43 protein-coding genes and 2 pseudogenes (2 of these 45 only partly in view) are annotated in these 57,671 nt (G+C 69.2%); 26 read left to right on the top strand and 19 right to left on the bottom strand.

Annotation, left to right across the window (positions count from 1 at the left end; genetic code table 11):
- The 3 genes from ACIQJT_RS32390 to ACIQJT_RS32380 all read left to right on the top strand — a co-directional run.
- Nucleotides 1-835 carry the 3' end of a CARDB domain-containing protein gene (locus tag ACIQJT_RS32390; protein WP_402649390.1) on the top strand. It extends 2,540 nt beyond the left edge of the window, so 835 of the gene's 3,375 nt are visible here — the last part of the coding sequence; its start codon lies beyond the left edge, outside the window; it ends in the stop codon at nucleotides 833-835.
- A gap of 153 nt (nucleotides 836-988) precedes the next feature.
- Nucleotides 989-5,275, top strand: a complete 4,287-nt coding sequence (locus ACIQJT_RS32385) for a discoidin domain-containing protein (protein ID WP_402649389.1) — start codon at nucleotides 989-991, stop codon at nucleotides 5,273-5,275.
- 215 nt (nucleotides 5,276-5,490) lie between these two features.
- Nucleotides 5,491-5,634 (top strand): hypothetical protein, encoded by a 144-nt coding sequence (locus ACIQJT_RS32380; RefSeq protein WP_402649388.1) that lies wholly within the window; start codon nucleotides 5,491-5,493, stop codon nucleotides 5,632-5,634.
- Nucleotides 5,635-5,889: 255 nt separating this feature from the next.
- On the opposite strand, the gene ACIQJT_RS32375 is transcribed toward ACIQJT_RS32380, so the two are convergent.
- The gene (locus tag ACIQJT_RS32375; protein ID WP_402649387.1) at nucleotides 5,890-6,675 is read right to left on the bottom strand and encodes an AraC family transcriptional regulator; all 786 of its coding nucleotides are present in this window, start codon (nucleotides 6,673-6,675) and stop codon (nucleotides 5,890-5,892) included.
- Between the two features lie 54 nt (nucleotides 6,676-6,729).
- Between ACIQJT_RS32375 and ACIQJT_RS32370 the strand changes: the two genes are divergently transcribed.
- Complete coding sequence (locus tag ACIQJT_RS32370) at nucleotides 6,730-8,094, top strand: MFS transporter (protein WP_402649386.1); 1,365 nt, start codon at nucleotides 6,730-6,732, stop codon at nucleotides 8,092-8,094.
- 251 nt (nucleotides 8,095-8,345) lie between these two features.
- On the opposite strand, the gene ACIQJT_RS32365 is transcribed toward ACIQJT_RS32370, so the two are convergent.
- Nucleotides 8,346-8,936 (bottom strand): TetR/AcrR family transcriptional regulator, encoded by a 591-nt coding sequence (locus ACIQJT_RS32365; protein ID WP_402649385.1) that lies wholly within the window; start codon nucleotides 8,934-8,936, stop codon nucleotides 8,346-8,348.
- 126 nt (nucleotides 8,937-9,062) lie between these two features.
- On the opposite strand from ACIQJT_RS32365, the gene ACIQJT_RS32360 reads away from it, so the two are divergent.
- On the top strand, nucleotides 9,063-10,049 hold the full coding sequence (locus tag ACIQJT_RS32360; protein ID WP_402649384.1) for a zinc-dependent alcohol dehydrogenase family protein: 987 nt from the start codon (nucleotides 9,063-9,065) through the stop codon (nucleotides 10,047-10,049).
- 95 nt (nucleotides 10,050-10,144) lie between these two features.
- On the opposite strand, the gene ACIQJT_RS32355 is transcribed toward ACIQJT_RS32360, so the two are convergent.
- Nucleotides 10,145-10,978: a helix-turn-helix transcriptional regulator gene (locus ACIQJT_RS32355; RefSeq protein WP_402649383.1), complete on the bottom strand. Its 834-nt coding sequence runs from the start codon at nucleotides 10,976-10,978 to the stop codon at nucleotides 10,145-10,147.
- Nucleotides 10,979-11,127: 149 nt separating this feature from the next.
- Between ACIQJT_RS32355 and ACIQJT_RS32350 the strand changes: the two genes are divergently transcribed.
- From ACIQJT_RS32350 to ACIQJT_RS32340, 3 genes and pseudogenes are all read left to right on the top strand, one after another.
- Nucleotides 11,128-11,871, top strand: coding sequence for an SDR family oxidoreductase (locus tag ACIQJT_RS32350; RefSeq protein WP_402649482.1), 744 nt, complete (start codon nucleotides 11,128-11,130; stop codon nucleotides 11,869-11,871).
- A gap of 856 nt (nucleotides 11,872-12,727) precedes the next feature.
- On the top strand, nucleotides 12,728-14,314 hold the full coding sequence (locus ACIQJT_RS32345; RefSeq protein ID WP_402649481.1) for an oxidoreductase: 1,587 nt from the start codon (nucleotides 12,728-12,730) through the stop codon (nucleotides 14,312-14,314).
- A gap of 969 nt (nucleotides 14,315-15,283) precedes the next feature.
- Nucleotides 15,284-16,295, top strand: a pseudogene (locus ACIQJT_RS32340) (aldo/keto reductase).
- A gap of 6 nt (nucleotides 16,296-16,301) precedes the next feature.
- Here ACIQJT_RS32340 and ACIQJT_RS32335 read toward each other — a convergent pair.
- A complete protein-coding gene (locus ACIQJT_RS32335) occupies nucleotides 16,302-16,427 on the bottom strand; it encodes a hypothetical protein (protein WP_365461240.1) in 126 nt (41 codons plus the stop codon).
- Between the two features lie 181 nt (nucleotides 16,428-16,608).
- On the bottom strand, nucleotides 16,609-18,309 hold the full coding sequence (locus ACIQJT_RS32330; RefSeq protein ID WP_402649382.1) for a glycosyltransferase: 1,701 nt from the start codon (nucleotides 18,307-18,309) through the stop codon (nucleotides 16,609-16,611).
- Between the two features lie 751 nt (nucleotides 18,310-19,060).
- Between ACIQJT_RS32330 and ACIQJT_RS32325 the strand changes: the two genes are divergently transcribed.
- Nucleotides 19,061-19,633: a dihydrofolate reductase family protein gene (locus ACIQJT_RS32325; RefSeq protein WP_402649381.1), complete on the top strand. Its 573-nt coding sequence runs from the start codon at nucleotides 19,061-19,063 to the stop codon at nucleotides 19,631-19,633.
- A 226-nt stretch (nucleotides 19,634-19,859) separates the two neighbouring features.
- Here ACIQJT_RS32325 and ACIQJT_RS32320 read toward each other — a convergent pair whose 3' ends face one another.
- Nucleotides 19,860-20,324, bottom strand: a complete 465-nt coding sequence (locus tag ACIQJT_RS32320) for a MarR family winged helix-turn-helix transcriptional regulator (RefSeq protein ID WP_402649380.1) — start codon at nucleotides 20,322-20,324, stop codon at nucleotides 19,860-19,862.
- A 57-nt stretch (nucleotides 20,325-20,381) separates the two neighbouring features.
- On the opposite strand from ACIQJT_RS32320, the gene ACIQJT_RS32315 reads away from it, so the two are divergent.
- Nucleotides 20,382-21,257: an SDR family NAD(P)-dependent oxidoreductase gene (locus tag ACIQJT_RS32315; RefSeq protein WP_402649379.1), complete on the top strand. Its 876-nt coding sequence runs from the start codon at nucleotides 20,382-20,384 to the stop codon at nucleotides 21,255-21,257.
- A gap of 106 nt (nucleotides 21,258-21,363) precedes the next feature.
- On the opposite strand, the gene ACIQJT_RS32310 is transcribed toward ACIQJT_RS32315, so the two are convergent.
- Nucleotides 21,364-23,106: an endo-1,4-beta-xylanase gene (locus tag ACIQJT_RS32310; RefSeq protein WP_402649378.1), complete on the bottom strand. Its 1,743-nt coding sequence runs from the start codon at nucleotides 23,104-23,106 to the stop codon at nucleotides 21,364-21,366.
- A gap of 264 nt (nucleotides 23,107-23,370) precedes the next feature.
- Here ACIQJT_RS32310 and ACIQJT_RS32305 point away from each other — a divergent pair, with 264 nt between their 5' ends.
- Both ACIQJT_RS32305 and ACIQJT_RS32300 read left to right on the top strand, forming a co-directional pair.
- Nucleotides 23,371-23,679 (top strand): transposase, encoded by a 309-nt coding sequence (locus tag ACIQJT_RS32305; RefSeq protein WP_402649377.1) that lies wholly within the window; start codon nucleotides 23,371-23,373, stop codon nucleotides 23,677-23,679.
- 180 nt (nucleotides 23,680-23,859) lie between these two features.
- Entirely contained in the window at nucleotides 23,860-24,225 is a 366-nt protein-coding gene (locus tag ACIQJT_RS32300) for a hypothetical protein (RefSeq protein WP_402649376.1), read from the top strand.
- A gap of 313 nt (nucleotides 24,226-24,538) precedes the next feature.
- On the opposite strand, the gene ACIQJT_RS32295 is transcribed toward ACIQJT_RS32300, so the two are convergent.
- Nucleotides 24,539-25,930, bottom strand: coding sequence for an MFS transporter (locus ACIQJT_RS32295; RefSeq protein WP_402649375.1), 1,392 nt, complete (start codon nucleotides 25,928-25,930; stop codon nucleotides 24,539-24,541).
- Between the two features lie 126 nt (nucleotides 25,931-26,056).
- Here ACIQJT_RS32295 and ACIQJT_RS32290 point away from each other — a divergent pair, with 126 nt between their 5' ends.
- Nucleotides 26,057-26,692, top strand: coding sequence for an XRE family transcriptional regulator (locus ACIQJT_RS32290; protein ID WP_365461483.1), 636 nt, complete (start codon nucleotides 26,057-26,059; stop codon nucleotides 26,690-26,692).
- A 158-nt stretch (nucleotides 26,693-26,850) separates the two neighbouring features.
- Here ACIQJT_RS32290 and ACIQJT_RS32285 read toward each other — a convergent pair whose 3' ends face one another.
- Nucleotides 26,851-27,195 (bottom strand): hypothetical protein, encoded by a 345-nt coding sequence (locus ACIQJT_RS32285; protein ID WP_365461683.1) that lies wholly within the window; start codon nucleotides 27,193-27,195, stop codon nucleotides 26,851-26,853.
- 444 nt (nucleotides 27,196-27,639) lie between these two features.
- On the opposite strand from ACIQJT_RS32285, the gene ACIQJT_RS32280 reads away from it, so the two are divergent.
- Nucleotides 27,640-29,802 (top strand): SpoIIE family protein phosphatase, encoded by a 2,163-nt coding sequence (locus tag ACIQJT_RS32280; RefSeq protein WP_402649374.1) that lies wholly within the window; start codon nucleotides 27,640-27,642, stop codon nucleotides 29,800-29,802.
- Nucleotides 29,803-30,019: 217 nt separating this feature from the next.
- Here the strand turns inward: ACIQJT_RS32280 and ACIQJT_RS32275 are convergent, their stop codons facing one another.
- The 7 genes and pseudogenes from ACIQJT_RS32275 to ACIQJT_RS32245 all read right to left on the bottom strand — a co-directional run.
- Nucleotides 30,020-31,204 carry a type III polyketide synthase gene (locus tag ACIQJT_RS32275; RefSeq protein ID WP_402649373.1) on the bottom strand — a complete coding sequence of 395 codons (1,185 nt, stop codon included), beginning with the start codon at nucleotides 31,202-31,204 and terminating at the stop codon, nucleotides 30,020-30,022.
- Between the two features lie 907 nt (nucleotides 31,205-32,111).
- Nucleotides 32,112-34,013, bottom strand: a complete 1,902-nt coding sequence (gene htpG, locus ACIQJT_RS32270; protein ID WP_402649372.1) for a molecular chaperone HtpG — start codon at nucleotides 34,011-34,013, stop codon at nucleotides 32,112-32,114.
- Between the two features lie 203 nt (nucleotides 34,014-34,216).
- Complete coding sequence (locus ACIQJT_RS32265) at nucleotides 34,217-35,305, bottom strand: lytic polysaccharide monooxygenase (protein WP_402649371.1); 1,089 nt, start codon at nucleotides 35,303-35,305, stop codon at nucleotides 34,217-34,219.
- Nucleotides 35,306-35,405: 100 nt separating this feature from the next.
- Nucleotides 35,406-37,616: a glycoside hydrolase family 6 protein gene (locus tag ACIQJT_RS32260; RefSeq protein WP_402649370.1), complete on the bottom strand. Its 2,211-nt coding sequence runs from the start codon at nucleotides 37,614-37,616 to the stop codon at nucleotides 35,406-35,408.
- A gap of 42 nt (nucleotides 37,617-37,658) precedes the next feature.
- Complete coding sequence (locus ACIQJT_RS32255) at nucleotides 37,659-39,845, bottom strand: glycoside hydrolase family 3 N-terminal domain-containing protein (RefSeq protein WP_365461495.1); 2,187 nt, start codon at nucleotides 39,843-39,845, stop codon at nucleotides 37,659-37,661.
- Between the two features lie 172 nt (nucleotides 39,846-40,017).
- On the bottom strand, nucleotides 40,018-41,151 hold the full coding sequence (locus ACIQJT_RS32250; RefSeq protein WP_365461497.1) for a GH12 family glycosyl hydrolase domain-containing protein: 1,134 nt from the start codon (nucleotides 41,149-41,151) through the stop codon (nucleotides 40,018-40,020).
- A gap of 305 nt (nucleotides 41,152-41,456) precedes the next feature.
- Nucleotides 41,457-41,716: pseudogene (locus ACIQJT_RS32245) on the bottom strand (substrate-binding domain-containing protein); the annotation flags it as partial.
- Between the two features lie 106 nt (nucleotides 41,717-41,822).
- Between ACIQJT_RS32245 and ACIQJT_RS32240 the strand changes: the two are divergent.
- The 4 genes from ACIQJT_RS32240 (at nucleotide 41,823) to ACIQJT_RS32225 (ending at nucleotide 45,496) form a co-directional block, all read left to right on the top strand.
- Nucleotides 41,823-42,416 (top strand): sensor histidine kinase, encoded by a 594-nt coding sequence (locus ACIQJT_RS32240; protein ID WP_402649369.1) that lies wholly within the window; start codon nucleotides 41,823-41,825, stop codon nucleotides 42,414-42,416.
- 612 nt (nucleotides 42,417-43,028) lie between these two features.
- Nucleotides 43,029-44,207, top strand: a complete 1,179-nt coding sequence (locus tag ACIQJT_RS32235) for a N(5)-(carboxyethyl)ornithine synthase (RefSeq protein ID WP_402649368.1) — start codon at nucleotides 43,029-43,031, stop codon at nucleotides 44,205-44,207.
- A 527-nt stretch (nucleotides 44,208-44,734) separates the two neighbouring features.
- Complete coding sequence (locus ACIQJT_RS32230; RefSeq protein ID WP_402649367.1) at nucleotides 44,735-44,977, top strand: hypothetical protein; 243 nt, start codon at nucleotides 44,735-44,737, stop codon at nucleotides 44,975-44,977.
- Between the two features lie 93 nt (nucleotides 44,978-45,070).
- On the top strand, nucleotides 45,071-45,496 hold the full coding sequence (locus ACIQJT_RS32225; protein ID WP_365461503.1) for a DUF5994 family protein: 426 nt from the start codon (nucleotides 45,071-45,073) through the stop codon (nucleotides 45,494-45,496).
- A 781-nt stretch (nucleotides 45,497-46,277) separates the two neighbouring features.
- On the opposite strand, the gene ACIQJT_RS32220 is transcribed toward ACIQJT_RS32225, so the two are convergent.
- Nucleotides 46,278-46,763, bottom strand: a complete 486-nt coding sequence (locus ACIQJT_RS32220; protein WP_365461505.1) for a DUF5994 family protein — start codon at nucleotides 46,761-46,763, stop codon at nucleotides 46,278-46,280.
- Nucleotides 46,764-46,906: 143 nt separating this feature from the next.
- Between ACIQJT_RS32220 and ACIQJT_RS32215 the strand changes: the two genes are divergently transcribed.
- The 4 genes from ACIQJT_RS32215 to ACIQJT_RS32200 all read left to right on the top strand — a co-directional run bounded on the left by ACIQJT_RS32215 (nucleotide 46,907) and on the right by ACIQJT_RS32200 (nucleotide 49,296).
- A complete protein-coding gene (locus ACIQJT_RS32215) occupies nucleotides 46,907-47,158 on the top strand; it encodes a hypothetical protein (protein WP_365461507.1) in 252 nt (83 codons plus the stop codon).
- A 234-nt stretch (nucleotides 47,159-47,392) separates the two neighbouring features.
- On the top strand, nucleotides 47,393-47,866 hold the full coding sequence (locus ACIQJT_RS32210; protein ID WP_365461509.1) for a DUF5994 family protein: 474 nt from the start codon (nucleotides 47,393-47,395) through the stop codon (nucleotides 47,864-47,866).
- Between the two features lie 356 nt (nucleotides 47,867-48,222).
- Complete coding sequence (locus ACIQJT_RS32205) at nucleotides 48,223-48,567, top strand: hypothetical protein (protein ID WP_402649366.1); 345 nt, start codon at nucleotides 48,223-48,225, stop codon at nucleotides 48,565-48,567.
- A 147-nt stretch (nucleotides 48,568-48,714) separates the two neighbouring features.
- The gene (locus ACIQJT_RS32200) at nucleotides 48,715-49,296 is read left to right on the top strand and encodes a DUF5994 family protein (RefSeq protein WP_402649365.1); all 582 of its coding nucleotides are present in this window, start codon (nucleotides 48,715-48,717) and stop codon (nucleotides 49,294-49,296) included.
- A gap of 351 nt (nucleotides 49,297-49,647) precedes the next feature.
- Here ACIQJT_RS32200 and ACIQJT_RS32195 read toward each other — a convergent pair whose 3' ends face one another.
- Complete coding sequence (locus ACIQJT_RS32195; RefSeq protein WP_402649364.1) at nucleotides 49,648-50,541, bottom strand: LysR family transcriptional regulator; 894 nt, start codon at nucleotides 50,539-50,541, stop codon at nucleotides 49,648-49,650.
- Nucleotides 50,542-50,643: 102 nt separating this feature from the next.
- Here ACIQJT_RS32195 and ACIQJT_RS32190 point away from each other — a divergent pair, with 102 nt between their 5' ends.
- Nucleotides 50,644-51,744, top strand: a complete 1,101-nt coding sequence (locus ACIQJT_RS32190) for an alcohol dehydrogenase catalytic domain-containing protein (RefSeq protein ID WP_402649363.1) — start codon at nucleotides 50,644-50,646, stop codon at nucleotides 51,742-51,744.
- A 377-nt stretch (nucleotides 51,745-52,121) separates the two neighbouring features.
- Nucleotides 52,122-52,580, top strand: coding sequence for a DUF4383 domain-containing protein (locus tag ACIQJT_RS32185; protein ID WP_402649362.1), 459 nt, complete (start codon nucleotides 52,122-52,124; stop codon nucleotides 52,578-52,580).
- Between the two features lie 474 nt (nucleotides 52,581-53,054).
- Here ACIQJT_RS32185 and ACIQJT_RS32180 read toward each other — a convergent pair whose 3' ends face one another.
- Nucleotides 53,055-53,483 carry an ankyrin repeat domain-containing protein gene (locus ACIQJT_RS32180; RefSeq protein WP_402649361.1) on the bottom strand — a complete coding sequence of 143 codons (429 nt, stop codon included), beginning with the start codon at nucleotides 53,481-53,483 and terminating at the stop codon, nucleotides 53,055-53,057.
- Between the two features lie 547 nt (nucleotides 53,484-54,030).
- Between ACIQJT_RS32180 and ACIQJT_RS32175 the strand changes: the two genes are divergently transcribed.
- Both ACIQJT_RS32175 and ACIQJT_RS32170 read left to right on the top strand, forming a co-directional pair.
- On the top strand, nucleotides 54,031-55,758 hold the full coding sequence (locus ACIQJT_RS32175; RefSeq protein WP_402649480.1) for a serine/threonine-protein kinase: 1,728 nt from the start codon (nucleotides 54,031-54,033) through the stop codon (nucleotides 55,756-55,758).
- 53 nt (nucleotides 55,759-55,811) lie between these two features.
- Nucleotides 55,812-57,671 carry the 5' portion of an FHA domain-containing protein gene (locus ACIQJT_RS32170; protein ID WP_402649360.1) on the top strand. 132 nt of this gene lie beyond the right edge of the window, so only the first 1,860 of its 1,992 coding nucleotides appear in the window; its start codon is at nucleotides 55,812-55,814; its stop codon lies beyond the right edge, outside the window.

The following is a 57,671-nucleotide window of genomic DNA, read 5'->3' as shown; positions in this document are numbered from 1 at the left end:
CGAGGGCGGCGTCGGCCTCAACGGCCGCTTCGGCAAGAACACGAAGATCAGCAACGTCTGGATCGAGCACGCCAACGTCGGCGTATGGGTCGGCCGCGACTACTCCAACATCCCCGAGCTCTGGAACCCCGGCGACGGACTGGAGTTCACCGGCATGCGGGTACGTGACACCTACGCCGACGGCATCAACTTCACCAACGGCACCCGCAATTCGACCGTCTACAACTCGTCCTTCCGCAACACCGGCGACGACGCGCTGGCCGTGTGGGCCAGCAAGTACGTCAAGGACACCTCGGTCGACGTCGGGCACGACAACCACTTCCGCAACAACACCGTCCAACTCCCCTGGCGCGCCAACGGCATCGCGGTGTACGGCGGTTACGGCAACACCATCGAGAACAACGTCGTCTCCGACACGATGAACTACCCCGGCATCATGCTGGCCACCGACCACGACCCGATCCCGTTCTCGGGACAGACCCTCATCGCCAACAACGCGCTGCACCGCACGGGCGGGGCGTTCTGGGGCGAGGCCCAGGAGTTCGGCGCCATCACCCTGTTCGCGCAGGGTCCCGACATCCCGGGCGTGACCATCCGGGACACCGAGATCCACGACTCGACGTACGACGGCCTCCAGTTCAAGACGGGGGGCGGCGCGATGCCGGGCGTGAAGGTGAGCAACGTCCGCATCGACAACTCGGTCAACGGCTGCGGAGTCCTCGCCATGAGCGGCGCCCGGGGCAGCGCGACCCTCACCGGCGTGAACATCACCGGCTCGGCGGAGGGCGACGTCTGCATCGAACCGGGCTCGCAGTTCCAGATCACCCGCAACTGACGACCCACGAACCGGACGGCGGCCCGCTCCTGACGGGCCGCCGCTCCGGCACGCGACCCCTCCACGCACAGAGCGAACAACACGGCGTCAACCGCCGATGCCCTCCCGATCCGCGCCCCGGACCCGAGGCGCGCCGCCGGAATGCGAGGAACGATGAGAACCCCCTCCTGGAGACCACGGTGGCTGAGTGCCGCGCTGGTGACCTGCCTGCTGGGCCTGGGCGCTCCCCTGATGTCCGCCCACGCCGCGGGCGGACCCAACATCGCGCTCGGCGACACCGCTTCGGCCAGCAGCGCCAACAGCGGCTACGCCGCCGCCACCATCACCGACGGCAACCAGAGCACCTACTGGGAGAGCGCGGGCTCCAGCTTGCCCCAGTGGGTCCAGACCGACCTCGGCAGCAGCGAACGTGTCGACGAGGTCGTCCTGAAGCTGCCCGCCACCTGGGAGAGCCGCTCCCAGACGCTCTCCGTCCAGGGCAGCGCCGACGGCACCGGCTTCACCACCCTGAAGTCGTCCGCCGCCTACTCCTTCAGCCCCGCCTCCGCCAACACGGTCACCATCGCCTTCCCGGCCACCCAGACCCGCTACGTCCGCATCGCGATCAGCGCCAACACCGGATGGCAGGCAGCCCAGCTCTCCGAGCTCGAGGTCCACGCCGCCGGCGACTCCTCCACCAACCTCGCGATCGGAAAGACCCTCAAGGCCGCCAGCCAGACCGACGTCTACGCCGCACCCAACGCCAACGACGGCAACCGGGCCAGCTACTGGGAGAGCGCCAACAACGCCTTCCCGCAGTGGCTGGAGGCCGACCTCGCAGCCTCGGTCGCGGTCAACCGGGTCGTCCTGAAGCTGCCCGCCAACTGGGGCGCCCGCAGCCAGACCCTCAAGCTCCAGAGCAGCATCAACGGCACCGCCTACACCGACCTGACGGCCTCCCAGTCCTACGCCTTCAACGCGGCGAACGACAACACCGCCACGATCACCTTCGACTCCACCACCGCCCGATACGTCCGCGTCCTGGTCACCGCCAACACCGGACAACCCGCAGCGCAGATATCCGAGTTGGAGATCTACGGCCCGGCCGACGGCGACACCCAGGCGCCCACCGCGCCCGCAAACCTGGCGTACACCGAACCGGCAACCGGCCAGATCCGCCTGACGTGGACGGCTTCCACCGACAACACCGGCGTCACCGGCTACGACATCTACGCCAACAACACCCTGCTCACCAGCGTCGCGGGCAACGTCACCACGTTCACCGACACCCGCCCGTCCAACCAGACCGTCTCCTACCGCGTCCGTGCCAAGGACGCCGCCGGCAACCAGTCCCCGGACAGCAACACGGTCACCCGCATCGGTGACGCCGGAGACACCCAGGCGCCCACCGCGCCCGCCAACCTGGCGTACACCGAGCCCGCGACCGGCCAGATCCGCCTGACCTGGACGGCTTCCACCGACAACACCGGCGTCACCGGCTACGACATCTACGCCAACAACACCCTCCGCGACAGTGTCGCCGGCAACGTCACCACGTTCACCGACACCCAGCCCGCGACCAGCACCGTCACCTACTACGTCCGGGCCAAGGACGCCGCCGGCAACCAGTCCGGCAACAGCAACAGCGTCACCCGCAACGGCAGCGGCGGCACCGGCTCCAACCTCGCCGTCGGCAAGCCGATCGAGGCGTCCTCCACGGTCAACAACTTCGTCGCCGCGAACGCCAACGACAACAACACCTCCACCTACTGGGAGGGAGCGGGCGGCAGTTACCCGAACACCCTCACCGTCAAGCTCGGCGCCAACGCCGACGTCGACCGCCTCGCCGTCAAGCTGAACCCCGACAGCGCGTGGTCGGCCCGCACCCAGACCATCGAGGTCCTCGGCCGGGAGCAGAGCGCCTCCGGCTTCACCAGCCTCGTGGCCGCCAAGAGCTACTCCTTCGACCCGGCGAGCGCCAACACCGTCACGATCCCGCTCACCGCCCGGACGGCCGACGTCCGGCTCCGTCTCACCGCCAACTCCGGTGCCCCGGCGGGGCAGGTCGCCGAATTGCAGGTTATCGGCGTTCCCGCACCCAACCCTGACCTGGTCGTCACGGGCCTGACCACGTCACCGGCCGCACCGGTCGAGTCCGACTCCATCACCGTCGCGGCAACCGTCCGCAACGACGGCCCCGCCGCCGCGGCGGCGAGCAAGCTGGCCCTGCGCCTAGGTGGCACCAAGGTCGCCACCGCAGACGTCGGCGCACTCGCGGCGGGTGCGCAGACCACCGTCAGCGCGTCCATCGGCCAACGCGAGGCGGGCTCCTACGAGCTCAGCGCCGTCGCGGACGACACGGGCGTGGTGATCGAACAGAACGAGACCAACAACACCTACACCCGGCCCACCGCCCTCGTGGTGAAGCCCGTAGCCAGCTCCGACCTGGTCACCACCTCGGTCACGACCACCCCGAGCAGCCCGTCCGCCGGGAACACCGTCTCCTTCAAGGTCACGGTCAAGAACCAGGGCACCGAACCCACCGCGGCAGGCAGCCACGGCGTGACCCTCGCCCTGCTCGACAAGCAGGGCGGCACGCTCAAGACACTGACCGGCTCCCACGACGGTGTTCTCGCAGCCGGGGACTCCAAGGTCGTCACCCTCGGCACCTGGACAGCGGCCAACGGCACCTACACGGTCCGGACCGTCCTCGCGGCCGACGACAACGAACTGCCGGTCAAGCGGGAGAACAACACCGCCACCCAGTCGCTGTTCGTCGGGCGCGGCGCCAACATGCCGTACGACATGTACGAGGCGGAGGACGGCACGACCGGCGGCGGCGCCACCGTCCTCGGGCCCAACCGCACCGTGGGCGACCCCGCCGGTGAGGCCTCCGGACGCAAGGCCGTCCGCCTGGACGCCACCGGTGAGTACGTCGAGTTCACCACCCGCGCCGCCACCAACACCCTGGTGACCCGTTTCTCCATCCCGGACGCGCCGGGCGGCGGCGGAATCGACTCCACCCTCGATCTCTACATCGACGGCGCCTTCAAGAAGGCCGTCCCGCTCACCTCCAAGTACGCCTGGCTGTACGGCGCGGAGGCGGAACCCGGCAACTCGCCCGGAGCGGGCGCACCGCGGCACATCTACGACGAGGCACACGTCCTCCTCGGCGAGACCGTGCCCGCCGGCAGCAAGATCCGCCTCCAGAAGGACAGTGCCAACACCAGTACCTACTCCATCGACTTCGTCAACCTGGAACAGGTCGCACCGGTCGGCAACCCCGACCCCGCGTCGTACACCGTGCCCGCCGGCTTCACCCACCAGGACGTGCAGAACGCGCTCGACAAGGTCCGGATGGACACCACCGGCACCCTCGTCGGCGTCTACCTGCCGCCCGGCGACTACCAGACCTCCAGCAAGTTCCAGGTCTACGGCAAGGCCGTCAAGGTCGTCGGAGCCGGCCCCTGGTACACGCAGTTCCAGGCACCCACCACCCAGGACAACACCGACATCGGCTTCCGCGCCGACGCCACCGCCAAGGGGTCGCTCTTCAAGGGCTTCGCCTACTTCGGCAACTACACCTCGCGCATCAACGGCCCCGGCAAGGTCTTCGACTTCGCGAACGTCTCCGACATCACCATCGACGACGTCTGGAACGAGCACATGGTGTGCCTCTACTGGGGCGCCAACACCGACCGCATCACCATCAAGAACTCACGCATCCGCGACATGTTCGCGGACGGCATCAACATGACCAACGGATCCACCGACAACCTGGTCACCAACAACGACGCCCGCGCCACCGGTGACGACAGCTTCGCCCTGTTCTCCGCCATCGACGCCGGCGGCGCCGACATGAAGAACAACGTCTACGAGAACCTCACCACCACCCTGACCTGGCGCGCCGCGGGTGTCGCCGTCTACGGCGGCTACAACAACACTTTCCGCAACATCCACATCGCGGACACGCTCGTCTACTCCGGCATCACGATCTCCTCGCTCGACTTCGGCTATCCGATGAACGGCTTCGGAACCGATCCCACGACCTTCGAGAACATCTCGATCGTCAGAGCGGGCGGACACTTTTGGGGCAACCAGACCTTCCCCGGCATCTGGGTCTTCTCCGCCTCCAAGGTCTTCCAGGGCATCCGCGTCAACCACGTGGACATCGTCGATCCCACCTACAGCGGCATCATGTTCCAGACCAACTACAAGAACGGCCAAGCCGAGTACCCGGTGAAGGACACGGTCTTCACCGACATCTCCATCAGCGGAGCCCGCAAGAGCGGCGACGCCTGGGACGCCAAATCCGGCTTCGGAATCTGGGCCAACGAACTACCCGAGCCGGATCAGGGTCCAGCGCTGGGCGAGGCCACCATCAACTGCCTGCGCACCAGCAACAACGCTCAGGACATACGGAACACGACTCCGCTCAAACTCACTGTCAACCCCTGCTGAGGCCCACCGCTCAATCTCCGCGCCCGCTGCACTCCGCAGCGGGCGCGGGTTCGTTCCGGTGACCGCGACTCCGGCTTCCTGCGCCACACATGACGCTCGTGGCCGGCCGACGACGGGTGCCACCGCACCCAGCGGACGGGAGCCGGAGCACCTCGCAAGGCCGGGAATGGGGTCGCCAGGGGCGTGAACGCTTTCCCACCGTCGGCTGGGGTCCGGTGATCAACGCCGGTCTGCCGCCGCAGCATCCCCGGGACGGGGACTCACCGGTGGCGACCGTGGGCTGGCTGCCCAAGCTCGGCACCGCGTTCTACGACTACCCGGGCGACGACCCGGACGCGGACAGCGCCGACTCCCGCTGACCTGACGCACACCGGCGCCGCAGGGGCGGGGCACCTTCATGACCCTTCGTGGCATCGGTGCCCCGCCCCCGCCGACACCCGCACCCCCTTCGTCGCGCTTCATCGCAGCCGCCGTGTCGGCGGACGTCGCCATGTGACGGCCACTGTCCCGCACCGCCGAACAGTGCGGTCAGGCTCTGTGGCCGTGGTCTCGCCTCGGGGCCACAGGGCGCGCTCAGGCGGTCCCCGCCTCGAAGCGGCTGGCCGGCTGCGTGCTCACGCGTCGGGGAGCGACGGCAAGCGGCGGGGAACCTCGCCCGCCGCGGCCCGGTAGCTGCCGGGCGTCTGGCCGATGGTGCGGGTGAAGGTGTCGATGAAGGCGCTCGTCGTCGCCCATCCACAGCGTTGTCCGGTCTCAGTGACGGTGGCACCCTCAGCGAGCTGGATCATGGCGTGGAACACCCGGTTGGTGGTTCTCCACTGCGGGTAGGTCATGCCGAATTCGGTCCGGAACAGCCGTGACAGGGTGCGTTCACCCACTCCGGACTGCCGGGCCAGCCAGGAGACGGTGCGGATCTGTGTCAGATCCTCGGCGGCCAGGCCGCAAGCCCGCACCAGTCGGGGGTCCTGGGGTGTGGGAAGGGTGAGCGGCTGTGAGCGAGAGCGCCGCAATCTGTCGCGCATGACCGCCTCAAGGCGCTGCGACTCCGGTGCCGTCAGCCCTGGGTCACTGCGCGCTATGAGCAGTTCCCGCAGCAAGGGCTCGACGGAGACGACCGCGGGCGAGGCGGACGGCAGCGGAGGGTTCTCCGGCGCGAATCCAATGGTGTGCACACGACTGTGGCCGTGGACCCGGTGCTGGTGCCAGGTGTCCGCCGGGATCCACATCGCCTGGGCGCTGGAGGCGACCCAGGACGCCTCTCCGGTCTGTACGGCGAGGACGCCGGTGCTGACGTAGATGAGTTGGTGGAACGCGTGGCGGTGGCGGCCGATGAGCTGGCCGGCGATGTGCTCGTGCCGTGTGCTCGTCGGGTGCGGGTCCGTCTGGCTGTTCTGCGACATTGAACGGCAGATTATCGGAAGCGCGGCTTCACGGCCGCCTGCGAGCGTGAGGCCATGAGCACTTCACGATCGTCCTCGCCGGGCAGACGCGGCCGGCACGAAGGCGGGGTGTCCCGGCGCCTGGCGCGCAGGATGCGCGCGGCGGCCCTGGACCCGCGCCCCCTGTCCGTGGCGGCCTTTCGGCGCCTCCTGCTCGCGCAGGCAGCCGCCTACGTGGGCACGATGGTCACCGCTGTCACCGTGCCGGTACAGGTCTACGCACTGTCGCACTCGTCCTTGTACGTCGGTTACACCGGACTGGCCGGACTGCTTCCGATCGTCGTGTTCGGCCTGTACGGCGGCGCCGTCGCCGACCGCGTCGACCGCCGTCGGCTCTATCTGTGGGCGTCCGTCGGCACCTGGTTGATCACCTTGGCCCTGCTGGCCCAGGCTCTGGCAGATCTGCGCTCGGTGCCGTTCATCATCGTGCTCGTGTCCGCCCAGGCGGCGACGTTCGCCATGTCGTCCGCCGCACGCGGCGCGATCATTCCCCGGATCGTTCCGCCCGACCTGATACCCGCGGCCAACACCCTGTACTTCACCGTCGGAAACCTCGGCCAGGTGGCCGGTCCGCTCTGTGCGGGTGTCTTCCTCGCGCTGCCCGGCGGCTTCGCCTGGGCGTACGGCGTCGATGCCGTCCTTTTCACCTTGCTGCTGTATTCGGCGTACCGCCTGCCCTCGGTGCAACCGGTCCACACGGGCTCGTCGCAAGGTGGCCTCCGCTCCGTGTGGGACGGACTGCGCTTCATCAGCGGCAACCCCGTGCTGTGGATGTCCTTCGCGCTCGACATCGCGGCCATGGTGCTGGCCATGCCGACAGCGCTCTTCCCGCAGGTGGCCGACACCCGCTTCCACGGCGGCGTGGGCCTGCTCTACACCTCCATCGCCATCGGGTCCCTCGCGGCGGGGCTGTTCAGCGGCTGGATCGCGAAGGTACGCCGTCAGGGCGTGGCGCTGGCGGCGGCTGTGGCGGGCTGGGCCGTGGCGATCGGCCTCGCAGGAACCACGTACCGCCTGTGGACGGCTGTTGTCCTGCTGGCCTGTGCCGGGGCCGCCGATCTCGTCAGCGCGGTCTACCGGGAGACCATCTTGCAGACGTGTGCTCCTGACGCTCTGCGGGGACGCCTGCAGGGAGTCTTCACCGTCGTCGTCGCGGGCGGCCCCCGGCTGGGTGATCTGCGCGCGGGAGCCATGGCGGCCACCATGGGGCTGGGCATCGCCTGGCCGGGCAGCGCCCTCGTGTGCCTGGTCCTGGTGGTGGCCGCCGCGGCCCTGGTGCGACCGTTCTGGCACTACGACGCGGGCTCGCAACGACAGCGCGCAGCGCCCGCCGTGAATGTGCAGCCGGACCTTCGGGTGCCAGGGTCTGCTGAGGGATGAACGGGCCGGGGGCGTGCAACCGGTCTGCTTCAGGGACGCCTCAAGTCGTCTACGCCGAACCGTAGTTGCACGCCCTGTTCCCCTACCACGCCTGCCGACCCCTGTACCGGGCCGCACCGGCCCGCCCGCACAGTGACCCTTCCCGACGAGCACGCATCCCCGACTGCCTCCCCGCGCGAACGCCGCGTCTCGGCGTTCCGGCCCTCAGAAGCCGTACACGCCCGACAGCCGGTGGCTGGCGTCCGGAATGCTCACATATTCGTCGTTCGGGCGGTGTGCGCGAGGACGGCTGCCCGGGCGGACGCCTTGGCGGCGTCGACGACCGCCCGGTCCTGCAGGAGGCGTCCGGAGGCCAGGGTTCCGTCGATGAGCAGCCCGATGTGTGCAGCCAGTTCGGCCGGCTGTGCGGCGCCTGCGGCTCCGGCAAGGCCGGTCAGCCACTCCTGGCGGCGCCGGGTGTGGGCGACGGTGGCCGCGTGTGCCTTGGAATCGAGCTCGGCCTCGACGGCGGCACTGATGAAGGGGCAGCCGAAGAAGCCGTGGCGGTCGAAGGAGGCCAGCAGCGCGTCGAAGAGGCCCACCAACTGCTCTGCGGGGTCGGATCCCGCGGCGTCGGCAGCCTCCTGCAACCGCCCCATCCACGACTCGTCCGTGCGCCGCAGGTAGGCGGCGACGAGGTCGTCCTTGGTGCGGAAGTGTGCGTACAGGGTGGACTTGGCCACTTTGGAGTCCGCGATGACCTGATCCACCCCTACTCCCCTCAGTCCGTGGCGGTGGAAGAGGCCTGCCGCCGAATCGAGGATCTTCTGCTCGGTGTTCGTCTTGCGTACGCGCGTCGCCATGCAAGACAGACTAGTACGTCTCGCACTACCCGTCCTGCACCCCTTTGCGCACCTTAATAAGACGTACTAGTCTGTTCGATTAGTCGGAGCAGCCGACATCGGAGCCATTGGGAGAAGGGTGCTGCCATGCGCGCGGTTGTGTTGGAGGAGTTCACCGGTCCGCTCGAATTGCGGGAGATCGACCCGCCCACGCCCGGGGAAGGACAGGTGCTGGTACGGATCCACGCGAGCGGGGTGAACCCGCTGGACACGAAGATCAGTGCGGGCCGGGCAGCCCACGCCCGCGTGCAGCCACCGGCAATCCTGGGCATGGACCTGGCCGGCCAGGTGGTGGAGACCGGGCCCGGGGTGAACGGTTTCGCTCCCGGGGACGAGGTGTACGGTCTGACCGGCGGCGTCGGCGACCTCCAGGGTTCACTCGCCGAGTTCGCGGCGGTCGACGCCCGCCTGCTGGCCCACAAGCCGGCCACGCTGTCCATGCGCGAGGCAGCCGCACTGCCCCTGGCCGTGATCACGGCGTGGGAAGGCCTGGTGGACCGGGCCGGCGTCCGGGCCGGCCACAAGGTATTGGTGCACGGCGGCGCCGGTGGCGTGGGGAGCATCGCGGTCCAGCTGGCGGCGGCCAAGGGTGCACAGGTGTTCGCGACCGTGTCCGCGGCCAGGATGCCGGTGGTGCGCCAACTGGGGGCGGTGCCGATCGACTACACCTCGGTGCCCGTGGAGAGGTACGTCGCCGAGCACACCGGCGGTGCCGGATTCGACATCGTCTACGACACCGTGGGCGGCACGGTCCTGGACGCCTCCTTCGAGGCGGTACGCACCTACACCGGCCATGTCGTGAGCGCGCTGGGCTGGGGCACCCATGCGCTGGCACCCTTGTCGTTCCGGGGAGCCACCTACTCGGGTGTCTTCACGCTGCTGCCGATGCTGACGGGCCAGGGCCGCGAGCACCACGGCGACATCCTGCGCGAAGCCGCCGCGCTGGTGGACGACGGCAAGCTGCGTCCCCTGCTGGACGGGACGCGCTACACCCTCGCCGACGTGGCGGACGCCCACCGTTCCGTGGTGAACGGCACGGCCAACGGAAAGGTCGTGGTCGACATCGAGCCGTGACCTGGCCTGCATCGCCCCACACGGCTGTCTCTGCTGGTCGCTTCCCGACGCGAGCGGGCGGCGCCGGTCCCCCTCACACAGCGGGCCCGGCCGTGTCAGCGGCGGGGCGCGGCCATGGACGCGAGGTAGGTGAGGGCCTGCGCGCTACGGCTGCCCGGTTGCGCCGACCCCACCAGCAGTTCCTGGCCGGGCGCGGCCCGCACGTCGAAGCTCTCGTAGGTCAGCTCGATGCGCCCGGCCTCGGGATGCACGAACACCTTGAACGCCCGGGTGAGACCACCGGCCTTCTGGTCTTCCCACAGGGCGCGGAACTCCGCCGACGCCTCCAGCAGTTCCTGGACGAGTGCGTCGATCTCCGGGACGTCGCTGAAGCGGGCCGCGTTCAGGCGCAGCGCGTACACGGTCGCGCTGGTGACCAGCCGCCAGTCCGGGAAGACCTCGCGCGCACGCGGGTGGGTGAACAGGATCCGCGGCATGCTGGTCTGCCCGTCGAAGGGCTCAAGGAGGGCGTCGGCGATCACGTTGGTGGCCAGAATGTCGAACGCGGGCCCCAGGACGTAGGACGCGGCGTCGGGGAAGGAGTCGAGCAGGCGCAGCAGGCTGGGGTGCACCTGGTCGCGCAGGCCGCCGGCCTCGCCCGCGGGGCTCAGCCCTGCGAGCCGGTGCAGGTGGGCACGCGCATCGGCGTCCAGCCGCAGTGCCCTGCCCAGCGCGCCGACGACCTGCGGCGAAGGGTGGGTCTCCCGGCCCTGTTCCAGTCGCATGTAGTAGTCCGCGCTCACACCGGCCAGTACAGCGACCTCTTCCCTGCGCAGGCCCTTGACCCTGCGCGTGCCACTCCCGGCGGGGAGCCCGACGTCGGACGGCTCCAGGCGGGCGCGGCTCGCGCGGAGGAAGTCCCCGAGGGATTGGGCGGACGCACGGTGCATGAGACCGACATTACTGCGCGCCTGCCGGGGCAGCCTGGGTGCGCGGCACCCAGGCTGGCCCGGCCTTCCTGAGCACGTGCCCGGCGGGTGGACTGATGCCGGTGGCCATCACCACCGGCCACCTCGTGCACCCGAAGGAGATCACTCTCATGCTTGCGTCCACCCCCTCGGAGAAGAAGGTCGTCCTGATCACCGGGGCCAGCAGCGGCATCGGCGAGGCCACGGCCCGACACCTGGCCGCCGCGGGCCACCAGATCATGGCCGGAGCACGTCGCACCGACCGACTGGCAGAGCTGGCCCAACAGGTGAGCGCGACCGACGGCGAACTGGACCACCACACGCTCGACGTCACACGACGCGACAGCGTCACATCGTTCGTCGACGCAGCCCTCAACCGATACGGCCGCATCGACGCTCTGGTCAACAACGCCGGCGTGATGCCGCTGGCACCGATGGCAGACTGCCGCGTCGACGAGTGGGACCAAATGCTCGACGTCAATGTCCGCGGCACGCTGTACGGCATCGCCGCCGTCCTGCCGACAATGCGTGAACAGGCCAGCGGACACATCATCAACATCGCCTCGGTAGCCGGCCACCGCGTCGACCCCACCGCAGCCGTCTACTGCGCCACCAAATACGCAGTCCGCGCCCTCTCAGAAGGACTGCGCCAGGAAAACCGCGACATCCGCGTCACCATCATCAGCCCCGGCTTCACCGAAAGTGAACTGCTGGACCGAGGCGGCGCAGCCGAGGCACAGACGATGGCACGCACCGCCGCACGGCAACTCGCCATCCCGGCGTCCGCCGTCGCCCAGGCCATCAGCTACGCCCTCGACCAGCCGGACACCGTCGACGTCAACGAGATCGTCATCCGCCCCACCGCCCAGGGCTGACCCCCGACCGGCCAGTGCCCGCTCCACCACCTGCAAACCTGCCTGCGCGCCTCGTCCAGCACCAGTTGCGCACCGGCAGGGCAGGCGGAGCGCAGCCGTCGGGCAACTCCGTCGCTGGCGTGGGCGACCTGCCCAGCCGCTGCAATTCGGCCCCACCCGACCGGATACCGCCACGGACGACTACGGCCGGACGCTGCGAGACGTCGCCGCAGGAGCGGCGATCCCATGCGTCGGGGGCGTCGGCGATGGCCTGGTCGATACGGCCGAGAGGAGCAAGAGTACTAGTCGGCAATCAGGGACCACTACCGCACCAGAGCCTGGAAGGATCGTGGTGGCGAGTGCAGTACGGCACTAACAGGACCGGGGCGGTCGACATGCCGGTATTCGCCCCCTCGTCCCTCGACGCTCTGGTCGCCGCGCGCCGCCGGGTCTAACCACGGTGCCGGTCCTGTAGCCCGTAAGGCGCGGGGTCGGGGCGCCTGCGGTCCTTGGCGGGGGCAGCGGGCTGCGTGCCCTCACCGCACAGTCCGTGTGTAGGCCACCTACCACGAAGCCACCTTGCCCGTGGCGCTCTACGTCGTGGCTAGCCGTCATCGGTGGCGGCCGACCTGACGACCGGGTCGGGGCTGAGGATGCGTGCCAGCGCCGTCGGCAGAGAATCCCCCGATCTCGCGCGGGGTGGCGAGTGAGGCCCAATCTGTACCGTCCAGGAGCGCTTGGTAGTTAGGGGGCTCGTGGGGGTGAAGATTCTCGATCCGGCTGCGGCTGTTGGCCACAGGGCGGAGGCGATAGCTCCATGCGCAGTGTGGCGCGAGGTGCTTGTCATGGGGGGAACGAACCGGAAAGATCGTCGATCGTGCGTATCGACGAACTCAACGCCGGTGAACGCGAGTTGTGGAACTCCTTCGCCCAGGGCGACATTGTCGATGTCCGCGACGTCCCGGAATCGGCGGAGTCCGCGGTGCGGGCCGACGTCATTGCGGCGCTGCTGCTGGGTGCCGGTACCGATCCCGCCCCGGGCGACCGCCCGGCACTGTGCCTGACCGGCGCCCACATCACGGGCAGGCTGGATCTACAGTTCGCCGAGATTCCCGTACCCGTCGTCCTGGACGAATGCCGCTTCGACGAAGTGCCCCTGCTTCGGGGCGCGAGAATCCGCGAGCTGGCCCTGACCGGATGCGCCCTGCCAGGTCTCGCCGCCGATACAGCCCAGCTCGACGGCCGTCTGGTCCTGTCCCGCTGCCACCTGACCGGGCCCCTCGTCCTTACCCGCACCCAGATCCACAACGACCTCGACCTCCGCGACACCGTGATCACCGCTCCCGGCGCCGAGGCGATATCCGCTGTCCGCCTCATCGCGGGCGGCGACGTGCTGTGCACCAACCTGGCGGTCCGGGGAACATTCCGCTGCTCCGGCGCCGCCATCTCCGGCGAGTTCGACCTGGAGGGCGCCTCCCTGCGCAACCCCGGCGGCTACGCCCTGGATGCCTACCACGTCCAGATCACCGAGGACTTCACCTTCCACCCGGGCTTCAGCGCCGAAGGGAAGATCATTCTCTCCGGTGCCACAGTCGCGGCGGCGATCGGATTCTGTGGGGCTCGGCTGGACAACGCCGGCGACGTTGCGCTGGAAGCCGTTGACGTCACCGTCGCCCGCAACTTCGACCTCGGCCTCGGGCTCCGCGTCGACGGCGGCATCAAACTCGACGGCAGCAGCATCGGCACGCAGCTCAGCTTCCGCGATGCCACGCTGACGAACCCTGGCGGCACTGCCCTGTCCCTGCGACTGGCCCAAGCCCGGGAAACCGATCTGCGCACCCAGCAGCCGATCGCCGGCACCGTTGACGCGAGCAACGCCCATCTGGGCACCCTCTACGACGCCCCCGGCACCTGGCCCGCCGACCTCCGACTGGCCGAGACCACCTACGACGCCCTCGCCATCCCCCTGTCGGCCGCCGAACGGCTCGACTGGCTCCGGGGCAGCACCAACGCCTACATCCCCCAACCGTACGAGCAGCTCGCAGCCGCTTACAGACGGCTCGGACACGAGGACGAAGCACGCACGGTGCTCCTCGCCAAGCAACGCCGTCGCCGTGCCATGCTCCCCCTGCACACCCGCGTCTGGGGTTACATCCAGGACGCGACCGTCGGCTACGGCTACCGGCCACTCCGCGCCGCCCTCTGGCTCACCGCTCTACTCGCCTGCGGCGCACTCTTCTTCGCGGCCCATCCTCCCGCACCTCTTGAAGCGGAAAAGGCGCCGCAATTCAACGCCGTCATCTACACGCTCGACCTTCTCGTCCCGATCACCGCCTTCGGACAGGACGTCGCCTTCGCACCACGAAGCACTGGGCAGTGGCTCGCCTATGCGCTGACCGCTGCCGGGTGGATCCTGGCCACGACCGTCGCCGCTGGCATCTCACGGGCGATAAACCGCCAGTAACGAACCAACAGCCACGACCTGACTCGGCATTCACACTCAGAGCGTTGCCAGTTCTCAGCCTCTGGCTCATCTTCTGTGAAGCAGTAACGCTGCGTGCTTTCGAAACCCTGCTCAGTCGCCCTCAACCCCGGACGGAGTACCACCCGTCTCGGGGACACTGCATGCGTACTCCGCCCCACGCTCTCAGCTGCCTGCTCGTCGCGGGAGGAAGAGGTGGTGATCCGCCACGACCCCGAGATACAGGCGGTCGGCCGCGACGCGGTCCCGTGAGTCCGATGCGCAGGTCATCCACACACAGGGAGCAAGGGCTGTGCCCAACAAGCCAGCCAGCACCACGGTGCGATCGCTGTACATGGAACAAGCCGCGTCGGACCTGGCCTAGAACCGCCGCCGGCAGCAGTGGGACTAGGTGGACAACCGCCCCGACCACCGCGGTGACCACGCCTACGACCAGAGCCGACAGGAGGATCCACCGCCAGCTCGCGTGTTCCACGATGACGCCGTTGAACAGCGGCCCGAATGTCAGACCCAGGCCGAACCATGGTCCCGGGACGGCGAAGGAGACGACCCCCGCACGCCGCTGGCGAGCAGGGCCTCAAAGCAGCGGGCGCGGAACCAGGACTCCGCGTTCGCGGGCCACTCGTCGAGCAGGACGAAGCGCTATCACTCCAGGGATTCGCCGTGCGGCCGGTTCTGCTCACCCCAGACCGGCGGTGGGCCTTACCTACCGACCACATCAGGGTCCTCCGGGCCATCGCGCAGATGCCCAAGCCCGGTTGCACGCGCTCGCCGCCTGCGAGATCACCGAGCGAGCGGTCCAGCCCCTCGTCACCTACCTCGGGCAGACCGGTTGCCTGCGCTGGCGGCGCGACCAGGGCATCCCGCATGCCCCATGCCCCATGCCCCATGCCCCATGCCCCATGCCCCCGAGTTTGCGTGAGAGCGCACTCCAACTTCTAGGTCCGAAGCATGCGATACAGCAAACTCGGAGCGACCGGACTGGAAGTCTCCGTCATCACCCTCGGCTGCATGAGCTTCGGCGAGCCGGACCGGGGCGGTGAGCCCTGGTCGTTGGGCGCGGACGCCAGCCGGGACATCATCAGGCAGGCCCTTGAGGCCGGCATCAACTTCCTCGACACGGCCAATGGGTACAGCGCCGGAAGCAGCGAGGAGATCGTCGGTCAGGCGGTCAAGGACTTCACCCGGCGCGAGGAGGTCGTTCTCTCCACCAAGGTCTGGATGCGGATGCGCCCCGGACCGAACGGCGCCGGGCTGTCGCGCAAGGCGATCTTCGCCGAGCTCGACGCCTCACTGAAGCGACTGGGGACCGACTACATCGACCTGTACCAGATCCACCGTTGGGACTACGACACTCCGATCGAGGAAACCCTCGAGGCGCTGCACGACGCGGTCAGGTCCGGGAAGGTCCGCTACATCGGCGCCTCTTCCATGTACGCCTGGCAGTTCGCCAAGGCCCTGTACCTGGCTGACCTGAACGGCTGGACCCGGTTCGTGTCGATGCAGGACCACTACAACCTCATCCACCGGGAAGCGGAGCGGGAGATGCTTCCGCTCTGCGCCGACCAGGGCATCGGCGTGATCCCGTGGAGCCCGCTGGCGCGGGGCAGGCTGACACGGGTCCGGGACACTGCCACGGCGCGTGCAGCAACAGACCCGGGCGGCAAGATCCTCTACCGCGACGGGGATCAGGCAGTGGCCGAGCGCGTCCACGAGATCGCGGCCAGGCGAGGTCTGTCCTCGGCCCAGGTCGCCCTCGCCTGGGTCATGCGCAACCCGGCGGTGACCTCACCCCATCGTCGGGGTCACCAAACCGGCCCAACTGGCCGACGCGGTCACCGCGGTGGACGTCGAACTCGACGAAGAGGAGGCCGCCTACCTGGAGGAGCCCTACCAGCCGCACGAGGTCGCCTACCTGAAGGAGTCCTTCTACAAGCAGCAGCCCCCGGCGAGCACCCGGTAGTCCGGGCTACCGCCAGGCCTTCGTCGAGCCCTTGACCCCGGCCCTCGCAGCCCCGTGTTCGGCCCGGCGGTGCTTGAGGGCGGTCGCGCGCAACTGCATGATCCGAGCGCTGCCCGCCAGCGCGGTGAGCACGGCGGAACACCGGATCGCTCACGCCATCCATCTCGCCGCTGAACCTCGCCACCAGACAGCGACCAGAAGTAATCGCCTGAACCGACGGAACAGCCACGATGGGGAAGATCACCTTCTTCACGGCCGGGGTGAGGCTGCTGCCGTAGCGGACAGCTCTCGGCCGTCCGCGCAGCCGCGACTGCTATGGCCGGCCGCCGCTCCAGGGGTCCGCCTTGCGTGCCAGTTTCTTCGCGCGGCCGCGGACGTCCGGCGGGAGGCGGTGCAGGACCGTGCGGGCCGCCCGGCGGAGGGGTGGGGCCGAGGTGGTGCGCAGGTAGAGGTGGTGAGGGAGCGTGGCTCGGCCTGGTGGGCGCACGGAGAGGCGGAGTTGCCCATCCGGGCCGTCCCAGGCGGGGATCACCAGGTGGGGTGGGGTGCCGACCCTGGCCGAGCCGAAGCTGATACCGGCTTCGGGGCCTGCACCGCGCGTTGTGTCGTCGTTGCGTGTCACGCGTGCTCTGCGGCCCACGCCCAGGAGTTGGGCGCTGGCCCACACGATGTGGGTGCCGGTTTCCAGGGGCCGGCCGCCGGCCAGGGTGAGCGGGTCGATGGGTGTCTCGCCGGTGAGGACCACGCGGTGGCGGCCACCGCCCAGCGGCTGGGTGCACGGAATCAGGTCCGCGTCCGGGTACCACCACAGGTCGCGAGCCGTGTCATGGACCAGGAGCTCACCGTGGGCATGCCCCAGGGGATGCGCCGCCTCCCAGTTCTCGGCGCCCTTGATGCCGGCCAGCAGGTCCGGGTCCAGGAGCATGCGACCGTAGCGCTCGACCAGCGCGAGGGGTTCACCGTCGCCGCGGCGCATGGCGAACGTGGTGCTCACGTGCAGCTTTCCGTCGCGCCAGCGGATGTCGTCGACCCTCAGCTCCGGCCTGATGGCCCGGGTGCGGCGGGCCAGCTCGACGAGGGAGTCCAGGTGTCCTTCCTCCAGCAGGTGGGCGCGCAGCCGGGTCAGGGCGGGCAGGCCGTCACGGACACCGGGCGGATAGGCCTCCAGCGCCATCCGGCGCACCACGTCGAAGTAGCGTTCGAGGTCTTTGCCGGTGCGTTGCAGGGCACGCGGCTCGCCCACCGGGCGCAGCAGTTCCACGCGGTAGGAGCGGCGCAGCAGATGGTCCTGGAGCGGGCCGGGCTGGGTGTCCTGCTTGATGGCTTCCACCACGGTGCGCAGGTGGCCGTAGTAGTCCTCGGGTGTGCTGGCGCGGCTGCTGGTGTTGCCGCCGTCCTCGCGGCGGTTCCAGATGTAGCAGGGCTGGTCGGCGACGATCGAGACCGTCTTGGCCCGCACATAGGCGCGGGCCATGAACAGCTGGTCCTCCAGCCGCACCGGCCCCTCGGGAAACCTCAGGTCGTGGGCGAGCAGGAAAGCACGGCGGAACATCTTGTGCGGCGTCAGGCTCTCCATCAGCGGCGCGTCCTCGACCGTGCAGCGCTCCACGGTGCGCTTGAAGACATTGCTGGGGCCCGCCATGGTGCCGACGACCTTGCCCAGCACAATGTCCGAGCGGTTGCGGTCGGCCATCCGGTGCAAAACCTCAAGGGCCTGGGGAGTCAGCTCGTCGTCCTGGTCCACGAACTGCACGTACTCCCCGCGCGCCTCCCGGACCCCGACATTGCGCGGCTTGCCCGGCCAGCCGGAATTCTCCTGATGGATCACCCGCACCTGCCGGTACGCGCCCGCCAACTCCTCCAGCCGCCGCGCCGAGTCGTCGGTCGAACCGTCATCGACATAGATGATCTCGTACGCGTCCTCCCCCAGCGTCTGGCCTAACAGCGACGGCGCACACATGTCGATATAGCGGCCCGCGTTGTACACGGGCACCACAATGCTCACCTTGAGCATGAACACTCCCCCCAACCGAGACAACGGACTACGTGTCGTCTCGTGATGCTTTGGACGTTCCGTTCCGACTCTCGCGAAGGCTGTCTCATCCGCAGCAATGGGTGACCGCCTCCGGGAGTGCTTCCTGTTCAGTACGGCATCAGTACGGCGCCGGGGCCGCGTACTGGCTCGTGATCAATGAGTACCGCAGCTTCAAGGCCGGCGCCCTCTTCTACTGACCCGACTGCGGTACAGGCCGGCGATCTGCGGCTGCGTGACCTGAGCGCGAATGACCGGAGCGATGGCCGAGGTGGCCCGGGGGCCCGAGGACCCCGGCTGCGTGCCCGCCGGGACGATGTGCCAGAGGACGGCGAGCCGATTCACCAGGGGCTCCGTCCTCCGTTCGGCAAGCTCCAAGGACAGCCCGCAGGTCCGGGCAGCAGCGCCAGCCCGCGCGACACCGCCCGAGTCGAGCAACGTCGACACGCACGCAGCGATCATGGTCGCGTTCACCGTCACAGCCCAGCTCGACTTCCGTCAGCCGTCGAGACCGAAAAACTGGGCGGGTCGGTCAGCCGGACGGTGGCCGCGTCTTCGACGGCGCTTGCGCGGGCAGCCGTCTGGATCACGCCCCACCTGGACGAAGATGACGCTCCAGGAGGCAATCAGGATCACGTGAGCTATTGCCGCCGCGATGCCCGATGAGTGATGCCGCCATGCCAGGTCTACAGCACAGTTGAACAAGTCTGGATCGAAACCACAGGAGGCCGGAGTGTCCGCATCCGTGCTCGACATGTCGATGTCACTCGACGGATATGTCGCCGATCAAAACGACTTTCTGGGCGGCGACGATGGCGAACGACTGCACAAGTGGGCCGACCCGGAGGACGAGTCCGGCCCGCTTTCCGGGCCGGCCGCGCAGTTCCAGGACGAATGGAACGCAGCCGGGGCCGTGCTCGCGGGACGACGCACTGCCGAGCTCATGGATCACTGGGGCGGTGATCACGGTGGTCTCCCGATCTTCGTGCCCAGTCACCGCCCGCCCGGCCCCGCCGCCCGTTGGGGCTATCCGTTGGTGACCTACGTGACCGACGGGATCGAAAGCGCGATGGCACAGGCCAAGGACGCAGCCGGGGACAAGGACGTGCAGGTGCGCGGCGCGTACACGGCGCAACGGGCACTTGAGGCCGGGGTGCTGGATGAAGTGCAGATCCATCAGATCCCGGTGCTGCTCGGTGGTGGCCGTCGCCTGTTCGACGTCTTGCCCTCGCAGATCGAGTTGGAGATTATCCGGGTGATCGACACGCCGCAGGCCACCCACATCCGCTACCGCGTCCTTCGCTGAGCCGGTCGCCTAGTAGTGCTTCGTCGAGTGATCTCGCCTGGTGGTGGGCAACTACGTGGTGTGAAGCTGGGGGACGTGGAACGGCTCCGCGGTGAGTTAGCGAAGTTCGTTGCCGATGTCTTCGGGTCGTTGCCGCAACGGGATCAGCGGCGGTGGGGCGGCACAGGGCCCAGTTTTCCTACACGTCTACGAGTTGACCCACAGAGGTGGGGCCCTTTCGTGCCTGTCAGCTGGTCTTGCCGCCAGTGAGGGCGACGTCCAGGTGCGCGAGCAGTGTGTCGAGTGTGGCCAGTTGTTGTGGTTCGAGGCGGCCGAAGTGCTGGCGAAGTACGTGTGTGCCCGCTTCTTCCGCAGCTCTTAGTGCCGTCCGGCCGATGTCGGTGATGGAGACGGTCTTGCGGCGGCGGTCCTCGGGGTCGTCGGTTCGGGCGACCATGCCGATGCGCTCCAGGGCCTCCACGATCTGGGTGACGGAGCGCGGTGCTTGGCCGAGGGAGGCGGCCAGCTGTGCTTGATGGAGCGCACCGCAGGTGGCCAGCGTCCGAAGGACCTTGGTGCGGGACAGGGACAGGCCCGAGCTCATCAGCATGTGCTGGTCGACCTGTTCGCGCAGGGTGTACGCGAGAGTGAGGAAGGACAGTCCCACCTGCTCAGGGGTGTTGCCCGCAGTGGTTGATTCGTGCTGCTCCATGATTCGGGTATCCTCGCACAACATAATCGTGAGGTACCTCATGAAAGAGGTTGTGGGATGGATCGTCCCGTCGCCCTGATCACCGGAGCCACCTCCGGGCTGGGCCGCATCGCCGCCTTCGAGCTGGCCCGCCAGGGTTATCGCATCGGCACGGTGGCCCGCTCGCGCAGCAAGGCGCAAGCTCTCGTCGCCGATCTGAAGGCGGTGACCGGCGAGCCCGTCGATGTCTTCCATGCTGACCTGGGCCTGCTCTCCGACGCCCGCCGCGCGGGCGAGGAGATTGCCGCGTGCTACCCGCGCTTGGACGTCCTGGTGAACAACGCCGGCGTGCACGCCTTCGCGCAGCGTGTCACCAGCGAGGGCCTTGCGGAGATGACGGCGGTGAATTACCTCGGCCCGTTTGTCCTGACTGAGGCGCTGAGGGCGAAGCTCGGCGCCTCGGCCCCGGCCCGGATCGTCAACGTCGCCTCCGAAGCGGCCCAGCAGGCGAAAACTATCGACCCGGCCGCAGATCTGCGGCGCACCGAGCCCTACACCCGCCGGGAGTCGATGTCCCTGTACGGGCGCACGAAGCTGATGACGATCATGTGGACGCAGGAGCTGGCCCGTCGCCTTGATGCGGACAAGGTCACGGTGAACTGCTGCGATCCCGGCTTCAACGCCACCGGCCTGGGCCGGGACCTGCCCGGCTCCGCCGTCCTTCAGCGAGTGCTGAACATTCTGCGGATCGGTGATCCCCGCAAGGGCGCCGGCATCATCGTGCGGCTCGCCACCGATCCGGCGCTGGCGGGCACAACCGGTGGCTACTTCTCCGCCCGCGACGCCCGTCCCCTGCAGTGCCCCGAGCTCGGCCGGGATCCGCGCGTGCAGCGGGAACTGTGGGACGCGACCGAAGAGAAGGTGGCAGGAACGGCTCCCCGGCCACCTCGGTGATCTTCACCTAGGCATGCGGCAGTGCCCGGTGTACCAATCGTTCCTGGCTCGAAAAGACGTACTCTCGCTACCATCCACACCAAACCGAGAGATCGCGCCTTGAATCTCACGCCTCGTCAAGGACCTCGAGCAAGCGCTCGTACGCCGCCTTCGGTCGCAGGGCCGCGTCCCACGGCAGGGAATCAGCCGTGCGCGGAGGATAGGTCTTGGTGTCGGCGGTCGAACCGTACCGGTCGGTGAATCCCCAGGTGGAGAACGATGTGCAGTTCGGCTCCTCCAGGCAGACCCGCAGCTTGCCCGCCATCTCGTCAGCCTGGGTCTGCTGCCCGTCCTCCTCGTCCTCGCCTATCAGGACGTCCATCTCCGACACCCGCGCCTGAATGCCGAGTTCCGCCAGATCCCGCACATGGCTGCGGAAGGTCTCCGGGTCGACGCGGTCGCCGGGTGCGTACTCGTGGGTCTGGAAACCCACGCCGTCGATGGGTACGCCGCGTTCCTCGAGCCGTTTGACGAGATCGTAAAGGGCGTCCCACCGCTCGCCTTCCTCCTCGACCCCGTACTCGTTGAGGAACAGCCGTGCCTTCGGGTCGGCCCGGTGGGCGGCCCTGAACGCCTCGTCGATGTACTCCTCGCCCATGGCCTCGAACCACGGGCTCTGCTCGGAGCGCAGACCGAGATCCCCGTTGGTGTAGCTCTCCTGGTCGTCGGACATGGGCTCGTTGACCACATCCCATTCCGCGACCCGTCCCTTGAAGTGACCGGCGACCGCGGCGATGTGGCGGAGCATGGTCCGGCGCACCTCCTCGGGGTCGTCGTTCTCCCGCATCCAGTTGGGCAGAGCCTCGTGCCAGACGAGGGTGTGCGCGTGCACCTTCATGCCGTTCGCGCGGGCGAAGCGTACGAGCAGATCCGCGTCGCGAAAGTCGTAGACACCCCGGCGTGGGTGGAGGAACTGGGGCTTGAACGCGTTCTCCGGAGTGAGCATGGAGAACTGGCTTCCCGCGAGCGCCCGGTAGCGTGAGTCGGTGAGCAGCGGGTTCTCGGCAAGGGCGGTGCCGACGTCGAACGGCCGCCCCACGTCTGCGGCCCGCGCGCGCAGCGAGTCGTCGGACTGCTTCTGGCGTAGCCGCGGCGCCTTGATCACGCGGAGCGAGTCACCGCTCTCCGCCCGCGCGGTCAGTTGCGTCAGACGCCATCCCTCGCGGCGCTCGTCGTCGCCCGCGTCCGCCTCCAGACCGAACCAGACAGTGCCCTCGGCGAACACCCCCGGGTCCTGTACGGTTCCCAGCCGTCGCCCGTCGGCTTCCACACGGAAGGTGTCACCGATGCTCGACACGGCGAGCGTCACCGTCCGGGAGCAGCCGCAGTCGAACTCCTTGGAGATGGCCGGCTCATCGCTCCCACCGTCCCAAATCTGTACCCCCACCTGCCCGTCAGCGGTCACGCCGATGCGGAGCGAGGGCCGCTCCTGCCGCCACTCGTCGTAGATGACCGGCACACGTCCGTACAGCCGCAGCCATGAGTCGCCGTCATCGTCACCCACGCCGGACATGCGCGCGGTGACGGTGAAATCGCCATCGGACCTGAGATGCGGTCCGGCCAGGTTCAGCGGGGGGTTGGGCTGGCCTCCAGAGGAGTCCTGTTCCACGATGCGCCGATCCAATGGGCTGACCCGAAGGATGTCGTTCCGCGCGGTGGTGCCCGGCATCTGCGTCCAGTCGTGGTTCCGCAGCAGGTCTTCGTCGTGTCCGCCGCCCGCGCCTTCGCCCTGCCCGGTACACCCGGCCGCCACCGCCATGACCATTACCACGGCGGTCAGCCGCTGCCACGTCCCCCCACCGAGGCCCACGGTCCCTCCCACTCTCTTGTTCGAGACGAGATCAACGTCTTGAAACCGGGCCACAGTTCATCACACGTGAGGTACGGCGACCTTGTGTGGCTCGTCCCAGCTTGTGTGGCGGAGCGGGCCCGAATCGTTGCGGCCTGTGCGGAATTCGCATGAACACGCGTGTGCCAGCGGACTTCAAGGTATCCACGGAGACGGTACGCAAGTCGTGGAGGGGATTTCGAAGTCAACTACTACGCCTAGGAGTTGGAGTCCGGATTCGCTCGGGTGGCTGGCTACACCGGGTTCAATAAGAAGGGCACCACATCAGTCGGGGTGTCCAGTCATTACACCGGCACATCCGGAAAGATCGACAACTGCCAGCTCGGTGTCCTCGCGGCCTACGCCACCGGACATGGCAGAGCCCTCGTCGACCGCGAGCCATACCCGCCCAAGTCCTGGTCCAGGGTCGAAAACGGTGCCGGGAAGCGAAAGCCCCGACGCGCGCATCTTCACGACCAAGGGCGAGTTGGCCAGGGTCCTAGCCCGCCGCTGCATCGCCGCTGGTCTGCCAGCCGCCCGGGTGACTGCCGCTGAAGCCCACGAACAGAACTGGTCCGATATCGATGGCCCTCCCAGGGCCGCCTCGACCTCGTCGACGCGGACACCCCGACCCGATCACTGCCGTGGCGTGGTTCGGCGGCACGAACTCTGGCAGTCAGGCGCGTGCCGTGAGATCGTCCGCAGGTGACAAAGGCTGCTGGTGGGGCATCGACCTTGAGACGACCGGACGACAAAGCTGCGTCAGCCCTGCGCTTCGCGACAGAACTCGTCGCATGGGTGGCCATGCCCTGGGCGCTGGCGGACCACTCATGGCTGCTTGCGGCCCTGTCCGTGCTGGCCCTCATCGGGCTTCCGACGTTGTTCTCCACTCCGGGGGACAAGACCAACGTGATCATCGCGGTGCCGGGTTGGGTCACGATCCTGCTGGTACTGCTCCAACTCGCTGCTGCCGTGGTCTCGTCGTGGCTGGCCTGGCCCGCCTGGGCCGCGGTCCTCGTGACCTTGCTGGCCGCCGCCACCCTCTTCACGGAGCGTCGGCGCTGGCGGTGGCTGCTTTCCGCGCACCACCTCGCCAACTGATAGCAGTCACCGGCCCACAGTGCTCGGCTCAGGTGCGCCGCTTCAGCGCCAACTCCGGGCGAATCGCCTCTGAGACCAGGCTTGTCTTGCAACCCGCTCCGCCCGGTCGTCCGAGGCCAGAGCGTGAGCGGTGATACCTGCAGGGCGCGGAAGATGCGATTGGCCTGACGGATAACAAGGTCAGCGCTCGTATCGGCGCATGGGTGAACTACGTCAGGCACTTGCCCCGCTCCACCGGCCAGACCGACATCGTCGAACCCTCCCGGGCTGCGCGCTTCAACAGACAACGGCTCGTTGCGGTGAGGCGCGCGGCTCACCGCACTTGCGGCGAGGCCGCCAAGCCCATGGTGGCCTCCTTCTGCGGTGATACGTGGGCGACAAGGAAGACCAGCACGCCACAGGCGGCGACCAGCACCCACCCCGGGCGGGACGCATGTGCGAGCCCCGCCGGGCTGGTGGCCGTGACCAGGCCGCCGGCGAGAGCGATGCCGACGGCGGAGCCGAGTTGCCGTGCGGTGGAGGTGATCGCCCCGGCCACGCCGGCACGGGCGGGTGGCAGTCCATTGACCGCGGTGTTGGTGATCGGGGCGTTGGCGAAACCGAATCCGACGCCGACTAGCAAGTACGCGGCCAGCAGCAGGAGCACGCTCGTGTGTGGAGTGAGCCGGACCAGGCAGAGCCCGCCGGCCGTGATGAAACCACCGGCAAGGAGCAGCGGCAGCCGCGGTCCCGTGCGGCCGACCATGCGGCCGGACCAAGGGGCGCAGACAGTCGCTCCGACGGCCAGGGGCAAGGTCGCCACTCCCGCGGCCAGCGGCGTCCATTCCCGGGTGTGCTGCAGGTAGAGAGTGTTCAGCAGCAGTGTCATGGTCAGCGCGACGAAGAGCGCCACCGCGCCCAGGACGGCACCGCTGAAAACCGGGCTCCTGAAGATCCGCGGATCCATCAGCGGCTCACGTCGGCGGGACTCGACCCACACGAATGCGGCTGTCGCCACAGCAGCTCCGGCGTATCCCGCCAGCGCCGCAGGCGACGTCCAGCCGATGCGAGGCCCTTCGATCAGGACGCCGACCACGACCGCGAGGACCATGGTCAGCAGGACCTGGCCGGGCAGGTCGAGGCGCCGGGCCCGCGGTGCCCGGGACTCCGGCACGAACACCGCACTGAGCAGCAGAGCGGCCGCGATGACCGGGGCGTTGATCCAGAACAGCGCCCGCCACCCGAGCCCCGCGAGCAGCGCACCGCCCGTGATGGGACCAGCGGCCATACTCAGCCCGAACACTGACGCCCAGATGCCGATCGCCTGCGCCCGTTCCTTCGGGTCCGGCATCGCGTTCACCACGATCGCGAGCGCCACGGGGCTGAGCATCGAGGCGCCGATGCCCTGCAGGGCGCGGGCCGCGATGAGTACGCCCGCCGACGGGGCGAGCGCGCAGACCAACGAGGCGGCGCCGAACGCGGCCAGCCCGCACTGGAACACCCGGCGGCGTCCGAAGCGATCCGCCAGTGCGCCGGAGGAGATCAGGAGACTGGCCAGGACGAGGGTGTAGGCGTCCACGATCCATTCGAGACCGCGCGTGTCGACATCCAGGCCGCGACCGATGGCCGGCAGACCCACATTGACGATGGTGGTGTCCAGGCCCACCAGGAACATGCTCAGGCAGCAGACGACCAGCACCGTCCAGCGTCTGCGCGCACTCAGCATGGGTTGAACAAGGGGTGTCGTTGCGGTCACGGTCTACCTCTGATGTCCGGGAACAGTGCCCGGCAAGACTCAGCCCGCACGCCAGCCGCAGCCCAGCTCTTTTGCGGACACTGCAAAAATGAATCCATGAACACAGGCGTCGGGGACGCGGAGCTGAAACAGATTCTCGATGGCATCGGGCCCCGGCTGCGCAACCTGCGCCGGGAACGGGGACTCACGCTCGAGGCACTCGCGGCCACGACCGGACTCTCGGTCAGCACACTGTCCCGGGTGGAATCGGGCAAACGGCGCCCGACTCTGGACCTGCTCATCCCGCTGGCGCGGGCCCACCACGTCGCGCTCGACCAACTGGTGGCGGCGCCCGCCAGCGGTGACCCCCGGGTGCACCTGCGGCCCCTGCACAAGGAGCGCGGCAGCGTCCTCGTACCTCTGACGCAGTACCCGGGCCGAGTGCAGGTCTTCAAGCAGGTACTGACCCCCCGCCAGCCGGAACTGGTCACCCACGAGGGCTACGAATGGCTCTATGTCCTCGCCGGTCGGCTACGCCTCATCCTCGGGGCGCAGGACTTCACGCTGCTGCCCGGCGAAGTGGCCGAGTTCGACACCACCGAGCCCCACTGGTTCGGCCCCGCGGACACGAGCACCGTGGAGATCCTGCACCTGTTCGGTCCACGCGGAGACCAAGCCGTCGTCCGCACCAGACCGTCCACAACGGATCTCACCCCGCCGACCGCCCCAAACCCACCGTCGACAACCTCATGACCCGCAACAGCTGGATGGTCGGCGGCATCGAGGAGCAGGTAGCCGGTGAGCTGCGAGGCGGTGCGCCGGGATGTCTCCGCCACCGGGCAGGTGCTCTTGCAATCGAGCAGCACGCCGTCGATGACGGAGTCGGCGTCGGTCGTGATCCGCGCGCCCGCTTACGCGCGAAGCAGCCGCCCGGCGATCTCCCGGTACTCCCGCAGCGCGAGCCGTAGTTCCGTGGACCGCGTCTCGGCATCCTGGTCCTGCCAGCTCTTGCGCAGGTCGCGCCGCCGTTCCGCGAGAACCTTCACCAGCGCGTCGGCCGCTGCGTCGAAGGCGGCCTCGGCCTCCTCCAGCGCCTCGCGCGGGGTGTCGGCGAAGTGGTTGACGGCGTGCCCGAGGCGCCGGACGATCGTGTCCCGCTCGTCGGACGGGATCAGCGGTCCGGGACCCTCGGTGCGGCGCGCCGCGGGCCCCGAGGACCGGTCGTCGGGCTGCTGGGCGCGTGCCTGGTCGTACATTGTCGTCTGCACCGTTTTTCGTTGTGCCGGGGTCACCGTACGAGGTCGCCCTCGCCAAGAGCCCGGTCGACTCTGCCGTTGATGGTCCTGTGTCGCGTTGCCAGTCAACGTCCGGGGACCATCCGTGTCAACGCGGTTCGCCACAGGGCACACCCCGCCCGGAAGGGGGCGGGCAGCCATCGCGTCCGCGGGGCAGGCGCAGGAGCCCTCCAGGCCTGGACGCCGTGCCAGTACAGAGCGGTGACGACCTGGAACGACTGTGAAGGAACGTCGTCGTCGACTGGTCGCCGGTTGCCACCTCGTCACCCTGCGGCCCGCTGGTGTGGGCGAAGCGGCCCCGGGTGTTATTGAATGAGGTTTGCGGTCAGGAATCCCGGCTGTCGCCCGGGTTCTGGTACGGCTCCGACGTGGTGCCGGGGTCGGCGAGCGAGCTGAGAGAGTCGCATGGACTCCACCCCACCCCCCTCGTCTGCGTCACCGTTCGACATGGTCAGCAGCGCTTTGGGGCAGTACATGCCAGGCGACCGAGCAGCGGCGGCCGCCGGTTCAGCCGACCCGCGGGGGGACGACGCCGCCCGCCGAGACGTGTCCGACAACCCGGCCCCCGCCGGTCAGGAGCAAATCCTCGGCGCGGTCAATCTGGACCGGGATCTGAGAATCACCCGCTGCAATCTGGACGCCCCGGTCTTCGCGGGAGTGCAGGCCGTGGCCGGGAGCGCCTTCGTCGATCTCCTGCCTCCCTCCGACATACCGACGGTCACCCGGCGCCTGCGGCAGGTCCTCGAGACCGGAGAGCCGCACGTCGCCCGGGTCCAGCGCCTGCGACGCGGCGACGGGTCGGAGCTGGTGGTCTCGATGAGCATCCTGGCCGCCGCAGCGCCCCAGGAGGGCCTGACCGTATCCCTGATCGCCATGGCCAGGAGGCTGCACCTGTACGCCGCCGAGACCGCGATCGGCACCTCGCTGGACATCGGCGAGACCGCGCAGTCGCTGGCGGAGTCCCTGCTGGCCTGGGGTGACGTGACAGCCATCGATCTCGACTTCGCCGTGTGGACGGGTGAGGCGGTCACCGGACAGCCGCAGGGGCGCCTCCGGCTGCGACGGGCGGCCCTGGTGCCGGACCGGGCATGGCCCGACGGCTACGTGACCCCGGGCGACGATCTTCCCGGCGATGCGAGTCGACTGCTGTCGCAGGCCATACGGCGTGACGATGCCGCGCAGGCCATCGTCATGCCCGACCGGGAAGCGATCGAGCGGGTGCTCGGCAGTCCTCGGCTGGTACGTGCCCTGGTGCCGGGCGACCAGGCGGCGGCCGTGGCGTGCATACCGCTGGTCCTGGACGGCTCACCGCCCGTAGTCCTGGGTGTCGCGGAGGTCTGGCGGCGGGCGGACCGCCCCTTCGCGGACAGCGAGCTGCTCGACCTGCAGGAACTGGTGGCCAGGACCTCCCACCACGTGGACCTGGCCCGTCAGCACCAGCGCGAGCACACGCAGGTCCTGGCCCTGCAGCGCCGACTGCTGCCACGGTCCGGCGGCGACACCATCCAGACGGCCAGCGTCTACCAGCCCGCCACCCCCGACAGCGCGGGCGTCGGCGGCGACTGGGTGAACAGCTTTCCGTTGCCGGACGGCCGTACCGCGCTGGTGGTCGGAGACGTCGTCGGGCACGGCCTGGGCGCGGCGGCGACCATGGGACAGCTGAGCGTGGAGGCCCGCGCGCTGCTGTCAGCGGGCCTGGCGCCCGACGAGGTGCTGGAGCACCTGGACGAGACCGTGTCGCTGCTGGACGACGCGGAGTCCGGGCTGGCGGCCGGTTACAGCGCCCTCGGGTCGACCTGCTGCATCGCCGTGTACGACCCGGTCAGCCACCAGGTGGCGGTGGCCAGCGCCGGCCACCTCCCCCCGGTCCTGGTACCCCCGGACGGGCCCGCCGGCCCGGTCGCGATACGCCCCCACCCCGGGCTCGGCGCCGAGTTCGCACTGCGGGAACCGTACGACGTGTACACGTTCTGTGCGCCCCCGGGCTCACTGCTCGCCCTCTACACCGACGGCCTGGTGGAGGATCCGGCCCTGTCGATCGACGAGGGCATCGACAGGCTGACGGACGCCGTGTCCTCGCTGCACCCCTGGGACGACCTGGAGCAGGCCGCGCGACGCGTGGTCTCGGCGGTGGCGCCGACACGTCGGCGCGACGATGTGACTCTGCTGATCGCACGCATGATCGGTTACCGCAAGGGGGACACCACGACGTGGCGTCTGCCCGCCCGCCGCGACGCGGCCGCCCGGGCCCGCACACTGGTCTCCGAGCTGCTGGGACAGTGGGGCACCGGAGAGCACACCAGGGACAGCGTGCTGCTGGTGGTCGACGAACTGGTCGCCAACGCGGTCCGCTTCGCCGGCGGACCCATCACCGTACGGCTGATCAGGACCGGTCACGGGCTGCTGTGCGAGGTGGGCGACACCGGCAACGGCAGGCCGCGGCTGGGCCCGAGCGGGCTCCTCGACGACGCCGGCCGTGGCCTGCACGTAGTGCATGGGCTCACCGCCCGGTGGGGGGTGCGGTGGACGGACACCGGGAAGGTGGTGTGGGCTACGGTCGAGCGGTGAGGGGGAGCCTGCCGGCCGGTGATGAGGCGTCAGCAGGCCGACGGCGATTCTTCCGCCGGGTGGTGCAAGGCAGCCTTGGCGGGTGGCGGCAAGGGCCTTGCTCGGGTGGTGACGGAGCGTTTTCCGGCCGGTGACGGGGTGTTGGCCGGGCGGCGTGCGAGCTGTTCGTCGGGCGGCGGCACCGGCGTCACGGGGGGGTTGGGGCCGCGAGTCGGCGTTACAGCCACTCCCCTTCCAGGGCGGTGGCCGTGAGGCCCGGGGCGGCCGCGTACAGAACGGCACGGCTGCCCGCCTTCTGCCCGGCGTCGTACGCTCTGCGCATGATGTCGAACACTGCGGCGCCTCCGCGGTTGCCGCTGGTGTAGCTGTCCCGGCTGTAGTGCAGGAGCCCCGCCGGCCACCCGTCGGGCATCGTCTGCTCCATGTACTCCAGCACACGCGTCCCGCCCGGGTGGGCGAGCAGAACGTCGGGGTGCCAAGAGCCGGGGTCGTCCTGGTAGCGGAGGCGCAACCAGTCCCACATCGCCGTGACCGTCTCCTGCACGGCGCGCGGCCCGCGCCGGTCCATCACGAAGTGGGTGCCGTCCTCCCGTGTCTCCAAGCGGTGCAGGTCCTGGGTGCCGGGCAGCGTGTGGTGCCAGGCTGCGTCCAGCCGCAGCACCGACTCGGGCCTGGGCCGGCCCGTGACCACCGCGGCGACCGCGGTGTCCGCGAACAGCAACCGGACGATCAAGGACTCCAGAGTGTCGTCCGCGGGCTGGTAGGTCGTGCTCAGTGCCTCCGCGATCACGACCAGGACAACCCGGTCGGGGTCCGCGGCCACGAGATCCGCCGCCAGGGCCAGGGAGCGGGTCCCGGCTATGCAGGCCCACTGTGTGGCCGGCAGCAGCAGCACGTCGCTCCGGAGCGGGAGCCGGTTGGCGAGGGAGACGTCGAGCCCCGGCAGCGCGGGCGTGGTGGAGTGACTGGTGATCAGACAGTCGACGTCCGCGGCGTCCAGCCCTGCGATCTGCAGGGCCCCGCGCGCCGCACGCTCACCGTAGGACTGCACTGCCGACCAGGCCGGCGCGGTGCGCTCCTGGACGGTCTGCGGCGCGGGTATCGCCTCAAGTGCGGCGATCACGCGATCCACGTCCTGTTCGGTGAACCCGTCACCGGCCAGCGCCTCTCGGGCCGGCCCGATGCCGGCGGCCGGCAGTCCGCTTCCGCTGCCGGGTGCGATGGCAGCCTCCAAGGGCAGCATCCAGCCACGGGTTTCTATGCCCGTACTGGACGCGATGCCGTCGACACGCGGCGCCCATGCCGCGTTCGGGTGCCGACCTCGCACTTCTTCCACGATCTGGCTGGTCCGCACGGCGTGCTTGCCGTGTATCACGGCGGGCGGGCACAGGTAAGCAACCATGATCGGCGCCTTTCTACAGGGAACGGGATCGAATGCCACGGGCGCTGTGTCGCGGGCCACTTGGTAAGGAGTCACTCAAGTCACGACAGTACGACCCGATTCGGGAGTCAGTGTCCGTTTCGAGCATGAATGCCACAGGGGCGTTTGCGCTGTGATCTGGGCAACTTGGGAGGTTCTGCGATGCGTGAGACGGCGCACACTGCCGCAGGGGGGCCGGCACGGTGCCGCGCCTGCCCGACATGCCACCGGTGGACCTCGCCATCGCCGCCACCGCGGCTCACCACAGCCTGGCTGCCCTTCACGACGAGGAGCCGGTGGTGCGTATCCGTAGCGTCCCACACCCGTCAGTGCCGTGTCCCGGGTCCTGGAAGGCGGTTGTACGGGTTCGTCGAGCCCCCGGTGCCCTTGAAAGGTTCAGTACGGCGGAGCCGCGTGCGATCTGCTGACTGGGCCAGCTGTTACCGAAAGCCGAGACGGCCTCTGCGAGACCGAGCGGACGGCGTCCTCCAGTAGGCAGTAGGCAGCATGGTCTGCGCTGTGTATGGGGTGCCGACCCCGTGATGGGCCGACACCCCAACCACCCGCTGCTGAGGCGGTCATTGCTCCATCGCTGGTGTCCGGGCCGGAGCGAGCCGCGCGCCGCTGCGATAGGTGGAGATGTCCAGCCGGTCCAACGCGGCAGCAAGTTCGTACGCGAGACCACGCAGCCCGGTAAGGCGTCGCGCGAAGATTTCAGTCTTGGGTACCGCCGGGTTGATGCGTGCGGTCTCAACTACAACGCCCTAGCGGAACGACGGCGCCTCCTGCACGCTAGCTGGCAGGACTAGGACGTCGCTGTTCCGCAACGGCGGCCCCGCCCTCGGTCGGCAGGGGGCCCAGCCGTCGTGCCCCCTGCCGACCTCTCGGCTCAGCGGAGCGTGCGCTCCAGCCGTTCCGCCACCAGCTTGACGAACCGCGCGGGATCCTTGGGCTGTCCGCCTTCCGCCAGGACCGCGAGTCCGTGCAGGAGTTGGGCGGTCTCGGCGAGCTCCGTCCGGTCCTCCTGCTCCGCGTAGGCCTGTTGCAGGCCACGGACGAGCGCGTGAGCGGGGTTGAGTTCGAGGATCCGCTTGGTGACCGGCACTTCCTGGCCCATCGCCCGGTACATGTTCTCCAGCGCCGGGGTGAGGTCGTGTGCGTCGGAGACAACACATGCCGGTGAGACGGTCAGGCGGTTCGACAGCCGGACGTCCTTGACCTCCTCCCCCAGCTGCTCCTTCATCCACTCCAGCAGGCCGGCGTAACTCTCGTCCTGCTCCTGTCGTGAACTGTCCGACTGTTCGCCGTCCTGGACGTCGAGGTCGATCTCGCCCTTGGCGACGGACCGCAGCTGCTTGCCCTCGAACTCGCCGACGGCGTCGACCCACACCTCGTCGACGGGGTCGGTCAGCAGCAGGACCTCGATGCCCCGGGCCTTGAACACCTCCATGTGCGGGGAGTTCTCGAGGCTCTGCCGGGACTCGCCGGTCAGGTAGTAGATGTGCTCCTGCCCCTCCTTCATCCGCTCCACGTACTGCTGGAGCGTCGTCGGCTCGTCCCCCTCGTGGGTGCTGGCGAAGGACGCGACAGCGAGGATGGCGTCGCGGTTGTCCGGGTCGCCGAGCAGTCCCTCCTTCAGTACGGAGCCGAACTCACGCCAGAACGTGGCGTACTTCTCGGGGTCCTTGGCCCTCATCTCCTTGACCGACGACAGCACCTTCTTGGTCAGCCGTCGCTGGATCATCCTGATGTGGCGGTCCTGCTGGAGGATCTCCCGGGAGACGTTCAGCGAGAGGTCCTGCGCGTCGACCACGCCCTTGACGAAGCGGAGGTACGGCGGCAGCAGCGCCTCGCAGTCGTCCATGATCAGCACGCGTCGGACGTAGAGCTGGAGTCCGCGTCGGAAGTCCCGGGTGAACAGGTCGTGCGGGGCGTGGGCCGGGAGGAACAGCAGCGACTGGTACTCGAAGGTGCCCTCGGCCTGGAGCCGGATCGTCTCCAGGGGGTCGCGCCAGTCGTGGCTGATGTGCTTGTAGAGCTCGTGGTACTCATCCGCCGAGACCTCCTCGCGCGAACGTGCCCACAGGGCCTTGCGCGAGTTCAGCGTCTCCGGCTCGGCCGTCTCCTCGCCGTCGCCCGGCTGGGGGGCGAGGCGGATCGGCCAGGTGATGAAGTCCGAGTACCGCTTGACGATCTCCCTGATCTTCCAGGTGGAGGTGTAGTCGTGCAGCTGGTTCTCGGGGTCGGCGGGCTTGAGATGGAGGGTGACGGACGTGCCCTGGGGCACGTCCTCGACCTTCTCCAGCGAGTACGTACCCTCACCGCGGGACGACCAGCGTGTGCCGCTGCTCTCGCCGAGGCGCCGGGTCACCAGGGTCATCTCGTCGGCCACCATGAATCCGGAGTAGAACCCGATGCCGAACCGGCCGATCAGCCCCTCCGCGCCGGTCTCGTCCTGGGCCTCCTCCAGTTCCTTGAGGAGGGCCGCCGTGCCGGAGTTGGCGATGGTGCCGATCAACGTACCGACCTCGTCGTACGACATCCCGATGCCGTTGTCCCGCACGGTGAGCGTACGGGCCTTCGGGTCCACGTCGATCTGGATGTGCAGGTCGGACAGGTCCACGTCGAGGCCGTCGTCGCGCAGGGCGGCCAGGCGCAGCTTGTCGAGCGCGTCCGAGGCATTGGAGACGAGCTCCCGCAAGAAGACGTCCTTGTTCGAGTAGACCGAATGGATCATCAGCTGGAGAAGCTGACGGGCCTCTACCTGGAACTCGAAGGTTTCGGTCGACATGGTGCGCGTGTCCCCCACAGGTCACTGAGTCGCGGAAAACGGGCAGCAGCCACTTTAAAACACCACGTCAGGGCGTTGCACGTGAAGCCGACCGCTCGTCATACCTCCAGCGCCCGCCGATCCGGTCGTCCACGCTGACGCGGACGCCGCCGCGAGAACGCCGGCTCCCCGCGGTGCGGGAGCCGGCGTCTCGGCGGGGCTTCTTACGGAGTGACGCAGCCGATCGAGCCGACTGGATGGTTGTTGCCGGTGGAGGTGGCGGTGAAGCCGAAGGTCACGCTGCCGTCCGGGGCGACGGTTCGGTTGTAGTCGGCGTTCCTGACCGTGACCGTGCCGTCGGTCCCGGTGCTGAGCGTGCCGTTCCAGACACTGCTGATCCGGGTGCCGGTGCCCGGCTGCCAGCGCACGGCCCAGCCGTTCATCGGTGCCGTGTTGTGGTTCATCACCTCGACGGAGCCCTGGAAGCCGCCGTTCCAGGCGCTGGTCACCGAGTAGACGGCCATGCAGCCGGTGTGCGGGTCGGTCGGGGTGGGGGTCGGCGTGGGCGTGGGCGTGGGGGTCGGGGTGCCGCCTGAGCCGCGGATGCCGGTCACCTCGCCGTTGCCGCCGTCGAAGACGATGTCGGAGCAGGAGAAGAAGTTCTCCTGGCTGTCCGAGCGCACCCACTGGATGAACAGCACCGCGTCGCCCGAGCGGCCCGCGGGCAGGTTCAGGTTCCAGTAGTAGTGACCGGAATCGGTGCCCGGCGAGCCCGACTGGGCGGGGTTGGTGACGGTCTGGATGAGCTCCAGGTCGCCCCATCCCAGCGGGGAGCTGGGCGAGTAGCCGGGCTTGGACAGGTACACCCGGAAGTCACCCGGGTGCGCCGCCCAGTTGCTGTACCGGACCTGCATGCTCTTCCCGGAGGTCAGATGCGTGCGGGGCCAGTCGGAGCGGGCGGCGTTGTAGCCGGTGAAGTTGTACGGGGAGCGGTCACCGGCGCTGCACAGCTTGCCGTCGGGTACGTAACCGGCGCCGCGGCCGCCCGCGTTGGAGTCGAGCACGGCGAACCAGTTGTACAGCGCCGTCGATCCGCTCTCGGCCAGCGCGGCCTTGCACGCCGGGTTCGTCGGGTCCAGGGCGCCGGTGCCCGTCTTGGCGTCCTGGTAGCACAGATACGTCCGCGAGCCGGGCATCATCGCCACGCCGTGGGCCTGCGCGCTGCCCTGGCCGAGCAAGGCCAGACCGAGACCGCTCAGCAGGGTGGCGAGCACCGCCGCCAAGGAGAGGAGCCGGTTTCTGCGTCGAACCATGGTGCCTCCTGTCGTTGCTTTGCTGTCCGCTGTGGAGCCCCCGCCCGCCCGGGGAAGAGGTCGCTCCGGGCGGGCGAGGGAGTGTGGGGAGGTGGGCGGATCAGGCGGGCGGTGCGCCCCAGGCCAGGGTGGAGCCGAGGTAGCCGGGGATCGTGGGGGCGTCGGTGTAGGAGGTGGCGGTGGTGCGGCTGTAGTCGCCGGCCTCGTCGAACGCGGACCAGTCGGACTTGGCCATGCGCAGCTGGAGGTCACCGGTGTCCCGGCCCGCGGCCAGCGAGCCGGCGGAGAAGCCGACCTCCAGGTAGGCGTCCGCGCCCGCGACCGGGGTGCTCAGCGGGACGACCCTGAGCTTGACGTTGGAGCAGCCGACCGCGGCGTAGTCGCAGTAGGCGTTGACGGTGGACGAGCCGCTGTCCCGGGTGAAGTAGTAGCGGGCGGTCACCCCGGTCAGGTCGAGGGCAGCGCTGCCGGTGTTGGTGATCCGCAGGCCGGGGCGGATGGCGTTGTCGGTGGCCGAGGAGTCGTTGTTCTTGTAGGCGACCTTGAGACCGCCCGCCGGGTCAGGGCCGCCGCCGCCCGTCTCGGTGGTGACGCTCAGCGCCGCGGAGGCGGCGGAGACGTTCCCGGCCGCGTCACGGGCCCGCACGGTGTAGCTGTAGGCGGTGGCGGCGCTCAGTCCGGTGTCCGTGTACGTGGTGCCGGTGGCCAGCGAGCCGACCCGGGTGCCGTTGCGGTACACGTCGTACCCGGTCACGCCCACGTCGTCGGTGGCCGCGGTCCAGGCCAGGGAGACGCTGCTCGCGGTCTTCGCGGTGGCCCGCAGTCCGGTGGGAGCGGTCGGGGCGGTGGTGTCACCCGGGTCGGTGCCGCCCGTCGGCACGGCGGGGTAGGCGTTGCGCACCAGCATCTGGAACTGGTTGTGGAACCAGTGGCCGGCCAGCGGTGCGTCGGGCAGCGCCCCGGTCTTGTTGTTGCCGGCGTTGGAGGCGGTGTAGTCGGGGTCGCACATCGGGTCCGCCTTCTTGCCCTCCTCGTTGGGGATGTCCTTGCTGGCGCCGTCGGACTCCCCCGGCGGCTTGACCCACAGGAAGGCGTCGAGGTGCGAGTCGGGGTATCCGGAGGGCGTGGCCTGCGGCGGCTGTCCGAGCCCGGCCCCGCTCGCGTTGCACCACAGTCCGCGGTGGACGCGGCGGTCGACCTTGGACTCGTTGACGTAGGTGTCGAGGGTGGTGCTGGTGCTCTCCGCGGTGGGCCGGGCCGAGCCTCCCCAGCCGTTGCGGGAGGTGTCGACCACCAGGCCGGTGGAGGTGGGCCAGCCTGCCGAGACCAGCGCGCGGTGCACGTTCCTGGTGAAGTCCACCTCGTCGAAGTTCGGGTTCCACTCGTAGTACTTGCCCGACTTGACCGGGTTGCCGCCGACCTGCTTGTCGGGGTTGGTCAGGAACGGCTCTTCCAGCGGCGTGTAGTTGGCGACGTTGGTGATCAGCCCGTCGACGCTGCTCAGCCCGGCCGCGGTGCCCCTGGCCACCTCGGTGTACTGCTGCACGGTCTGGGTGAGGTTGTTGTCCCAGCCGAGCCAGCCGGAGTGCGCGTAGTCCAGGTAGGTGTACACGTTCGGGATGGCGTGCAGCTTGTCCAGGGCGTACCGGATGCCCTCGACGTAGATGCCGCTGCTCTTGGCCTGCGCGCATTCGGGGTCGGAGGTGTTGGTGACCAGGTTGGGCAGGCTGTCGGGCTCGACGACCGTGGTGATGCGGATGTCCTGGTACTTGGGGTCCTTGAGGACGTTCGCGACGACGTCGATGTACTCGCTCTTGTAGCGGGTCAACCCGGCCTGTGTGAGCGGGAGTTCGCCGCTGGAGGCGAGGGCGGCGCAGTCCCGTCCCGGCAGGTCGTAGACCACGAAGGTGGCGGTGATCGGCTGTCCGGGCTTCTTCTGGGCGAGTGCCAGGTCGAGGTGGTCGGCCAGGCTCTTGCGTCCCGCGTTGGCCTCGCCGCCGTGGACGGCGGCGATCCGGTCCAGCCAGACAGCGGTCGGATAGCTCTTGACCTTCTCCATCTTCGCCTTGAGCGTGGCGTCGGAGGTCTGCGCGATGGACGTGTCCACGTGCTCGGCGTAGTCGGGGTTGAGGTAGAAGGTCGCGCCCGCGAAGGGGTTGTCGACATGAGCTTCCGCCGCTGCCGCGGGCTGTCCCGCGATCTGGCCGGCCACCCCGAGCATCAGGGTGGCCAGGGCGGTGGCCAGAGCTGCCGACCGTCGTCGGCGCGTGCGCGGCAGCGAGGCGCCGTCGGCTCTGGTCGGGTGGGTCATCGTGCCTCCTCGGTGGTACGTGCGGGGATGCCGGTCGTACGTTCAGGAGCCGGTGCACTGCGGGGCGGGCGTGCCCGCGCCGCCGTTGGCGGTGAAGCCGAACGAGGTGGTGGCGCCCGGCGACAGGGCGCCGTTGTGGGTGGCGTTGCGGACGGTCGCGCGGCCCTGGGCCACGGTCAGGGAGCCGTTCCACAGACTGTTGACGGTGGAGCCGTTCAGGTCCCAGGCGACGGACCAGCCGGTGATCGGGGCGCTGCCGGAGTTCTTGACGGTCATCTCCGCCTGGTAGCCGCCGGACCAGGCCGAGACGACCTTGAACTGGGCGGTGCAGGAACCGGGTTGGGGCTCCGGGTCCGGATCGGGGTCGGTGCTGTAGGTCAGGCCGTGTCCGTAGGCGAAGAGCGGGCTCTTGCCGTCGCCGTCGTTGATGGGCTGCTGGGAGGCGCTGCGCATCCACGTCATGGGGAGCTTGCCGGTCGGGGCGTGGTCGCCGAAGAGCACGTCGGACACACCGGCGCCCTCGGTGCCGGGCAGCCAGGCCGCCAGCAGGGCGCGCCAGTCCGGCAGTTGGGCGGCGATGTCAAGCGGGCGCCCGGAGACCAGGACCACCACGACGGGCACACCGCTGGCCTTGAGCCGGCTGAGGGTCTGCAGGTCCTCCTGGTCCAGCCCCATGGCGCCCGGCCGGTCGCCGTGCATCTCGGCGTACGGTGTCTCCCCGACCACCGCGACGGCGGCGGTGTAGCTGCCGTCGATGCCGTTGCCGTAGCGGTCGTAGGTGATCCGGGACGGGTCGGTCGCGGCGGCGCGGATGCCCTGGAGGACGGTGGTGCCTTCGGTGACGGGGCCGCTGCGGCCCTGCCACCCCAGGGTCCAGCCGCCGCTCTGGTTGCCGATGTCGTCGGCGGACTTGCCGGCCACGAACAGTTTGGCGTTCTTCGCCAGCGGCAGGATCGCGCCGTCGTTCTTCAGCAGCACCTGCGACTGCCGCACCGCCTGCCGGGCCAGGGCCCGGTGCTCGGCGGAGCCCACGGTCGGGGTCAACGACCGGTCGGTGAGCGGCCTTTCGAACAGGCCGAGCTGGAACTTCCTGGTGAGGATGCGCCGGTTGGCGTCGTCGACGCGCGCCAGGGGGATCCGCCCGGCGCTCACCTCGCCGCGCAGCAGGGTGAGGAACTTCTTGTAGTCGTGCGGGACCATCACCATGTCGACGCCGGCGTTGACGGCCGTGCCGATCTCGGTGCCGGTGAAGCCGCTCTGTCCGTCCAGTTGGTCGACCGCGGCCCAGTCCGAGACGACGAAGCCGGTGAAGCCGAGCTCCCCCTTGAGCACGTCGGTGACCAGGTACTTGTTCCCGTGCGAGCGCACGCCGTTCCAGCTGCTGTAGGACAGCATCACCGAGCCCACGCCCCGCCGTACCGCCTCCTGGAAGGGCGGCAGGTGGATCGCGCGCAGCTCGGCCTCGGACAGCTCGGTGTTGCCCTGGTCGACGCCTCCGGTGGTGCCGCCGTCGCCGATGTAGTGCTTGGCGGTGGCCAGTACCGACGCCGTCTCGCCGCCCAGGGTCATGCCCTGCAGGCCGGTGACGAACGTGGCCATGGCGGTGGGCAGTTCGGGCTTCTCGCCGAACGACTCGTAGGTGCGGCCCCACCGGTCGTTGCGGGCCACGCAGAGACAGGGCGCGAAGGACCAGTCGATGCCGGTACCGGCCACCTCCTCGGCCACCGCCCGTCCGACGCGCTGCACCAGTGCCGGGTCACGGGTGGCGCCGAGGCCGATGTTGTGCGGGAAGAGGGTGGCGCCGCGCACCGCGTTGTGGCCGTGCACCGCGTCGATGCCGTAGATCATCGGGATGCCCAGCGGGGTCGTGAGGGCGGTGCGCTGGAGGGAGTCGTAGGTGTCGGCCCAGGTCTGGGCGCTGTTGGGGCTGACCGTCGAGTCGCCGCCGGAGAGCACCGAGCCGATGCGGTAGGTGGCGAGGTCGGTCTGGGGGACGAGCGCGTCCTTCTCGATCTGGGTCATCTGCCCGAGCTTGTCGTCGAGCGTCATCCGGGAGAGCAGATCGGTGACCCGCTGGGGCACCGGAAGGGAGGGGTCCTGGTACGGCAGGGCGACGGCGGCTGCGGGGAGCTGGGCGGGCGGGGCGGCGGCAAGAGCGGTCAGCGCGAGGGTGGCGGCGCACAGCGCGGCGACAAGAGCGGGGCGGCGGGTCCGGGAGCGTAAGGGCACGTCGGCAGGTGAGGAGGGGGTGTGTGCGGACGCGGTGCAGCTCGGGCTCATGGGATGCGGCCTTTCCGGGTGCGGGCCGGAGGGGCGGGTGGTGGGGCCGGGGCCCGCCCCCGTCGGTAAGGGAAGGCGGGGCGGGCCCCGGAGAAGGCCGGTGCGGCGCGACCGGCTTCGGTCAGGCGCTGGTGCAGGCCGTGCCGTTCAGGGTGAAGGTGCCGGGCTTGGCGAAGGTGCCGCTGTAGGTGCCCTGGAAGCCGAAGGTCTGGCTGCCGCCGGCGGCGATCTGCGCGTTGTGTGCCACGGGAGTCGCCGTCACCGCGCCGGAGGAGCCGGACAGGGTGGCGTTCCAGGAGCTGGTGACGCGCTGTCCGGAGGGCAGGGTGAAGCCGAGCTGCCAGGTGTTCAGGGCGGTGGTGCCGGTGTTCTTGACCGTGACATCGGCGGTGTAGCCGCCTTGCCAGACGTTGGTCGCGTAGGTCACCTGGCAGGCCGTGGCCGGTCCGCCGGGGCCGCCCGGGCCGCTGCCGCCACCGAGGTTGACGGTGGAGGAGAAGGAGTTCACCGCGAGTCCGGCGCCGTTCTGCCACGGCTCGAACCCGGCCTGGACGCTCGTCAGGTACCAGTTGTTCTGCGCCAGGCCCCGGGCCACGGCCTGGTCGGCGAAGTCCATGACGTCGAAGCTCCAGCTGCTGATCGCCGAGGGAGCGACGAAGGAGATCACGTCGTTGGAGCCGTTGCTGCCGGTCCACACCTGCCAGGTGCGGCCGCCGACGGTGGCGGTGCCGACCTGCGAGCCGATCGGCTGGATGGAGCCCACCCGGTTGAACCAGATCATGATCTCGGTGCGGTTGACGCCGTCGGTGCGGGGCGTCGGGTCCAGCCAGATGTCGTACGAGGCGTTGTACACGGCGCCCGAGACGAAACCGTAGGAGATGCTGCTGGGCGCGCTGGAGATGTTGCTGAGCTGCGCCGGAAGGTTGGTGCCCGGCGAACAGTTCGTGTAGTGGCAGCCGTTGAACACCGACGGGTAGGACTTCGGGGCGCCGTTGGTGGGCACCGAGCCGTCGGCCTGGGTGAGGCGGAAGCCGGTGTCGGTGGCGGTGACGCACTGGGTGGCGCTGGTGCCCCAGCGGTTGTTCTGCACGACGTAGCGGCCCTGGATGACGGTCGAGCCGAACTGCTCGCAGACCGTGGTGTCGGCCTGGGCCGTCGGTGCGGCGACGAGGAGTCCCGCGAGCGCGGCGAAGGCGGAGAGCAGTGCGGCGAACAGGCCGCGCACGGGGCGGGGACGGTGCGGTAACGGTCGCATGCGGGTGCCTCTCTCGAACGTGGCTCGGCTGGTCGGAACCGGTAAGGGAGCGCTCCCACCTCCCCACTTATGGGAGCGCTCCCACTTCCACCGGTTCGGGTCGGACTGTAGGAGTCCGTCCATGTCCCTGACAACCCTGTGCGCGCACCTGCGTCGAATGGATTTCGAAGGCGCAGGTCAGGCAGACACGTCGCAACCTTTCGTTGGGGGACGGGAGTTGGGAGCGCTCCCGAAACTTTCGCCCGGAGCCGTCCCTGCGAGTCTCGGGGCCGTCCCCGCGGGCCCGGGCCCCGTCCCCGCGACCCTCAGGCCGAGGCGCGCACCACCAGCCGGGTGCGCAGGATGACATGGCGCCAGGCGACCTCCGGTTGTTCGGTCTCTGCATCAGCAGCCGCGCCTTGGTCCGCCCGATCTCCTCCAGCGGCTTCTGGATCGTCGTCTGCGACGGCTCGGTGTGCTGGGCGAGCGGGAAGTCGTCGAAGCCGTTCACCGCGACGTCCTCGGGCACCCGGAGGCCGGCCGCCTGCAGCGCCCCGAGTGCTGCGGCGGCCATGGTGTCCGAGGCCGGACCCAGGACGAGATCACCGACCTCGCCGTTACCTTCAACATCATGCTCGCGAAGCTGGACGACGCCTTCGAGGCACAGCGCCGTTTCGCGGCGAACGCCTCCCATGAAACTCCGCACACCACTCGCCACCACCCAGGCGGTCATCGACGACGCGCTGGCCGATACGCCGCCCGGGCGGACACGTGACCTTCTGCGGGACCTGCGCACCCTGAACAGCCGCAGTGTCCGTACCGTGCGCACGCTGCTGGACCTGGCGGAAACTCAAGCGAGTAAGAGCCCCCTGGAAAGGGTCGATCTGACCCTCGTCGTCCGTCGGGAGGCAGAGGCACAACGGGCAACCGCCCTGACGAACGGCGTGACAATGAACGAGGACCTTGGTCCTGCCGTGGTCGACGGCGAGACATCCATGACTCAGCTCATGGTGCGCAACCTCCTCGACAACGCCGTACGCCACAACCACCGCGGCGGAGAAGTCGAACTGCGTCTGCGCGACGAATCCGCCGGGATCCCCCTCCGTGTCGTCAACACCGGCGCTGCCATGACTCCCGAGGAGGTAACGAGGGTCACCGAGCCCTTCCACCGCGGCGCCGGACGCCTGGGAAATGGCGGCAGCGGACTGGGGCCGCTCTGGTGGCCGCCGTCGTCGCCCGGCACGGGTGGCTGCTTCAGCTGCTGCCCCGGCCTGACGGCGGCCTGATCGCCGAGGTCCGGATGCCGCGTTCGGCACGAACTTCCGGGACGCACGTGCCACCGTGCCCGGCGGACCCGTCAGCCCGGGTGTGAACGAACTGATCATGTCCGTGGATCCGGCGAAGAACGCAACTCCGTCAGCAGCATCGATGTCGTCAGCGATGCGCGCGCATACTGTCGTTCTCCGCGCCGTTTGCACTGTTCCCACGAGTCACCGCCAGCGGACGGTGTAAGGGGGCTCGACCCCAAGTTGTCTGCTCGTGGGGCCTGGTACCCGGGCTCGACGGAGTGGGAGCCCCCGGTGAACTGCCAGCCGTCGGTGCCGTCGGCGACGTCCTCAAGGATGAGGTTGCCGACCCGTTCTCCCGGGAATCGCTGTTTGTCGTCGGTCCGTACAGGCCCGCGAGCGTCGACCGAGGCCGCACCCGACGGAGCTGGCCGGCAACGGGCGGCCCGATCGCCCCAGAGACGGATGCCGGCCGCAGCCTGGAAGCGAACAGGGCCACGCGTTTGTCGCCCAAACCCCGCTCCCCCGCGTGCGCCTGCCCCGGCCCCGCCCGTCGCGACCGGCTGCCGACTTGCCCCGGTGTGCTAAACAGGCAGTAACCAAAGGGGCATTTTGCAGCAGCTCACGCTCGGAATCATGTCGCAGACCCGCAAGGAGAACGAGCATCGTCTGCCCGTTCACCCCGCTCATTTCGACCGCATCGACGCCGGTCTCCGCAAGCGCATCTATCTCCAGGAAAACTACGGAGAACATTTCGGCGTCCCCGACAGCCTGCTCGCCCCGCTCGTCGCGGGCTTTCGCACGCGTGAGGAACTCATCGCCGACTGCGACGTCATCCTGCTGGCCAAACCACTCCACGAAGACCTGGCGGAACTGCGTGAGGGCCAGGTCCTATGGGGCTGGCCGCACTGCGTCCAGGACGAGAGGCTCACCCAGACCGCCATCGACCGGCAGCTGACTTTGATCGCCTTCGAAGCGATGAACCACTGGACCCGCAGCGGCGCCTTCAACCTGCATGTCTTTCACAAGAACAACGAGCTGGCCGGGTACTCCTCGGTCCTGCACGCCATGCAACTGAACGGCGTGACAGGCGACTACGGGCGGCGTCAGCGCGCGGTCGTCATCGGCTTCGGCGCGACGGCCCGCGGCGCGGTGACCGCGCTCAGCGCGCTGGGCGTGCACGACGTCGACGTGCTCACCGCGCGTGGCGTCACCGCCGTCAGCTCCCCCATCCACTCCGCGCGGATCGTCCACTTCGACCACGACAAGGCCGACGACACCCTCGACCCGCGACGCAGCGTCGCCCTCACCGAGGACGGTCCGCTGCCGTTGGCCGAGTTCCTCGCCGGGCACGACATCATCGTCAACTGCGTGCTGCAGGACACCGACGCACCGCTGATGTTCCTGATAGACGAGGACCTGCCCAAACTGGCCCCCGGCACTCTGGTCATCGACGTCTCCTGCGACGAGGGCATGGGCTTCGACTGGGCCCGGCCCACCACGTTCACCGACCCGATGTTCACCGTCGGCGACCACGTCAGGTACTACGCCGTGGACCACAGCCCCTCCTACCTGTGGAACTCCGCGACCTGGGAGAACAGCGAGGCCCTCCTGCCCTATCTGGACGTCGTGCTCCAGGGCCCCGACGGCTGGGACACCGACGACACGATCCGGCACGCCATCGAAATCCGCCGCGGCGTCGTCCAGAACCCCAAGGTGCTCGCCTTCCAGCACCGCAGCGCAAAGTACCCGCACGCCCGCGAGGAGACTCGGACGGCGTCGCGGCCATAGCCGGCGGGCATCCGCTCTTCAGCCGTCCTCCGGCCGCTGTCCCGAGCCCGCCGCGCGGCAGGCACCTCGCTGAGCAGTTCGGATCCGGCTCGTCCGTAGAGCGCCGAGATACTGATCTTGTCCCGCTCCTCCCACGGAATAGGGGCGCTGGCTCTGGGGCGCGCGTCCTGTGGCGCCGCAGGGCTGGTCCGCCGCTGCGGGGACCATCTCTGGCCGTCCGTCGTCCGGCGCCCCTTCCTGGGCGTCGTCCCCGATTCGCGCAGCGGCATGGCCCTCAGTCATGGAGCCGCCCGACGTCCGGTGTATCGGACCGGGTCGACACGATGCCGTTTGCGAACACACGCGCTTGCGGCACGGGCAGGAGTACGGTGGAGAGGACGAGGACTTTCCGTATGCCGGAACCCGGCCAGGCCGGGCCGTCGCCTCGTGTTCGGGTCCACCGGCCCACCCTCCTTCCGCAGCACTCCACCCGTCCTCCCAGGGCAGCCGTGAGCCCGGCCCGTCCGCATCCGGCCGAGGAGTCACGAGTGCCGCTCCGCCCGACCACGTCCACGAAGGTCACACCGTCGGACACAGTCCGCTGCCCCAGGGCTACGACAGGGACGTCCTCCTTCCCGGACCTGTGCCTCCTCGCCCTCGCCCGGCTCTCCCTCGGCGAGAGCCGGCACAACCGCCACCACGCCGACCCCACCAGCGCCCACCATGGCATCGACCCCGGCAGGCTCGACCCGTCGGTGGCCGGCATCCGCCTCCTCGAACGTCTCGGCTGACTGCAAGGCCGCCGGCTGGGTCCGGCCCACCTCGCCGTCCGCCGCCTTTGACATCAACCATGCTTCTCTGTACGGCAGTTGGCAGGAGACCCCATGATCCCCGCACTGCAACCCCCGCTTCCGTCTCATCCCCTCCTGCGCCTGCGCCTGGCACCACGCGGCGGCATGCCCCGCCCCATCGATGGAGCGTGGTGGCCTCGTTCGTACGACCTGCTCGCCGAACTCCCCCTACTGCTCGCAGGGTTGCCGCGTGCCTGGGGTCATGTCACCAGCGTGACGGTCAACGGGGCGACCTGGCCCGCGGTGCCCGGTCGGATACTCGTCTCCAACCAGGTCGTACAGCTGCACCGGACCCTCACGGCATCCGCCGCGGACACCATCGTCCTGCTCGCACCCGGCCAGGGGCGCTGGGACCTGATGGTCGTGCCACCTAATACGACCGAGGAGGCCGCGGAACCGCTCATGGCGGCCGGGGCCCACGGTGGGGTGCGAGAAACCGTGAAACAACCTCCCTGTTGATCTCGTGGATCCGGGCAGGGCCAAGCGCGTGCGGCGAGCGGGTCAGGTGCGGACTGCGCTGCCCACCGTGCACAGAGAGGCCGTTGTTGCCAGGGCCAGTTTGTCGACGGCGGTGTGCACCAGCCCGATGACTGGAACAACCCCAAAACTGTTTGCAGGTACCGGTTCGAGGAACCCGGACTGTGGGCCTCACAGTTGGTTGAACTGTGAGTCGCCTCCTTCAATCGTGGGACCGGGTGGCACCCGGTCCCACGAGCACGTCACGGACGCGAATCCCGCAGGGCCGTATTCGGGGATGGATACTCATTGTCAGCGCACTCTGGTGGGTGCCAGACAAATCCCTTGGGAGCCGGTTCGGATCCAGACCGGCCGGGGCGCCAGCTCCGGAGACTGCGGTGGCTGCATGGTCGTGCTCCGGCCCACCACCTTCTTCGCGAGCTCGCCGGTCCGCTGCCGCACTTCGGTACGTCCGTGCAGCTCCGAAGGTGTCGGTGCCATGACGTCCGGAGCCCGGAGCCGCCCATCGCCGGCCGGTCAGCAAGGCCTGCCGCAGTGGCTCCCGAACTCACCTTGAAACGCCAGCCGCGGAAAGCGGCACACCACTCCCCTACGTCCCTGTCTGGAACCGCCGGAATTCAGCAGAGCATTGTGGGACGCGAGCGCTGTGGATCATCTGCGCCTGTCCGAGCTCGCGGGACAGATCACCTCCGGCGCCTTCGCCAGGTCGGCCAATTCAGCCTCGGCACCGGAGTGGTACGACGGCCGCCTCGACTGACCGGCGTCACGTCTTGGGCGCTGCCCGGTCGGTACCGGTGTTGATGAGGATCTGTTCAGCTTGCGTGATGTTGTCGGCGCGGACGGCTTCGGCCATCGCGGTGCGTGCCGCCTCGGGCGTCGCGTGCGGCGGGATGACGAGGAGGGAGAAGTAGTCCTGATCACCCCTGGTGACAAGGACGGTGTCGTCGCCGACCGGGAAGGAATCGATATGGACGACGCGGTCGTCGACGAGCAGTCGCGTCGGCAGCACGTCCCAGGCCCCGGCGTCCAGACCGACGCGCGTGAGCGGCCCGAGGTACTCGGTCAGCGCGGAGATCAGGGCGGGAAGCTCGGCTGCGACATCACGGGAGCACGGCCACCACGCCCCGTCGAGAACGCCCCGCCGGTCATGCGTGGTCTGTAGCCGTACGACAGCCGTCCCCGGTTTCACCGCCTGGTGGACGGCGTCCGGGAGGAGCCTGGTCACACGCGGGGATCCGGAGTCGGACATGACACCCACCCGTCAGCGAGAAATACCGAGCGAATTCCTCGTTTCACGGTACTCCGCAGCCCGCAGCAGTCGGAAAGCTCGCTGGTCACACGAGCCGGAGTAGGGTGAAAGATCCAGTCCACGCCCAGGAGGGAACCGTCGTCATGCAGCCCCAGGAAACTCCCCCCGACGGACACGCCGACGTACATATCGTCGCCGCCGCCCCCGAGGTCGCCCGCCGGGTCGCGGAGGTTCTCCGTCACTGCTTCGCCACCACAGAACAGCGCAGCTATCCCGCGGACACCGAGGGAGGGACCCGCCTCGAGCTCACTGTGGACACCACCAGCGCGGCAGAACCTGCGCGGTCCTGGCTGGAGACCAGCCGCTCCCCGGGCCAGGACGGCCGCCGGAACTGAGGGAATCTCCGGGAGCGGTCCGTTCGGCGGCTTCGGGGAGTAGCGTGAACCCATCGGGAGCACTTCGCGCACCGGCACCGATACCGGTGTCGTTCCTGGTGAGCAACGGCACCGGACAACTGCACACGCGCAGGGGTTCGGAGACGGGTTCGCGCGATGTCCGCGATCACCGACCATCCTTCGGCGCGCGCCGTGCCCTTCAGGGCGCCGACCGCACGCCTTGCCCTCAAACCCGTGAGCCCCTCCCCAAGGCAGGTCGAGCTGGACGGCGCATGGTGGCCCCGCTCCCGTGACCTCAGCGACGAACTGCCCGCGCTGGCCGACGTACTGGACCCGCTGTGGGGACGGATCACCCGTATCGCCGTCAACCCCCGCTACTGGCCGGTCATCCCGCAACGGATATTCGTCAACGGCAATGTGGTCAAGGTCGGTTGGTTCACCACAGAGCTGGACCCGCACAAGATCTTGCTGCTTTCCGGAACGTCGGGCCGCTGGGACCTCCTGGTGATACCTCCCGAGGTCGGCGCCCCGTCGGCCGCCCGGCTGATGACCGCCGCGAGCGCGGGCACCGCCCCGCAGGCGACCGCGACCGCTCTCCTGACGGCGGAACTGGTCGACGCCCCCTCCGCATCGCACGACCCCGGCACCGGAGGGACCGGCCGACTGGCCGCGTCGATGCGGTCATGTGCGCCACCGCCCCGGCCGTAAGGGGGCGGCCCGGATCGTGTGGCCGCCGCGTTGCAATGGACCGTCGCCGGACGCGGAATGACCCCGGGGTGCCGGGCTCGGCAACTCCGGGACACAGGACGAAGCATTCCGCGCTTCCGCCTCGCCCCGTCCCCTCGAGAACCCACCCACCGCGCGGCGAGGCCGGCCATGACCGTCGCACGGAGCATCAGGACCCAGGCGTAGACGATGAAGGGCAGGATCACGCAGGAGCTCGGCCGAATCACCCGCAACAGGCGGCTGCAACGCCGAGGCAGCAACGAGCGCGTCTCCGGAAGCCTGAAACAGGCCGGGGACAAGACCAAGGACGCCTTCGGGCGGAACGGAAGTGGCCCCCGATGATGTACGACCAGACACGCGCCCGGCAGCCGTCCGGCCAGGCTGCGGGCCCGGCCGGACGCCGCAGCCCGAGCTCGGAGCCGCTGCTTCCCTCGGACGAACAGGACAAGATCGTCCAGCGCCTCCGGCACGCCCTCAACACCTTCGCCGACGCCCCGCTCGAGGCGCTGCAAGAGGCCGAGAGCGCCTACGACGAAGCCATCGCCCAGCTCGCGAACGCCCTCGCGGAACGACGGCGTCTCCTGCACGCCGGCTGGCAGGACCAGAACCCCGACGCACAGTCCGACGAACTTCGCGCCCTGAGGCAGTACCGGGAGATCACCCAGAGACTGCTCCACATCTAGGCGGCCACTCCTCCGCGTCGCGGCCGAGCGCGGAGTAGTGTTGACAGTACTGAGGGCATTTCGCACACCGGCTTCCACGCCGGGTCGTTCTCGGCGAGAGATGAAACCCGGGCCGCCGCAGAGGCGGCCCGGAGACGGGTCCGCATCATGTCGGCGACCTTCCACCCAACCCTGCCGCACCCTGAGCCTGTCGCAGCCCCGGCCACGCGTCTCGCCCTGAAGACGGACGGCGCCTCCCGTGGACTCCTGGACGGTGCCTGGTGGCCCCGCTCCCGGGATCTGCTGAGTGAACTTCCCGCGCTGACCGACGTGTTGGACCCCTTGTGGGGCCGCATCACGCGCATCGCCGTCAACCCGAAGTACTGGCTGGTCATCCCGCGCCAGGTTGCCGTGGACGGCCACATCGTCAAGGTGGGCTGGTTCACCCCGGAGATCGACCCACACAAGCTCCTGCTGCTCTCCTACGGCACCGGCCGCTGGGACCTGCTGATCATCCCGCCCGAAACCGGAGCGGAGTCGGCGGCCCGGCTGATGGCTGCCGCATCCGACCACGACGGGCCGCCCCTGACCGCGAGCGCGCTCATCGCTGCGGACGAGGCCCGGCACGGCGTCGCCGCGACCAACGAGCACATGGACCCGGACGAGGCATGGGAATACGAGGGGGGCGCCTGGACGCTGTCCGCGGCCCTCCCTCACCAGCCCGCACGCCCGGCTGGCCCGGTCGCCTGAGCGTCGGTAAGTGAGGTCGCTGCCATGAACGTCTTCCTGACGGCCGCCGCCTTCATCGTCCTCATCCCAGCGGCGGCGTACGTGATTCACCGGCTCAACATCGAGCACGCCGACAGCATCGCCGCGCACCGCTACAGCGCCGCCCTGTCCGGCCACCGTGGACGCGGCATGCCACTCCCCTCGATGGTGGAACCCGGCTGGTCCCGGGGTCGGCCGCCGTCTCCACCTCGGTGGGGAGCTCGAACGCGGGCTGCGGGCCGTACTCGCCCACCGCGCCACCAATGCCGAGGTACATGTGATGGTGTCCGCCCTGGACGGCTACGGCACCAATCCGACGGCCGGCGGCACGTATCAGGTGGTCGAGGCAATTGCGCGGGTGACAGCCGTGATCGCCGGGGTGGGACGCCCGGGCAGCCGCGCCACGAGAACCCGGCGGATCTCGGGGGGTGCCCCTTCGACGTGCAGCAGGCTCACCCCGGACGGCAGCACCGGCGAGAGCCGCGAGGGCACTGTTGTCACCCCGAAGCCACCGGCGACAAGCTGAAGCTTCGTCAGCCAGTCACGCGCGCAGTGGACGATGTCCGGCCGTCCGGGCAGGCCGGGCCAGACGCCGAGCAGCGGCTCGGCGTTCGACGCCGGGGCGGCAATCCACGGAGCGTCGATCAGTTCGTCGACGTGCACCGCCGTGCGGCCGGCGAACTCGCCGGTCGAAGGCACCGCGACGACAAGTTCGGTGTCCGTAACGGTCTCGACGTGCAGGCGCGGTGACTCGCCGTCCAAGGGGCGGTGGGGCGGGCGGGACGTCAGCACGGCGAGATCGATCGAGCCCGCGCGCAGTGCCCGGATCAGGGAGGGCGTGGTGCCCTCGGTGGTGGTGACCTTGATCTGCGGGTCGGTCGCCACGAGGCGGGTGAGTGCGAGGGGCAGGATGGCCGCGCCCGCGCTCAGGAACAGTCCGAGCCGGACCAGTTCGGTACGCGAGACGGTGCCGGTGAGGTCGCGCTCAGCCTCCGTGAGACAGTCCAGGATCGTGCGGGCGTGGCGCAACAGAGTCAGACCCGCGGGGGTGAGCCGCACTCCGTCAGGGCGGCGTTCGAACAGGGCGGTGCCCGCGCTTCGTTCGAGGGCGGCGGCCTGGCGTGAGACCGCCGACTGGGTGTAGCCGAGCCGGGTGGCTGCCGCGGTGAAGCTGCCGGACTCGGCGATCTGCCGCAGGACCCGTAGGCCTGTGCTGGAGATGTCCATGCGGGATACGCATACCACAGATGCCTGATCGTCGCTTCCCGCATGCCCGCCGGGTTCCTAATGTCGATCCCGACGAACACGGACGAACACGGAGGTCATCACGTGCGAGCAGCAGTTCTGACGCAGTTCGGTGCCCCGCTCACGGTGCGGGAGGTTCCCGACCCCGAGGCAGGCGGCGGCGAGGTGGTGGTCGAGGTCCTCGCCGCTCTCGTGGCGCCCTACGCGGCTGAGGTCTTCAGCGGCGAACGGAACTACCCTCTGGTCCCTCCCGTCGTGCCCGGGATCGGCGGCGTGGGACGGGTCGTCCACGTGGGCCCGGACGCCACCCGGCTGCGTCTCGGCGACCTGGTGTGGTGCGACTCGACGGTGCGCTCGCGGGATGACGCCCTGACGCCCGACATCACGCTTCAGGGCTGGAGTTCCCGCGGCGAGGGCGGTGCGCGACTCGCCCGGTACCTGCACGACGGGTCGTTCGCGGAGCTCATGCGGGTCCCGACGGAGAACGTCTTCCCGCTCCCCGCAGCGGCGGGGGACGACCCGGCCCGCTGGGCCGCGCTCGGCGTGCACGTCATTCCTTACGGCGGGTTGCTTACCGGCGGGCTCGCGGCCGGCGAGACGCTGCTCGTCAGCGGGGCCACCGGCAACCTCGGCAGCAGTGCGGTTGCGGTGGCGCTCGCCATGGGGGCGGGCCGCGTGGTCGCCCCAGGCCGCAACAAGGCCGCGCTCGACCTCCTCGCCGACCGGTTCGGTCCGCGTCTGCGCCCGGTCCCGCTGTCCGGGGACGACGCCGACGACCGCGCGGCGATGTCCGCGGCAGCCGAAGGCCCGATCGACATGGTGATCGACCTGCTACCGCCGAGCGCACCCAGCTCGGCAGCGCGCACGGCAGCCATGACCGTGCGCGAATACGGCCGCGTCGTCCTCATGGGCGGTGTCGGCATGCTCGGCGGCGACGATCTCGCCCTCCCCTACCCATGGATCATGCGCAACTCGATCACCGTGCGCGGCCAGTGGATGTACCCGCGCACAGCGAACGTCGGCATCATCCGGCTCATCGCCTCGGGCACCCTGGACCTTGCCGCCGAACGCGTCCGGTCGTTCGGCCTCAACTCCGTCAACGAGGCCATCACGTACGCCGCCGCACATGGGGGCCCGTTCGAGCGCACCATCCTCACCCCCCGGCTCGCTGACGAGACCGACTGATCCCACAACGGGGACTCGGGCACCAGCAAATCGCACCTGTTGATCGCGCCGGGCACCGCGACCGCAACGGCCGACTTCCGCGTCCGACACACCGCTGCGGCGGCCTTGGTGAAGGAGCTGCTCGAGCGCTAGCCGACAAGCATCCGGTCTGCTCGAGGCTGGTCGGGTGATCGACGTGCCTCAGTTGGCGGTGCTGGCCTGGCCAGGTGCCTCAGTGCTGCTCAACACGCTGCACGACGAACAGCAACCCGCGTGACGCATGGCATCTGCGCCTGCTGGACCTAGTGACATGCCTGCGACGGTCGAGGGCACCCGGGGAGGGCTATCGCGGACCGGGCAACCGGGACCTGCCTTCCAGCCTGGAACAAGGAGTTGCCATGTCCACCCCCGCACGCACCGCACCCACTGCCCGAACGCCCGTACAGCAGGCCACCCTTGCCGTGGGCGCCGTCTTCCTCCTGGTCGGTGTCCTCGGCTTCATCCCCGGCATCACCACGAACTACGACACCATGGAGTTCGCCGCGCACCACTCCGAGGCCAAGCTGCTGGGTATCTTCCAGGTCTCCATCCTGCACAACCTCGTACACCTGGCCTTCGGCGTCGCCGGACTCGCCCTCGCGCGCACCGCGGCACAAGCACGGCTCTATCTCCTCGCCGGCGGCGCCGTCTACCTGGTCCTGTGGCTCTATGGACTGATCATCGATCACGACAGCGCCGCGAACTTCGTCCCGCTGAACACCGCCGACAACTGGCTCCACCTGGTACTCGGTCTGGGCATGATCGCACTGGGCGCCCTGCTCACCCGCAAGGACTCCCCCGCACGGACTGCCGGCTGACCGGCGCAGGCACCTGATCCCAGCCCCGGTTGCTGCGATCATCCCTGGCGCGTGATCCATTGCGCGCCTCCCTTCCAGCCCCGCCCAGCTGGCGATTCCGAACCCGGCCAACTTCCCCGGGTGTCACAGCTCCCTTGAGGACGCCAGACGCAGTCCGGGATCGCCCGGTGCAGGGCAGGACGATGGGCGGGGGCGCTTCGGGTAATCCATCAGCGGTCCAGCCGTGCACACCCGAACTGCTGGCAGTTGCAGCCGCCTTGCCGGCGCACATGTGGGCGGCCAGGGCCGGAGCGAGCAGGTCCTGACCGCGGTCGTGGGTGAACGATCTGCTTCCACGGCCGCGGGCGGGCACCATTTTTCCTGCGGCCGAAGGCGCGGCGCAACACTGCGGCCGGGCCGACGACAGCATGCCCGAGTTTGTCGCCGGCACAGTCGACGGTGGGCGCGGTCGACCTGGGGATCGCGCTGTGAGGCTCACCATCGCTGCGTCGCCGCTCCTGCTGCTCGGAGCATTTCGGCAACGTCGGGATGGGGTCCATGGTCTGCCCATTCCAGCGGGGACCAGCCTGCGCCTTGGTCCTCGCGGAGGTTGGGATCGGCGCCATACGCCAACAGCTCCCGGACCGTTGCGGTGTGTCCCCAGCAAGCGGCCGCGCACAACGGCGTGCCCTCCGAACCGGGGCCCCTGCTCTCAGTGTCAGGGCAAGCCCCGGCCTCCATGAGCAGGTGGGCCACTTCGGCCTCCCCCTGCACCGATGCCAGGTAAAGAGGCGTGGTGCCGTCTGCGTCCCTTCTCTCCGGACTTGCTCCACTCCGCAGCAGAGCCTGCACACTTTCGGCGTCGCCTGACAGGATCGCCTCGAAAAGGCGTTGAGAGAGCTTCTTCTGCTGTCGCTGCTTCATAGCTGGTGAGGCTAGCGATCACGGGTGCGCCCCAACCGCGTGACGACGAGGCAAGCCAGTTCGGCCTGCTCCAGGGCCGGCTGAGGCCCCTCTGGCCGCGCTGCACATTGCCGAGCAGCGCGCCGGAGCCGAGCGGAGCCGGTGGGGCGACAAGGGCTTCGCCCAGGACGAGTACGGCGACTTCGTTCGCGCCGACCGGCCCCGAGTGTCTCCGCCGCCGGACGTAGGCGGCAGAACAGCCGGACGTGGTGTGACCTCGCGTGTGGTCAAACGGGGTTGAGCCAGTTCCGGTAGGTCCTGGCCGGCTCGTCGTCGCGGCGAAGGCCGCATTCCAGGTCGGAGATGGCAGTCGGCCGACACCACGCCCTGCACACCGCGTGGACAGCGTGTCGGAAGTGGCGTGCCGCGGCTCGGTCGCCGTCGGTTCACGAGTGTCACAGTGCTGTCCGGTCTGTTTCTGTCCGGCTCCCACGCTGAGCATTTAGTGATCACCGGCGTATTCACCATACTGAGCCATGCAGGCGGCGGAACAAGGGAGTTGACCCTCATGCACAACCTGGACGAGGCCTCATCGGAAACGGGCGACTCACGGCTCGTCGCCGGCAGATATCGGTTGCTGTCCGTGCTCGGCGAGGGTGGTATGGGCACCGTGTGGCGGGCCCGCGACCAGGTGCTCCACCGCGATGTCGCGGTCAAGGAGGTTCGCGCCTCCATCGAACTGCCCGTCGAACGCAGCAGGCAATTGCACGAACGGTTGGAACGGGAGGCGTGGGCGGCGGCACGGGTCAACGCCCGTGGCGTCGTGACCGTCTACGACGTGGTGAACTTCGACGGCCGACCGTGGATCGTCATGGAAGTCGTCCGCGGCCGCTCCCTCGCCGACGTGATCACCGCCGAGGGCGCCCTGGCGCCCAAGGACGTCGCGCGCATCGGCGTCGAGGTACTGGCGGCTCTGCGCGCGGCCCACGGAGCCGGGGTGCTGCACCGCGATGTGAAGCCCGCCAACGTGCTGCTGGCCGATGACAGCCGTGTCGTCCTGACCGACTTCGGCATAGCCAGCGTGGAGGGCAGCACCGCACTCACGATGACGGGTGAGGTCGTCGGTTCGCCCGAATACCTCGCTCCCGAGCGTGCGTTGGGACAGACACCGGGCGCCGCTTCCGATCTCTGGTCGCTCGGGGCGCTCCTCTATACCGCCGTACAGGGCCGTTCGCCGTTCCGCCGGACGAGCGCCCTGTCGACACTGCGCGCCGTCGTCGACGACGAACTGCCGCCGCCGCACCGGGCCGGGCCGCTGACCACGGTCATCGAGGGGCTCATGCGCAAGGATCCCGAAGAGCGGATGGGTCCCGAGGAGGCCATGGGTGAACTCACCCGTGTCGCACAGGGGTTGACGGCGCCACCCGAGGCGGGAGCTGCTGCCGCGGCTGTGCCCCCGGCTTCGGCGGCGGACGGCATCACAGCCGAGGCCACCTCGCCCGCCATGGCCGAGGTCACCGCGCCCGCCACGGCCGGAACCACCGCGGCTGTCACCGCCGAGGTCACTACAGCCGTCACCGCCGAGGTCACCACGGCCGTCACCGCCGAGGAGAAGACCCCGGCCGACGAGACCGTGGCGGCGGTCGCCGCGACACCGGCTCCCGAGGCCCTGGCCGGGACCGCGCCGCTGGGCACGTTCGGGCCTCCCCCGGGCAGTGCGGCCTTCCGGCACGGCGCGGCCGCACCGGCCCCCGCACCCGGTCTCGTCCATGGCACCGGCCCCTCGTCCACGCGTGCCGCTCGCAGCCGTAAGAGGGCTCCTGTGGTGTGGGCTGCCGCGGCCGCCCTGGTCGTGGCCGGCGGCGCAGGCCTCGGCTACACGCTCATCGATCAGGACGACAGCACTGCCGCCAAGGACGGCGAAACCACCGCCGCCGTCAGCGCGTCCCAACCGGTGTCGGTGACCGTCACCGGCAGGGCCACCACGTTCGACGGCAGGTGCCCGGGCGGAGACGGTCAGGCGCCCTGGTTCACCGCGACGTTCACGACGGACCGGGCGCCGGTGCAGTTCTCCTACCGGTGGGTGTCCGACAACGGTGCGGTGGTGGACCCTCAGTGGCGGACTCTGTCGTTCCGTGAAGGTGATCCGACGAGCAAGACGGAGACGGTGCGGCTGTCGACGTGGGCGCAGGAGGGGACCTTGCAGAGCGCAATGGCCGTCGAGATCAAGTCGCCGTTCGACACGAAGTCCAACTCCGTGCCGTTCAGCATCACCTGCCGACCCGCCGGCGAGTGACCCCCGTCAATTCATCCATCATCGGACCAGTCTGTTTCTCTTAAGGAGTTTCCGTGCTGTCGGTCATCGTGGGACGCACCGGTCCGTTCACCGGTCAGAGCGTGGTTCTCGGAGAGGCCCCGCTGACGTTCGGCCGCAAGAGTGACAACGACATCATCATCGTCAGCGTCAGTGCTTCCCGCTTCCACGCCGAGATCGTCGCCGACAACGGCGCGTACATCCTGCACGACCGCGACAGCAGGAACGGCACCTTCGTCAACGAACGCCGAGTCGAACGCCATGAGTTGTCCCCTGGCGACACCATACGCATCGGCGACGAGACGTTTCTGTTCGAGACGCAGGAAGCCGTCGAGACGGTCATGGACCTCTCCCAGATGGACCTGCCACGCGCCAACGCGGCCGTGGACCCGGGGGTCCTGCGGGTCACGGTGACCGGCGGTGGCCCGGTCGGCCTCGCCTTCGCCCTGCTGCTGGAGGAGGCGCTGACCGGACGGGTCGCGATCACCGTCTACGACGGCCGCTGGGTTCGCGACGGCACGACGGTGATCTGGAAGGACGCCGCCCAGGGCAACGTCCGCCGTCAGCAGGTGGTCACCGTGCAGAGCCGGCAGTACTCGGCGCTGACACAAGAGATGCAGACGGCGATGTTCGGCGACGACCGTCACTTCTCCGAGATGTGGCCGCTGGGGCCCGATTCCGTGGAGGGACGCCCGCCCCGCAACATTCGCATCGCCTACATCGAGGACCAGCTCCTCGCACTGGCCAACCGTAAGCCTGCCATCCGGCTCGTGCCCAAGCGGTTCGATGCCGCGGAGCAGGAACAACTCATCGCGCGCGAACACGTGCTGGTCATCAGCGAAGGCGGCCGCTCCCGCACCCGAGAGCATTTCACCGACCGCTTCGGCATGCCCGACGCCTCGATCTACTCCTTGGACGGTGAGCACATCCAGGACGTCGTCCTCGGTCTCAAGGTCAAGTCCCGCCTGTCCGACCCGATGAGCGTGCTGCTGACCGTGGCCCAGAACCGGTTCCTGCTCAACTCCCTTCGCGGCGAGGGCTTCTTGAACATGCGTCTCACCCGCGAGGAAGCCCGCAACGTCATCGGTATCGACCCGGTACGACAGGTCTTCGAGGAGTGCATCGCCGCCCGGCCGTGCCTGATGAGCCGCCACGAGGACAACGAATTCGCCTGCCCGACCCACGGCACGCTGTTCCTCCCGGCTCTGCTGCGCAGCTCACCGCTGTGGAAGCGGATCCTGGAAGGGCTGCGACTGTTCGACGTCCCCGAACAGGACCTCAGCGCGATCACCTCGTTCCGCCTCGACATGGTCCAGCGTCCCCGGTTCACGGCGCAGCTCACCCGCCCGACCGCGGACCGCCCGGGAACCTACGGATTCCTCCTGGGAGACGCAGCCAACGCCATCCACTTCTGGCCCGGACGCGGCCTCAACAGCGGCCTCGCCTCAGCCATCTCGCTCGCCCGCTCCCTCAGCCGGGTCTGGAGCGGTCGCCCCCTGCGCGACGCCGACTTCATCCGGCACGAGGCGGCCATGTCGATGCTGCAATACCGGCACAAGAGCCGCGCATGGAACGCCATGGTCACCACGGACGAACGGGGCGTGACCCGAGCGATCAAGGACATCATCGACGCCAGCATGCACACCACGGCCAAGCCGGCGGAGGCCGGTACCGCACAGCACAAGCCCTCCGGTCCGGTCGCGACACCTGCAAGGGTCCCGGACTCGGCCGACGCCGACCTGGAGATCCTGCTGGACCGCATGCGGGGCATACGCGAACGACTGGCACCCCGCATGCCGGGTCTGCCCGACGACAACGTCCTCCGAGCCCACCTGTCCACCCTCGCCCCCGCGACCCTGCGGACACTCCAGGAGAGCGGGGCCTGGGACACCCTC

It is taken from the genome of Streptomyces sp. NPDC091972 (genome assembly GCF_044756385.1).
Lineage (GTDB): Bacteria > Actinomycetota > Actinomycetes > Streptomycetales > Streptomycetaceae > Streptomyces.
The sequence above is the reverse complement of the archived record's forward strand: the minus strand, read 5'-3'. Positions and strand labels throughout refer to the sequence as shown.

Bases quoted from the DNA above. Each gene is read 5' to 3' on its own strand.
- ACIQJT_RS32385 (WP_402649389.1), top strand. From the start codon at position 989: ATGAGAACCCCCTCCTGGAGACCACGGTGGCTGAGTGCCGCGCTGGTG.
- ACIQJT_RS32375 (WP_402649387.1), bottom strand. From the start codon at position 6,675: ATGTCGCAGAACAGCCAGACGGACCCGCACCCGACGAGCACACGGCAC.
- ACIQJT_RS32370 (WP_402649386.1), top strand. From the start codon at position 6,730: ATGAGCACTTCACGATCGTCCTCGCCGGGCAGACGCGGCCGGCACGAA.
- ACIQJT_RS32365 (WP_402649385.1), bottom strand. From the start codon at position 8,936: ATGGCGACGCGCGTACGCAAGACGAACACCGAGCAGAAGATCCTCGAT.
- ACIQJT_RS32360 (WP_402649384.1), top strand. From the start codon at position 9,063: ATGCGCGCGGTTGTGTTGGAGGAGTTCACCGGTCCGCTCGAATTGCGG.
- ACIQJT_RS32355 (WP_402649383.1), bottom strand. From the start codon at position 10,978: ATGCACCGTGCGTCCGCCCAATCCCTCGGGGACTTCCTCCGCGCGAGC.
- ACIQJT_RS32350 (WP_402649482.1), top strand. From the start codon at position 11,128: ATGCTTGCGTCCACCCCCTCGGAGAAGAAGGTCGTCCTGATCACCGGG.
- ACIQJT_RS32330 (WP_402649382.1), bottom strand. From the start codon at position 18,309: ATGCTCAAGGTGAGCATTGTGGTGCCCGTGTACAACGCGGGCCGCTAT.
- ACIQJT_RS32320 (WP_402649380.1), bottom strand. From the start codon at position 20,324: ATGGAGCAGCACGAATCAACCACTGCGGGCAACACCCCTGAGCAGGTG.
- ACIQJT_RS32315 (WP_402649379.1), top strand. From the start codon at position 20,382: ATGGATCGTCCCGTCGCCCTGATCACCGGAGCCACCTCCGGGCTGGGC.
- ACIQJT_RS32295 (WP_402649375.1), bottom strand. From the start codon at position 25,930: ATGCTGAGTGCGCGCAGACGCTGGACGGTGCTGGTCGTCTGCTGCCTG.
- ACIQJT_RS32290 (WP_365461483.1), top strand. From the start codon at position 26,057: ATGAACACAGGCGTCGGGGACGCGGAGCTGAAACAGATTCTCGATGGC.
- ACIQJT_RS32285 (WP_365461683.1), bottom strand. From the start codon at position 27,195: ATGTACGACCAGGCACGCGCCCAGCAGCCCGACGACCGGTCCTCGGGG.
- ACIQJT_RS32280 (WP_402649374.1), top strand. From the start codon at position 27,640: ATGGACTCCACCCCACCCCCCTCGTCTGCGTCACCGTTCGACATGGTC.
- ACIQJT_RS32275 (WP_402649373.1), bottom strand. From the start codon at position 31,204: ATGGTTGCTTACCTGTGCCCGCCCGCCGTGATACACGGCAAGCACGCC.
- htpG (WP_402649372.1), bottom strand. From the start codon at position 34,013: ATGTCGACCGAAACCTTCGAGTTCCAGGTAGAGGCCCGTCAGCTTCTC.
- ACIQJT_RS32265 (WP_402649371.1), bottom strand. From the start codon at position 35,305: ATGGTTCGACGCAGAAACCGGCTCCTCTCCTTGGCGGCGGTGCTCGCC.
- ACIQJT_RS32260 (WP_402649370.1), bottom strand. From the start codon at position 37,616: ATGACCCACCCGACCAGAGCCGACGGCGCCTCGCTGCCGCGCACGCGC.
- ACIQJT_RS32250 (WP_365461497.1), bottom strand. From the start codon at position 41,151: ATGCGACCGTTACCGCACCGTCCCCGCCCCGTGCGCGGCCTGTTCGCC.
- ACIQJT_RS32240 (WP_402649369.1), top strand. From the start codon at position 41,823: ATGAAACTCCGCACACCACTCGCCACCACCCAGGCGGTCATCGACGAC.
- ACIQJT_RS32225 (WP_365461503.1), top strand. From the start codon at position 45,071: ATGATCCCCGCACTGCAACCCCCGCTTCCGTCTCATCCCCTCCTGCGC.
- ACIQJT_RS32220 (WP_365461505.1), bottom strand. From the start codon at position 46,763: ATGTCCGACTCCGGATCCCCGCGTGTGACCAGGCTCCTCCCGGACGCC.
- ACIQJT_RS32215 (WP_365461507.1), top strand. From the start codon at position 46,907: ATGCAGCCCCAGGAAACTCCCCCCGACGGACACGCCGACGTACATATC.
- ACIQJT_RS32205 (WP_402649366.1), top strand. From the start codon at position 48,223: ATGATGTACGACCAGACACGCGCCCGGCAGCCGTCCGGCCAGGCTGCG.
- ACIQJT_RS32200 (WP_402649365.1), top strand. From the start codon at position 48,715: ATGTCGGCGACCTTCCACCCAACCCTGCCGCACCCTGAGCCTGTCGCA.
- ACIQJT_RS32195 (WP_402649364.1), bottom strand. From the start codon at position 50,541: ATGGACATCTCCAGCACAGGCCTACGGGTCCTGCGGCAGATCGCCGAG.
- ACIQJT_RS32185 (WP_402649362.1), top strand. From the start codon at position 52,122: ATGTCCACCCCCGCACGCACCGCACCCACTGCCCGAACGCCCGTACAG.
- ACIQJT_RS32180 (WP_402649361.1), bottom strand. From the start codon at position 53,483: ATGAAGCAGCGACAGCAGAAGAAGCTCTCTCAACGCCTTTTCGAGGCG.
- ACIQJT_RS32175 (WP_402649480.1), top strand. From the start codon at position 54,031: ATGCACAACCTGGACGAGGCCTCATCGGAAACGGGCGACTCACGGCTC.